At 61.8% G+C, this 52,237-nt stretch carries 65 protein-coding genes and 1 pseudogene (2 of these 66 only partly in view); 45 read left to right on the plus strand and 21 right to left on the minus strand.

Annotated elements, in window-relative coordinates; all coding sequences use genetic code 11:
• From tilS to ispD, 6 genes are all read left to right on the plus strand, one after another.
• Positions 1-261, plus strand: the 3' portion of a protein-coding gene (gene tilS / locus GEV38_RS06460; RefSeq protein ID WP_054573191.1) for a tRNA lysidine(34) synthetase TilS. Its footprint begins 1,023 nt before the window's first position; the window shows 261 of its 1,284 coding nt (coding positions 1,024-1,284); its start codon lies beyond the left edge, outside the window; it ends in the stop codon at positions 259-261.
• Positions 262-530: 269 nt separating this feature from the next.
• A complete protein-coding gene (locus GEV38_RS06465; RefSeq protein WP_004375437.1) occupies positions 531-2,159 on the plus strand; it encodes a CTP synthase in 1,629 nt (542 codons plus the stop codon).
• Between the two features lie 3 nt (positions 2,160-2,162).
• A complete protein-coding gene (gene kdsA / locus GEV38_RS06470) occupies positions 2,163-3,008 on the plus strand; it encodes a 3-deoxy-8-phosphooctulonate synthase (protein ID WP_015269202.1) in 846 nt (281 codons plus the stop codon).
• Positions 3,009-3,161: 153 nt separating this feature from the next.
• Positions 3,162-4,451 carry a phosphopyruvate hydratase gene (gene eno, locus GEV38_RS06475; RefSeq protein ID WP_015269203.1) on the plus strand — a complete coding sequence of 430 codons (1,290 nt, stop codon included), beginning with the start codon at positions 3,162-3,164 and terminating at the stop codon, positions 4,449-4,451.
• A 168-nt stretch (positions 4,452-4,619) separates the two neighbouring features.
• Entirely contained in the window at positions 4,620-4,901 is a 282-nt protein-coding gene (gene ftsB, locus GEV38_RS06480; protein WP_004375443.1) for a cell division protein FtsB, read from the plus strand.
• Complete coding sequence (gene ispD, locus GEV38_RS06485) at positions 4,898-5,605, plus strand: 2-C-methyl-D-erythritol 4-phosphate cytidylyltransferase (RefSeq protein WP_015269204.1); 708 nt, start codon at positions 4,898-4,900, stop codon at positions 5,603-5,605. Before ftsB ends, ispD begins: the two co-directional genes overlap by 4 nt.
• Positions 5,606-5,674: 69 nt before the next feature.
• Here ispD and GEV38_RS06490 read toward each other — a convergent pair whose 3' ends face one another.
• On the minus strand, positions 5,675-6,571 hold the full coding sequence (locus tag GEV38_RS06490) for a LysR substrate-binding domain-containing protein (protein ID WP_015269205.1): 897 nt from the start codon (positions 6,569-6,571) through the stop codon (positions 5,675-5,677).
• Between the two features lie 107 nt (positions 6,572-6,678).
• On the opposite strand from GEV38_RS06490, the gene GEV38_RS06495 reads away from it, so the two are divergent.
• The 8 genes from GEV38_RS06495 (at position 6,679) to rpoS (ending at position 13,989) form a co-directional block, all read left to right on the plus strand.
• On the plus strand, positions 6,679-7,791 hold the full coding sequence (locus tag GEV38_RS06495; protein ID WP_013971270.1) for an S-(hydroxymethyl)glutathione dehydrogenase/class III alcohol dehydrogenase: 1,113 nt from the start codon (positions 6,679-6,681) through the stop codon (positions 7,789-7,791).
• An 8-nt stretch (positions 7,792-7,799) separates the two neighbouring features.
• Positions 7,800-8,654, plus strand: coding sequence for an S-formylglutathione hydrolase (gene fghA / locus GEV38_RS06500; RefSeq protein ID WP_054573190.1), 855 nt, complete (start codon positions 7,800-7,802; stop codon positions 8,652-8,654).
• 201 nt (positions 8,655-8,855) lie between these two features.
• A complete protein-coding gene (ispF, locus tag GEV38_RS06505) occupies positions 8,856-9,329 on the plus strand; it encodes a 2-C-methyl-D-erythritol 2,4-cyclodiphosphate synthase (protein ID WP_015269207.1) in 474 nt (157 codons plus the stop codon).
• Positions 9,326-10,384, plus strand: coding sequence for a tRNA pseudouridine(13) synthase TruD (gene truD / locus GEV38_RS06510; RefSeq protein WP_015269208.1), 1,059 nt, complete (start codon positions 9,326-9,328; stop codon positions 10,382-10,384). Before ispF ends, truD begins: the two co-directional genes overlap by 4 nt.
• Positions 10,372-11,121 (plus strand): 5'/3'-nucleotidase SurE, encoded by a 750-nt coding sequence (gene surE, locus GEV38_RS06515; RefSeq protein ID WP_013971274.1) that lies wholly within the window; start codon positions 10,372-10,374, stop codon positions 11,119-11,121. Before truD ends, surE begins: the two co-directional genes overlap by 13 nt.
• Positions 11,122-11,156: 35 nt before the next feature.
• Positions 11,157-11,795, plus strand: a complete 639-nt coding sequence (locus tag GEV38_RS06520; protein ID WP_015269209.1) for a protein-L-isoaspartate(D-aspartate) O-methyltransferase — start codon at positions 11,157-11,159, stop codon at positions 11,793-11,795.
• Between the two features lie 220 nt (positions 11,796-12,015).
• On the plus strand, positions 12,016-12,873 hold the full coding sequence (locus tag GEV38_RS06525) for a peptidoglycan DD-metalloendopeptidase family protein (protein WP_054573189.1): 858 nt from the start codon (positions 12,016-12,018) through the stop codon (positions 12,871-12,873).
• Between the two features lie 108 nt (positions 12,874-12,981).
• A complete protein-coding gene (gene rpoS / locus GEV38_RS06530; RefSeq protein WP_013971277.1) occupies positions 12,982-13,989 on the plus strand; it encodes an RNA polymerase sigma factor RpoS in 1,008 nt (335 codons plus the stop codon).
• Between the two features lie 617 nt (positions 13,990-14,606).
• Here the strand turns inward: rpoS and fdxA are convergent.
• Both fdxA and mutS read right to left on the minus strand, forming a co-directional pair.
• The gene (gene fdxA / locus GEV38_RS06535) at positions 14,607-14,930 is read right to left on the minus strand and encodes a ferredoxin FdxA (RefSeq protein WP_004375459.1); all 324 of its coding nucleotides are present in this window, start codon (positions 14,928-14,930) and stop codon (positions 14,607-14,609) included.
• A 140-nt stretch (positions 14,931-15,070) separates the two neighbouring features.
• Positions 15,071-17,644 (minus strand): DNA mismatch repair protein MutS, encoded by a 2,574-nt coding sequence (gene mutS / locus GEV38_RS06540; RefSeq protein WP_173895615.1) that lies wholly within the window; start codon positions 17,642-17,644, stop codon positions 15,071-15,073.
• Between the two features lie 143 nt (positions 17,645-17,787).
• On the opposite strand from mutS, the gene GEV38_RS06545 reads away from it, so the two are divergent.
• On the plus strand, positions 17,788-18,462 hold the full coding sequence (locus GEV38_RS06545; RefSeq protein ID WP_084296974.1) for a hypothetical protein: 675 nt from the start codon (positions 17,788-17,790) through the stop codon (positions 18,460-18,462).
• A 245-nt stretch (positions 18,463-18,707) separates the two neighbouring features.
• Here GEV38_RS06545 and GEV38_RS06550 read toward each other — a convergent pair whose 3' ends face one another.
• The 16 genes and pseudogenes from GEV38_RS06550 to GEV38_RS06625 form a co-directional block, all read right to left on the minus strand.
• Positions 18,708-19,721, minus strand: a complete 1,014-nt coding sequence (locus GEV38_RS06550) for a tyrosine-type recombinase/integrase (RefSeq protein ID WP_173895617.1) — start codon at positions 19,719-19,721, stop codon at positions 18,708-18,710.
• A 15-nt stretch (positions 19,722-19,736) separates the two neighbouring features.
• Complete coding sequence (locus GEV38_RS06555) at positions 19,737-19,928, minus strand: DUF4224 domain-containing protein (protein WP_039614784.1); 192 nt, start codon at positions 19,926-19,928, stop codon at positions 19,737-19,739.
• Between the two features lie 38 nt (positions 19,929-19,966).
• Positions 19,967-20,443 carry a hypothetical protein gene (locus GEV38_RS06560; RefSeq protein WP_173895619.1) on the minus strand — a complete coding sequence of 159 codons (477 nt, stop codon included), beginning with the start codon at positions 20,441-20,443 and terminating at the stop codon, positions 19,967-19,969.
• Between the two features lie 62 nt (positions 20,444-20,505).
• Complete coding sequence (locus GEV38_RS06565; RefSeq protein WP_173895621.1) at positions 20,506-20,766, minus strand: hypothetical protein; 261 nt, start codon at positions 20,764-20,766, stop codon at positions 20,506-20,508.
• Positions 20,767-20,809: 43 nt separating this feature from the next.
• Positions 20,810-21,184, minus strand: coding sequence for a hypothetical protein (locus GEV38_RS06570; protein ID WP_173895623.1), 375 nt, complete (start codon positions 21,182-21,184; stop codon positions 20,810-20,812).
• On the minus strand, positions 21,181-21,576 hold the full coding sequence (locus GEV38_RS06575; RefSeq protein WP_173895625.1) for a DUF2591 domain-containing protein: 396 nt from the start codon (positions 21,574-21,576) through the stop codon (positions 21,181-21,183). The genes GEV38_RS06570 and GEV38_RS06575 overlap by 4 nt, the downstream gene beginning before the upstream one ends.
• A complete protein-coding gene (locus GEV38_RS06580; protein WP_173895627.1) occupies positions 21,573-21,896 on the minus strand; it encodes a hypothetical protein in 324 nt (107 codons plus the stop codon). Before GEV38_RS06580 ends, GEV38_RS06575 begins: the two co-directional genes overlap by 4 nt.
• The gene (locus GEV38_RS06585) at positions 21,893-22,246 is read right to left on the minus strand and encodes a DUF4884 domain-containing protein (protein ID WP_173895629.1); all 354 of its coding nucleotides are present in this window, start codon (positions 22,244-22,246) and stop codon (positions 21,893-21,895) included. The genes GEV38_RS06580 and GEV38_RS06585 overlap by 4 nt, the downstream gene beginning before the upstream one ends.
• The gene (locus GEV38_RS06590) at positions 22,243-22,572 is read right to left on the minus strand and encodes a hypothetical protein (protein ID WP_173895631.1); all 330 of its coding nucleotides are present in this window, start codon (positions 22,570-22,572) and stop codon (positions 22,243-22,245) included. Before GEV38_RS06590 ends, GEV38_RS06585 begins: the two co-directional genes overlap by 4 nt.
• A gap of 82 nt (positions 22,573-22,654) precedes the next feature.
• Positions 22,655-23,650 carry an RNA-directed DNA polymerase gene (locus GEV38_RS06595; RefSeq protein WP_256674073.1) on the minus strand — a complete coding sequence of 332 codons (996 nt, stop codon included), beginning with the start codon at positions 23,648-23,650 and terminating at the stop codon, positions 22,655-22,657.
• 360 nt (positions 23,651-24,010) lie between these two features.
• Positions 24,011-24,365, minus strand: a pseudogene (locus GEV38_RS06600) (four helix bundle protein).
• A 52-nt stretch (positions 24,366-24,417) separates the two neighbouring features.
• On the minus strand, positions 24,418-24,990 hold the full coding sequence (locus tag GEV38_RS06605) for a DUF1566 domain-containing protein (RefSeq protein WP_173895635.1): 573 nt from the start codon (positions 24,988-24,990) through the stop codon (positions 24,418-24,420).
• Positions 24,991-25,106: 116 nt separating this feature from the next.
• A complete protein-coding gene (locus GEV38_RS06610; protein WP_173895636.1) occupies positions 25,107-25,583 on the minus strand; it encodes a hypothetical protein in 477 nt (158 codons plus the stop codon).
• A gap of 410 nt (positions 25,584-25,993) precedes the next feature.
• Positions 25,994-26,491, minus strand: coding sequence for a single-stranded DNA-binding protein (locus GEV38_RS06615; RefSeq protein ID WP_173895638.1), 498 nt, complete (start codon positions 26,489-26,491; stop codon positions 25,994-25,996).
• A complete protein-coding gene (locus GEV38_RS06620) occupies positions 26,488-26,826 on the minus strand; it encodes a hypothetical protein (RefSeq protein ID WP_173895640.1) in 339 nt (112 codons plus the stop codon). Before GEV38_RS06620 ends, GEV38_RS06615 begins: the two co-directional genes overlap by 4 nt.
• Positions 26,827-26,844: 18 nt before the next feature.
• The gene (locus GEV38_RS06625) at positions 26,845-27,228 is read right to left on the minus strand and encodes a helix-turn-helix transcriptional regulator (protein ID WP_173895642.1); all 384 of its coding nucleotides are present in this window, start codon (positions 27,226-27,228) and stop codon (positions 26,845-26,847) included.
• 242 nt (positions 27,229-27,470) lie between these two features.
• Here GEV38_RS06625 and GEV38_RS06630 point away from each other — a divergent pair, with 242 nt between their 5' ends.
• Positions 27,471-27,689, plus strand: coding sequence for a hypothetical protein (locus tag GEV38_RS06630; protein ID WP_021782745.1), 219 nt, complete (start codon positions 27,471-27,473; stop codon positions 27,687-27,689).
• Here GEV38_RS06630 and GEV38_RS06635 read toward each other — a convergent pair.
• Both GEV38_RS06635 and GEV38_RS06640 read right to left on the minus strand, forming a co-directional pair.
• Positions 27,676-27,837, minus strand: a complete 162-nt coding sequence (locus GEV38_RS06635) for a hypothetical protein (protein WP_173895644.1) — start codon at positions 27,835-27,837, stop codon at positions 27,676-27,678. The genes GEV38_RS06630 and GEV38_RS06635 overlap by 14 nt on opposite strands.
• Before the next feature lie 330 nt (positions 27,838-28,167).
• Positions 28,168-28,845, minus strand: a complete 678-nt coding sequence (locus GEV38_RS06640) for a LexA family transcriptional regulator (protein ID WP_008099710.1) — start codon at positions 28,843-28,845, stop codon at positions 28,168-28,170.
• 102 nt (positions 28,846-28,947) lie between these two features.
• Here GEV38_RS06640 and GEV38_RS06645 point away from each other — a divergent pair, with 102 nt between their 5' ends.
• The 29 genes from GEV38_RS06645 to GEV38_RS06785 all read left to right on the plus strand — a co-directional run.
• Positions 28,948-29,184: a helix-turn-helix domain-containing protein gene (locus tag GEV38_RS06645; protein ID WP_173895646.1), complete on the plus strand. Its 237-nt coding sequence runs from the start codon at positions 28,948-28,950 to the stop codon at positions 29,182-29,184.
• A gap of 324 nt (positions 29,185-29,508) precedes the next feature.
• The gene (locus GEV38_RS06650; protein WP_256674074.1) at positions 29,509-30,210 is read left to right on the plus strand and encodes a helix-turn-helix domain-containing protein; all 702 of its coding nucleotides are present in this window, start codon (positions 29,509-29,511) and stop codon (positions 30,208-30,210) included.
• Positions 30,203-31,582: a replicative DNA helicase gene (gene dnaB / locus GEV38_RS06655; RefSeq protein WP_173895648.1), complete on the plus strand. Its 1,380-nt coding sequence runs from the start codon at positions 30,203-30,205 to the stop codon at positions 31,580-31,582. Before GEV38_RS06650 ends, dnaB begins: the two co-directional genes overlap by 8 nt.
• The gene (locus tag GEV38_RS06660; protein WP_173895650.1) at positions 31,579-32,007 is read left to right on the plus strand and encodes a VRR-NUC domain-containing protein; all 429 of its coding nucleotides are present in this window, start codon (positions 31,579-31,581) and stop codon (positions 32,005-32,007) included. The genes dnaB and GEV38_RS06660 overlap by 4 nt, the downstream gene beginning before the upstream one ends.
• Positions 32,004-33,302 (plus strand): site-specific integrase, encoded by a 1,299-nt coding sequence (locus GEV38_RS06665; RefSeq protein ID WP_173895652.1) that lies wholly within the window; start codon positions 32,004-32,006, stop codon positions 33,300-33,302. Before GEV38_RS06660 ends, GEV38_RS06665 begins: the two co-directional genes overlap by 4 nt.
• Positions 33,299-33,619, plus strand: a complete 321-nt coding sequence (locus GEV38_RS06670) for a hypothetical protein (RefSeq protein ID WP_135002667.1) — start codon at positions 33,299-33,301, stop codon at positions 33,617-33,619. Before GEV38_RS06665 ends, GEV38_RS06670 begins: the two co-directional genes overlap by 4 nt.
• 11 nt (positions 33,620-33,630) lie before the next feature.
• Positions 33,631-33,972: an antiterminator Q family protein gene (locus tag GEV38_RS06675; protein WP_121757708.1), complete on the plus strand. Its 342-nt coding sequence runs from the start codon at positions 33,631-33,633 to the stop codon at positions 33,970-33,972.
• A 199-nt stretch (positions 33,973-34,171) separates the two neighbouring features.
• Positions 34,172-34,495 (plus strand): phage holin, lambda family, encoded by a 324-nt coding sequence (locus tag GEV38_RS06680; RefSeq protein ID WP_054892292.1) that lies wholly within the window; start codon positions 34,172-34,174, stop codon positions 34,493-34,495.
• Positions 34,495-34,833 carry an HNH endonuclease gene (locus GEV38_RS06685; protein WP_173895654.1) on the plus strand — a complete coding sequence of 113 codons (339 nt, stop codon included), beginning with the start codon at positions 34,495-34,497 and terminating at the stop codon, positions 34,831-34,833. The genes GEV38_RS06680 and GEV38_RS06685 overlap by 1 nt, the downstream gene beginning before the upstream one ends.
• Before the next feature lie 158 nt (positions 34,834-34,991).
• Positions 34,992-35,537, plus strand: coding sequence for a terminase small subunit (locus GEV38_RS06690; RefSeq protein WP_173895657.1), 546 nt, complete (start codon positions 34,992-34,994; stop codon positions 35,535-35,537).
• Entirely contained in the window at positions 35,534-37,222 is a 1,689-nt protein-coding gene (locus GEV38_RS06695; protein WP_173895659.1) for a terminase large subunit, read from the plus strand. Before GEV38_RS06690 ends, GEV38_RS06695 begins: the two co-directional genes overlap by 4 nt.
• A gap of 2 nt (positions 37,223-37,224) precedes the next feature.
• Positions 37,225-38,436 carry a phage portal protein gene (locus tag GEV38_RS06700; RefSeq protein WP_173895661.1) on the plus strand — a complete coding sequence of 404 codons (1,212 nt, stop codon included), beginning with the start codon at positions 37,225-37,227 and terminating at the stop codon, positions 38,434-38,436.
• Entirely contained in the window at positions 38,423-39,064 is a 642-nt protein-coding gene (locus tag GEV38_RS06705; RefSeq protein WP_173895663.1) for an HK97 family phage prohead protease, read from the plus strand. Before GEV38_RS06700 ends, GEV38_RS06705 begins: the two co-directional genes overlap by 14 nt.
• Positions 39,061-40,257, plus strand: coding sequence for a phage major capsid protein (locus GEV38_RS06710; RefSeq protein ID WP_173895664.1), 1,197 nt, complete (start codon positions 39,061-39,063; stop codon positions 40,255-40,257). The genes GEV38_RS06705 and GEV38_RS06710 overlap by 4 nt, the downstream gene beginning before the upstream one ends.
• 49 nt (positions 40,258-40,306) lie before the next feature.
• A complete protein-coding gene (locus GEV38_RS06715) occupies positions 40,307-40,525 on the plus strand; it encodes a hypothetical protein (RefSeq protein ID WP_015271424.1) in 219 nt (72 codons plus the stop codon).
• Positions 40,525-40,824, plus strand: a complete 300-nt coding sequence (locus GEV38_RS06720) for a head-tail connector protein (RefSeq protein ID WP_173895666.1) — start codon at positions 40,525-40,527, stop codon at positions 40,822-40,824. The genes GEV38_RS06715 and GEV38_RS06720 overlap by 1 nt, the downstream gene beginning before the upstream one ends.
• Positions 40,824-41,150, plus strand: coding sequence for a phage head closure protein (locus tag GEV38_RS06725; protein ID WP_173895668.1), 327 nt, complete (start codon positions 40,824-40,826; stop codon positions 41,148-41,150). The genes GEV38_RS06720 and GEV38_RS06725 overlap by 1 nt, the downstream gene beginning before the upstream one ends.
• An 8-nt stretch (positions 41,151-41,158) precedes the next feature.
• On the plus strand, positions 41,159-41,335 hold the full coding sequence (locus GEV38_RS06730; RefSeq protein ID WP_173895670.1) for a hypothetical protein: 177 nt from the start codon (positions 41,159-41,161) through the stop codon (positions 41,333-41,335).
• A gap of 3 nt (positions 41,336-41,338) precedes the next feature.
• Positions 41,339-41,914, plus strand: coding sequence for an HK97-gp10 family putative phage morphogenesis protein (locus GEV38_RS06735; RefSeq protein ID WP_173895672.1), 576 nt, complete (start codon positions 41,339-41,341; stop codon positions 41,912-41,914).
• Positions 41,907-42,293, plus strand: a complete 387-nt coding sequence (locus tag GEV38_RS06740) for a DUF3168 domain-containing protein (protein ID WP_173895674.1) — start codon at positions 41,907-41,909, stop codon at positions 42,291-42,293. The genes GEV38_RS06735 and GEV38_RS06740 overlap by 8 nt, the downstream gene beginning before the upstream one ends.
• A 55-nt stretch (positions 42,294-42,348) precedes the next feature.
• Positions 42,349-42,849, plus strand: coding sequence for a hypothetical protein (locus tag GEV38_RS06745; RefSeq protein WP_173895676.1), 501 nt, complete (start codon positions 42,349-42,351; stop codon positions 42,847-42,849).
• Positions 42,850-42,888: 39 nt separating this feature from the next.
• Positions 42,889-43,218 carry a hypothetical protein gene (locus tag GEV38_RS06750; RefSeq protein ID WP_173895678.1) on the plus strand — a complete coding sequence of 110 codons (330 nt, stop codon included), beginning with the start codon at positions 42,889-42,891 and terminating at the stop codon, positions 43,216-43,218.
• Between the two features lie 41 nt (positions 43,219-43,259).
• A complete protein-coding gene (locus GEV38_RS06755) occupies positions 43,260-43,469 on the plus strand; it encodes a hypothetical protein (protein ID WP_173896065.1) in 210 nt (69 codons plus the stop codon).
• A 49-nt stretch (positions 43,470-43,518) separates the two neighbouring features.
• Positions 43,519-44,154: a hypothetical protein gene (locus tag GEV38_RS06760; RefSeq protein ID WP_173895680.1), complete on the plus strand. Its 636-nt coding sequence runs from the start codon at positions 43,519-43,521 to the stop codon at positions 44,152-44,154.
• Between the two features lie 53 nt (positions 44,155-44,207).
• Positions 44,208-47,432 carry a phage tail tape measure protein gene (locus tag GEV38_RS06765; protein WP_173895682.1) on the plus strand — a complete coding sequence of 1,075 codons (3,225 nt, stop codon included), beginning with the start codon at positions 44,208-44,210 and terminating at the stop codon, positions 47,430-47,432.
• Positions 47,433-47,477: 45 nt separating this feature from the next.
• Entirely contained in the window at positions 47,478-48,062 is a 585-nt protein-coding gene (locus GEV38_RS06770; RefSeq protein ID WP_103462142.1) for a hypothetical protein, read from the plus strand.
• Positions 48,062-48,667, plus strand: coding sequence for a hypothetical protein (locus GEV38_RS06775; RefSeq protein WP_173895684.1), 606 nt, complete (start codon positions 48,062-48,064; stop codon positions 48,665-48,667). The genes GEV38_RS06770 and GEV38_RS06775 overlap by 1 nt, the downstream gene beginning before the upstream one ends.
• Before the next feature lie 2 nt (positions 48,668-48,669).
• Positions 48,670-49,068, plus strand: coding sequence for a hypothetical protein (locus tag GEV38_RS06780; protein WP_173895686.1), 399 nt, complete (start codon positions 48,670-48,672; stop codon positions 49,066-49,068).
• Positions 49,065-52,237, plus strand: the 5' portion of a protein-coding gene (locus tag GEV38_RS06785) for a DUF1983 domain-containing protein (RefSeq protein WP_173895687.1). Its footprint extends 7 nt past the window's final position; only the first 3,173 of its 3,180 coding nucleotides appear in the window; it begins with the start codon at positions 49,065-49,067; the stop codon falls past the right edge of the window. The genes GEV38_RS06780 and GEV38_RS06785 overlap by 4 nt, the downstream gene beginning before the upstream one ends.

The raw sequence follows: 52,237 nt of genomic DNA on the forward strand, positions 1-52,237 counted from the left end.
CGTCTTGTTGGCGCAGCGCCGCTGGAAGGCTTGCGCATTGCCTACCGCCAGGGCGGTGAAGTGCTGGATGTCCCCGGCCGTGGCCGACGCGACCTCAAGCGCCTGTTAAACGAACTGCAGGTGCCGCTTTTCCTGCGCCCGCGCCTGCCACTGCTGTACCAGGGCGAACGCTTGCTGGCGGTGGCCAACCTGCCCGGGCTGGTGCAGGCTGATTGCCAGCTGTCCTGGCAGTTGCCGACGAACGCGCAAGGTTTGAGCTGAAGGGTACATTCGGGTAGACTACCCTCCCTTCTTGATACAGCTTCTGTGGGTTCCGCGAAAACACAGGAGTTGCCGATTACCAAGCAGTTTTTTGCTGGGCTGATTCTGGAAATGACGAGCGAGCTCCATGCCGGGGATACCCCTGGTCTGTACAGACGCGGCAGTTTTTCGAGATGCACTGTGATTGACGCAGGTGATCGGGGGCTTCGGCCTTCCTTCGCTTTCTCCGGCGGCGCTGGCCGCCTTAACGCAGACTTCTAGGGTTTTTCATGACGCGCTACATATTCGTCACGGGCGGTGTTGTTTCTTCATTGGGGAAAGGCATTGCCTCGGCTTCCCTGGCGGCCATCCTGGAAGCGCGGGGCCTGAAGGTCACCATGCTCAAGCTGGATCCGTACATCAACGTCGATCCGGGCACCATGAGCCCGTTCCAGCACGGTGAAGTGTTCGTCACCCACGATGGCGCCGAGACCGACCTCGACCTGGGCCACTACGAGCGGTTCATCCGCACCACCATGACCCAGAACAACAACTTCACCACCGGCCGCATCTACGAGCACGTACTGCGCAAGGAACGTCGTGGTGACTACCTGGGCGCGACCATCCAGGTCATCCCGCACATTACCGACGAAATCAAGCGTCGCATCATCAAGGGCGCCGGCGATGCCGACGTGGCCCTGGTGGAAATCGGCGGTACCGTGGGTGACATCGAGTCGCAGCCGTTCCTCGAAGCCATCCGCCAGCTGCGCGTCGAAGTGGGCTCCAAGCGCGCCATGCTGATGCACCTGACCCTGGTCCCGTACATCGCCACCGCTGGCGAGACCAAGACCAAGCCGACCCAGCACTCGGTCAAGGAGCTGCGCTCCATCGGCCTGCAGCCTGACGTGCTGATCTGCCGCTCCGACCACCCGGTCGATGCCTCGTCGCGTCGCAAGATCGCGCTGTTCACCAACGTTGAAGAGCGTGCGGTGATCTCGCTGGAAGACGTCGACACCATCTACAAGATCCCGGGCGTGCTGCACGCACAGGGCCTGGACGATTTCGTCGTCGAGCGTTTCGGCCTGCAGTGCAATGGCGCCGACCTGTCCGAGTGGGACAAGGTGGTCGATGCCAAGCTCAACCCTGAGCACGAAGTGACCATCGCCATGGTCGGCAAGTACATGGAACTGCTGGATGCGTACAAGTCGCTGATCGAAGCGATGAGCCACGCCGGCATCACCAACCGCACCAAGGTCAACCTGCGCTACATCGACTCGGAAGACATCGAGAACCAGGGCACCAGCCTGCTCGAAGGCGCCGATGCCATCCTGGTGCCGGGCGGTTTCGGCCTGCGCGGCGTGGAAGGCAAGATCACCGCGGTGCAATACGCCCGTGAGAACAAGGTGCCGTACCTGGGTATCTGCCTGGGCATGCAGGTGGCCGTGATCGAATTCGCCCGTAACGTGATGGGCTGGAAGGACGCCAACTCCACCGAGTTCGACCGCAACAGCGGCCATCCGGTAGTCGGCCTGATCACCGAGTGGGCCGATGCCACCGGTGCCGTCGAAACCCGCAGCGAAGCCTCCGACCTGGGCGGTACCATGCGTCTGGGCGCACAGGACTGCCAGCTGGCGGCCGGTTCCAAGGTGCACGATTGCTACGGCAAGGACGTGATCACCGAGCGTCACCGCCATCGCTACGAAGTGAACAACAACCTGCTGCCGCAACTGATCGATGCCGGCCTGGTGGTTTCCGGCCGCTCTGAAGACGGCGCGCTGGTGGAAGTGGTGGAGTCCAAGGACCACCCATGGTTCGTCGCCTGCCAGTTCCACCCGGAATTCACCTCGACCCCGCGTGACGGCCACCCGCTGTTCAGCGGCTTCGTCAAGGCAGCCCTGGCTCAGAAGAACAAGGCCTGATCAATGACCCAGAAGATCATTCGCGTCGGTAACATCGAGATAGCCAACGACAAGCCGTTCGTCCTGTTCGGCGGCATGAACGTCCTGGAGTCCCGTGACCTGGCAATGAAGGTCTGCGAAGAGTACGTGCGGGTGACCGAGAAGCTCGGTATCCCGTACGTGTTCAAGGCCAGCTTCGACAAGGCCAACCGTTCGTCGGTGACCTCGTACCGTGGCCCGGGCATGGAAGAGGGGCTGAAGATCTTCGAAGAGATCAAGCGCACCTTCAACGTGCCGGTCATCACCGACGTGCACGAGCCTTACCAGGCCGAGCCTGTAGCCAAGGTGTGCGACATCATCCAGCTGCCGGCCTTCCTGTCGCGGCAGACCGACCTGGTGGTGGCCATGGCCAAGACCGGCGCAGTGATCAACATCAAGAAGGCCCAGTTCCTCGCGCCCCAGGAAATGAAACACATCCTGACCAAGTGCGAAGAGGCCGGTAACGACCAGTTGATTCTCTGCGAGCGTGGTTCGAGCTTCGGCTACAACAACCTGGTGGTGGACATGCTCGGCTTCGGCATCATGAAGAAGTTCGAGTACCCGGTGTTCTTCGACGTGACCCACGCCCTGCAGATGCCGGGTGGTCGCGCCGATTCCGCCGGTGGTCGCCGCGCCCAGGTCACCGACCTGGCCAAGGCCGGCATGAGCCAAGGCCTGGCAGGGCTGTTCCTCGAAGCACACCCCGATCCGGACAACGCCAAGTGCGATGGCCCATGTGCCCTGCGCCTGGACAAACTGGAGCCATTCCTGGCCCAGCTCAAGCAACTGGACGACCTGGTGAAAAGTTTTCCGACGGTAGAAACCGCGTAAAGCTCAATTCTCGGGTAAAGTACCGTCCGATCCACCCCTGACCAGTCGGTCAGGGGTTCCCTTCACCCGGCCTGCCCACTGCAAGTCCGCCCGGTGAACGGCAAGAATTTCCTAAGCTAAGTTGTTTTCGTCAATTCTGGAGTGCTTACAACAATGGCAAAAATCGTCGACATCAAAGGTCGTGAAGTTCTCGATTCGCGTGGCAACCCCACCGTGGAAGCCGATGTACTGCTCGACAACGGCATCATCGGCAGCGCTTGCGCGCCGTCCGGTGCTTCCACTGGCTCGCGCGAAGCGCTGGAGCTGCGTGATGGCGACAAGAGCCGTTACCTGGGCAAGGGCGTGCTGAAGGCCGTCGCCAACATCAACGGCCCGATCCGTGACCTGCTGCTGGGCAAGGACCCTGCCGACCAGAAGGCCCTGGACCGCGCCATGATCGAGCTGGACGGTACCGAGAACAAGGCCAAGCTGGGCGCCAACGCCATCCTGGCCGTTTCCCTGGCTGCCGCCAAGGCCGCTGCCCAGGACCAGGACCTGCCGCTGTACGCGCACATCGCCAACCTGAACGGCACCCCTGGCCAGTACTCGATGCCGGTACCGATGATGAACATCATCAACGGTGGCGAGCACGCCGACAACAACGTCGACATCCAGGAGTTCATGGTACAGCCGGTTGGCGCCAAGACCTTCTCCGACGGCCTGCGCATGGGTACCGAAATCTTCCACCACCTCAAAGCCGTGCTCAAGGCCCGTGGTCTGAACACCGCCGTTGGTGACGAAGGTGGTTTCGCCCCTAACCTGGCTTCCAACGAAGACGCCCTGGGCGCCATCGCCGAAGCTGTCGAGAAAGCCGGCTACAAGCTGGGCACCGACGTGACCCTGGCCCTGGACTGCGCGGCTTCCGAGTTCTACGAAGACGGCAAGTACAACCTGTCCGGCGAAGGCAAGTCGTTCGACGCCGAAGGCTTTGCCGAGTACCTGAAAGGCCTGACCGAGCGCTTCCCGATCATCTCGATCGAAGACGGACTGGACGAGTCCGACTGGGCTGGCTGGAAGATCCTCACCGACAAGATCGGCACCAAGGTGCAGCTGGTTGGCGACGACCTGTTCGTGACCAACACCAAGATCCTCAAGGAAGGCATCGAGAAGGGCATCGGTAACTCGATCCTGATCAAGTTCAACCAGATCGGCTCGCTGACCGAAACCCTGGAAGCCATCCAGATGGCCAAGGCTGCTGGCTACACCGCGGTGATTTCGCACCGTTCCGGTGAAACCGAAGACTCGACCATTGCCGACCTGGCCGTGGGTACTGCTGCTGGCCAGATCAAGACTGGTTCGCTGTGCCGTTCCGACCGCGTTTCCAAGTACAACCAGCTGCTGCGCATCGAAGAGCAACTGGGTGCCAAAGCGGTTTACCGCGGTCGTGCCGAGTTTCGCGGCTAAGCAAGAGATGGTAAAAAGACAGCAGCCGGAGTTGTAGGAACGTTCGTACTGTTCTTTCCTACATTCCAACGGGTTTCTGTCGACGAAGCCTGGCCTCGGCCAGGCTTCGTGCTATTCGAGGCCCCGAAGTAAAAAGTACCCGGCAGCCTTTTTAACCTGGATAACGTGATGCGCAGTCCCTATTGGTTGTTCCTCGTCCTGCTCCTGCTGCTGGGTGGCCTGCAGTACCGCCTGTGGGTGGGTAATGGCAGCCTGGCGCAAGTGACCGAGCTGAAGCAGCAGATTGCCGAGCAGCATGCCGAAAACGAGCGCTTGCTCGAGCGCAACCGCGTGCTCGATGCCGAAGTGCTGGAGCTGAAAAAAGGCATGGAGACCGTTGAAGAGCGGGCTCGCCACGAATTGGGGATGGTCAAAGAGGGCGAAACCCTCTTCCAGTTGCCACAGAAATGATCGAAACCTTACCGGCCTTCTGGGCTGTGATTCCTGCTGCGGGCGTAGGTGCCCGCATGGCTGCCGACCGCCCTAAGCAGTATCTGGAGCTGGCCGGGCAGACCATTCTCGAGCACAGCCTCGACTGTTTTCTTGGCCACCCGATGCTCAAGGGCGTGGTGGTCAGCATTGCCGAAGATGACCCGTACTGGCCTCGCCTGCGCTGCGCCAGCGACCCGCGCATCCAGCGCGCCGCGGGTGGCCGCGAGCGTGCCGACTCGGTGCTCAATGCCTTGCTGATGCTGCATGCCCAGGGGGCGGCGGACAGCGACTGGGTGCTTGTGCATGATGCCGCGCGACCAAACCTGGCGCGCAGCGATCTGGACAAGCTGTTGTCGGAGCTGGCAGGCGACCCGGTGGGTGGCCTGCTGGCGGTGCCGGCGCGCGATACCCTCAAGCGGGCCGATGCCGATGGTCGGGTGGGCGCTACCGTCGACCGCAGCACCATCTGGCAGGCCTATACGCCGCAGATGTTCCGCCTGGGGGCGTTGCATCGGGCACTGGCCGAGTGCCTTGTGTCGGATGTGCTGGTGACCGACGAGTCCTCTGCCATCGAGTGGTCCGGCCAGGCGCCGCGGCTGGTCGAAGGGCGCAGCGACAACATCAAGGTGACCCGGCCGGAAGATCTGGAGTGGTTGCGCCAGCGTTGGGCAGGGCGCCGCTGAATTTCTTGCCCTGTGCCGGCCTCTTCGCGGGTTTACCCGCGAAGAGGCCAGACCAGCCAGCACAAGGTTTCAGTTCAAGCGATACTCCGGCAACCCCGCCAACCCTTCTTTCAGGTAATCCACCAGCCGCCGAACCTTCGGCGACAGGTGCCGCTGCTGCGGATACAGCGCCCACACCGCGGTATTCGGTGGCTGGTGCGCCTCAAGCAACGACACCAGCGCACCACTGTTCAAGTGCTCCAGCACGTAGTAATCCGGCAACTGGCACAACCCCATCCCCTGCAGCGCCGCGTCCAGCACCGCCTGCCCGCTGTTGCAACGCCAGTTGCCCTGGACTCGCTGGCTGATCTCGCGGCCGTCCTGCTGCAGCGCCCACAAATCCGAACTGCCTACCAGGCAGTTGTGCCGCGCCAGTTCCGACAGGCTGTGCGGCCGACCATAACGTTCCAGGTAGGCCGGCGAAGCGCACAGGTACATGCGCCGGGGTGCCAGGCGGGTTGCCACCAGTCGTGAGTCGGCCAGCCGGCCCAGGCGGATGGCCAGGTCCATGCCTTCATGCACCAGGTCGAGGGTATGGTTGCTCAGTTCCACATCCACCCGCAGCTGCGGGTAAAGCGCCATGAACCGCGTCACCAGCGGCACGATGAAACGCTCGCCGTAGGCCACCGCGCAGGTCATGCGCAGCAGCCCCTTGGGCTCGCTGGCCAGATCGCCCATGGCGCGTAGAGCTTCCTCGCGGCCATCCTGCAGGCGCTGGCAGTGCTGCAGGAATGTCTGCCCGGCCTCGCTCAGGGTCACCCGCCGGGTACTGCGGTACAGCAGGCGCGTCTGCAGCCGTTCCTCCAGCCGGGCGATCTGCCGGCTGATGTGCGACGAGGAAACCCCCAGGCGCTCTGCGGCCGCGGTGAACTGGCCCGACTCGGCCACGGCGACGAACTCGTCGATGCCTTCCCAGCGGCTGCTCATTGATTATCCCTGTATGGCAATAATGTTTTGTCTTTGGCCTGATTATTCATCAAAAGTCGGTGAATTACACTGCCAGACTGAATCGACACTCTGTCTGGAGACCTTTGATGATCAAGTCCCGTGCTGCCGTAGCTTTCGAAGCCAAGAAACCCCTGGAAATCGTCGAAGTCGACGTGGCCATGCCCAAGGCCGGTGAAGTGCTGCTGCGGGTGGTCGCCAGCGGTGTCTGCCACACCGACGCCTACACCCTGTCGGGCGCCGACCCGGAGGGCATCTTCCCGTCGATCCTCGGTCACGAAGGTGGCGCGATCGTCGAGGCGGTAGGCGAGGGGGTCACCTCGGTCGCCGTCGGTGACCACGTCATTCCGCTGTACACCCCGGAATGCGGCAAGTGCAAGTTCTGCCTCTCGGGCAAGACCAACCTTTGCCAGGCCATCCGCGCCACCCAGGGCAAGGGCCTGATGCCGGACGGCACCACGCGCTTCTCCTACAAAGGCCAGCAACTGTTCCACTACATGGGTACCTCGACCTTCTCCGAGTACACCGTGCTGCCGGAAATTTCCGTGGCCAAGATCCAGAAAGAAGCGCCGCTGGAAAAGGTCTGCCTGCTGGGTTGCGGCGTCACCACCGGTATCGGCGCGGTGCTCAACACCGCCAAGGTCAAGGCGGGTGACACCGTGGCCATCTTCGGTCTGGGCGGCATCGGCCTGTCGGCAGTGATCGGTGCGGTCAAGGCCAAGGCGTCGCGCATCATTGCCATCGATATCAATCCGGCCAAGTTCGAGATCGCCCGTCAGCTGGGTGCTACCGACTGCATCAACCCGAAAGACTACGACCGCCCGATCCAGGAAGTGATCGTCGACCTCACCGACGGCGGCGTGGACTTCTCGTTCGAGTGCATCGGCAACGTGCAGCTGATGCGTGCTGCGCTGGAATGCTGCCACAAGGGCTGGGGTGAGTCGGTGATCATCGGCGTGGCCGGTGCCGGCCAGGAAATCGCCACCCGTCCGTTCCAGCTGGTCACCGGTCGCGTATGGCGTGGTTCGGCGTTCGGTGGCGTGCGTGGTCGCAGCGAGCTGCCGAGCTACGTGGAAATGTCCGAGAAGGGCGAGATCCCGCTGGATACCTTCATTACCCACACCATGGGCCTGGAAGACATCAACAAGGCCTTCGACCTGATGCATGAAGGCAAGAGCATCCGCAGCGTCATCCACTTCTGAGGTTTGCCATGAGCCTGGATAACATCTCCTGCCAGAAGAGCTTCGGCGGCTGGCACAAGCGTTACCGGCATCACTCCAAGGTGCTGGGTTGCGACATGGTGTTCGCCGTCTACCTGCCGCCGCAGGCCGAACAGGGCGAAAAGCTGCCGGTGCTGTATTGGCTCAGCGGCCTAACCTGCACCGACGAGAACTTCATGCAGAAGGCCGGCGCCCAGCGCCTAGCCGCGGAGCTTGGGTTGATCATCGTCGCCCCCGACACCAGCCCGCGTGGCGAGCAGGTGCCGGGCGACCCGGACGGTGCCTGGGACTTCGGCCTGGGTGCTGGCTTCTACCTCAATGCCACTCAGCAGCCCTGGGCCCAGCACTACCGCATGCACGACTATGTGGTGGAGGAGTTGCCCGCGTTGATCGAGGCGCACTTCCCGGCTTCGGGCGAGCGCAGCATCAGTGGCCACTCCATGGGTGGGCATGGCGCGCTGGTGTGCGCCTTGCGCAACCCGGGGCGCTACCGCTCGGTGTCGGCGTTCTCGCCGATCAGCAACCCGATGGATTGCCCGTGGGGCGAGAAAGCCTTCAGCCGCTACCTGGGTGAAGACCGTGCGCGCTGGCGCGAGTGGGATGCCAGCGTGCTGCTGGCCGAGGCTCCGGCCGGCGAATGCCCGCCGTTGCTGGTGGACCAGGGCGACCGTGACGACTTCCTCGAAAAGCAGCTCAAGCCTGAAGCGCTGGAGCAGGCGGCACGCAAAGGGGGGCATGAACTGACCCTGCGCCTGCAGCCTGGCTATGACCACAGCTACTACTTCATCGCCAGCTTCATCGAGGAGCATCTGCGTCATCATGCGGTGGCCTTGGGGCGGGTGTGAGGCGTAGCTGCGCGATCGCCTGTAGGAGCAGCCTTGTGCTGCGAATGGGCTGCGAAGCAGACCCTGGGTCTAACGCTATCGCCGATATTGCCGGGGCCGCTTTGCGGCCCATTCGCAGCACTAGGCTGCTCCTACAACGACGGCCCCAATACCGGTTAAAGCAGGTAGAATCACGCCCTGACTCATTCAGGGCGTTTTTCTATGCGTATTGGCCACGGCTACGATGTGCACCGTTTCTGCGACGGTGATTTCATTACCCTGGGCGGGGTGCGTATCCCCCACAAATACGGCCTCCTGGCCCACTCCGATGGCGACGTGCTGCTGCACGCCCTGAGCGATGCCTTGCTTGGCGCGGCGGCGCTGGGTGACATCGGCAAACATTTCCCCGACACCGATCCGCAGTTCAAGGGCGCCGACAGCCGGGTGCTGCTGCGTCATGTGGTCGGCATCGTCCAGGCCAAGGGCTGGAAGGTCGGCAACATCGACGCCACCATCGTCGCCCAGGCGCCGAAGATGGCCCCGCACATCGAGACCATGCGCAAGCTGATCGCCGAAGACCTGCAGGTCGAACTCGACCAGGTCAACGTCAAGGCTACCACCACCGAGAAGCTCGGCTTCACCGGCCGCGAGGAGGGCATCGCCGTGCATTCGGTAGCCCTGCTGCTGCCAGCATGACCGAACTGGAACTGCTGGGCCCGCGCGCATCGGGCGAACCACTGGGTACCGCCGTCCTCAAGGCGGTGGCCGAGGATTTCCAGGTCGACGAAGTACTGGACATCCCCCTCTCGGGCCAGGGCGAACACCTGTGGCTGTGGGTCGAGAAGCGTGACCTGAACACCGAGGAGGCGGCCCGCCGCCTGGCCCGTGCCGCTGGGGTGCCGGTGCGCACGATCAGCTACGCCGGCCTCAAGGACCGCCAGGCCCTGACCCGCCAGTGGTTCAGCCTGCACCTGCCCGGCAAGGCCGACCCGGACCTGTCGCGTGCCGAGGATGCCAGCCTGCGTGTGCTCAAGCAGGTGCGCCACCAGCGCAAGCTGCAGCGCGGTGCGCATTCGGCCAACGGCTTCACGCTGCGCCTGACTGCCTTGGCTGCCGATCACCAAGCGGTGGATGCGCGCCTGGAACAGCTCAAGCATTACGGTGTGCCGAATTATTTCGGCACCCAGCGCTTCGGCCACGGTGGCGGCAACGTTCACGACGCTCTTGATTGGGCCGCACGCAATGCCCTGCCCGAACAGCGCAACGTGCGTTCGCGGTTGCTCTCGGCCGGGCGCAGCTACCTGTTCAACCAGGTGCTGGCAGCCCGTGTTGCCGACGGCAGCTGGGCGCGTGCGCAGGTGGGCGACCTGTTGGCGTTCACCACGAGTCGTAGCTTCTTTCCTGCTGGGGAGTCGGAATGTTCCGATCCTCGGCTGGCGATTCTTGACCTGCATCCGACCGGCCCGCTGTGGGGGGCAGGCGATTCGCCGGCTACGGGGAGTACTGCGCAACAAGAGGATGCGATCGCCGCACGGCAGCCGGCACTTTGCCAGTGGCTGGCCCTGGCGGGCATGGATCACGAACGACGCATTCTGCGGCTCCCTATTGGCGGTCTTACGTGGCATTATCCCGAGCCTGATATCCTGCAACTGGAATTCGTCCTTCCGGCCGGATGTTTCGCCACCGTGGTGGTGCGCGAAATCGTGGATCTGGTGTCGGCGGGGCAGACGGACAGCTCATGCGTATTCTGATTTCGAACGACGACGGTGTTACCGCACCCGGCATCGCCGCGCTGCATGCTGCGCTGGTGGATTACGCCGAGTGCGTGGTTATTGCCCCGGATCAAGACAAGAGCGGCGCCAGCAGTTCGCTGACGCTGGACCGGCCACTGCACCCGCAGACCTTGGCCAATGGCTTCATCAGCCTCAACGGCACGCCGACCGACTGCGTGCATCTGGGGCTCAATGGGCTGTTGCCACAGGCGCCGGACATGGTTGTGTCGGGGATCAACCTCGGTGCCAACCTGGGTGACGACGTGCTCTATTCGGGCACGGTCGCGGCCGCGTTGGAAGGCCGTTTCCTCGGCGGTACCTCGCTGGCGTTTTCGCTGTTGTCGCGCCAGCCGGACAACCTGCCCACCGCGGCCCACATCGCCCGCCGCCTGGTCGAGGCTCAGTCGCGCCTGGCCTTGCCGCCGCGCACCGTGCTCAACGTCAATATCCCCAACCTGCCGCTGGAGCACATTCGTGGTATCCAGCTCACCCGCCTCGGTCACCGGGCGCGGGCGGCGGCGCCGACCAAGGTGGTCAACCCGCGCGGCAAGGAAGGCTACTGGATCGCTGTCGCCGGGGATGCCGAGGACGGTGGCCCGGGTACCGACTTCCATGCGGTGATGCAAGGCTATGTATCGATCACTCCGCTGCAGCTCGACCGCACCTTCAGTGATGCCTTCGAGCAGCTCGACGGTTGGCTGGAGGGCCTGCTCTGATGCGCGAGGACGATATGCTGCGGCGTGGCATCGGCATGACCTCCCAGCGCACCCGGGAGCGGCTGATCCAGCGCCTGTGCGAGGAGGGCGTTTCGAACACCAAGGTGCTCGACGTCATCCGTCGTACCCCGCGCCACCTGTTCGTCGACGAGGCGCTGGCGCATCGCGCCTACGAAGACACCGCGCTGCCGATCGGCCACAACCAGACGATCTCGCAACCGTTCATGGTTGCCCACATGAGTGAACTGCTGCTCGAGGCCGGGCCGCTGGACAAGGTGCTGGAGATCGGCACCGGCTCGGGCTACCAGACGGCAATCCTGGCCCAGTTGGTCGAGCGGGTGTTCTCGGTGGAACGCATCAAGGTGCTGCAGGACCGGGCCAAGGAGCGCCTGGTGGAACTGAACCTGCGCAACGTGGTGTTCCGCTGGGGGGATGGTTGCGAAGGCTGGCCGGCGCTGGCGCCGTACAACGGCATCATCGTCACCGCCGTGGCGCCGGAAGTGCCGCAGGCACTGCTCGACCAGCTTGCGCCGGGTGGTCGTATGGTGATTCCGGTGGGCCCAGCCGGCGAAACCCAGCAGCTGATGCTGATCGTGCGCGAGGAGCATGGATTCTCCCGCCGCGTGCTGGGGGCCGTGCGCTTCGTACCGCTGCTCAACGGCCCGCTGGCCTGAAAACTGCTGGTTCGAACCGCGCGATATTTTTGCGCCAGCACCGAATTCTTGCAGCAACGCCCTGTCTATCTGGCGGGGTGAAGCGCTATCGCACAGCGTGTTGCAAGGCTTTGCAGCAGTCTTTCACCAACCCTGCCAATGCGGGCGGGCTTGGTTATAATTGCAATAATATTGCATTTCTTGTCTTCATATCGTTTTCGGCACCATGAGGGGAGCGCGGGTGGGTCACACAGTCATTCGGCAGCGCAAGGACGGGTCGGGTTTCACGCTTCTGGTGATTGCACTGGCCATGGGCGCGCTACTGGTGGGTTGCTCGAGCACCAGCAGCAACAGCGCGCGGGTGGTCGACCGCAACAACACCGTGCCCAAGCGCCCGGCAGTAACCACCGGGCAGTACATCGTCAAACCTGGCGATACGCTGTTCTCCATCGCCTTCCGTTATGGCTGGGACTACAAGGAGCTGGCTGCGCGCAACGGTATCGCGGCGCCTTACACCATTCGCCCGGGGCAAGCGATTCGTTTCAGCAGCGGCTCTACCGGCAGCACCACGGTGGTGTCCAGCCCGTCGTCGTCGAGCAAGACCACGGTCATCCGGCGGCCTGTGGGAAACACCAGCACACCTACTGGCAACACCAGCAAACCGGCCACGCCGGCAGCCTCCAGCAGCGCCCCGGTGGTCGCCACGGTGCCTGCCGCGGAGCGCGCGGTAGGTGGCTGGACCTGGCCTGCCAACGGCGTGCTGATTGGAAAATTCGCTTCAAACGGTAGTTTGAATAAAGGCATTGATATCGCCGGTGATTTGGGACAGCCTGTTTTTGCTGCGTCTGATGGTGCAGTGGTGTACGCCGGGAGTGGCTTGAGGGGCTACGGCGAACTGATCATCATCAAGCACAGCGATACCTACGTCAGTGCCTACGGCCATAACCGCAGGCTGTTGGTTCGGGAGGGGCAGCAGGTCAAGGCAGGGCAGTCGATTGCTGAAATGGGGTCCACGGGCACAGATCGGGTGAAGCTGCATTTCGAGATTCGCCGCCAGGGCAAACCCGTCGATCCGCTCCAGTTCCTGCCACGTCGTTGACCGTTGTACCCGGCCTGTTCCTGTGATGTAGAGGGGACAGGCTCCAGCGCTGCCAGGGAGATAGGTGCCGCTCGAGTCTGAGTTCGAACTCAGCAAAGGACTATAACAATGGCTCTCAGTAAAGAAGTGCCGGAGTTTGACATCGACGATGACCTGCTTCTGATGGAGACGGGAATCGTTTTGGAAACGGATGTGGTGTCAGACGAACCTGCTGTATCTTCGGTTCGGACGAGGGCCAAGTCGGGCTCTTCGCTCAAGCAACACAAGTACATCGATTACAGCCGGGCGCTCGATGCCACCCAGTTGTATCTCAACGAGATAGGATTCTCGCCTCTGCTTTCGCCGGAAGAGGAAGTGCACTTTGCGCGTCTGTCGCAAAAGGGCGACCCTGCCGGCCGCAAGCGCATGATCGAAAGCAACCTGCGCCTGGTTGTAAAAATTGCCCGTCGTTACGTGAACCGCGGCCTGTCGCTGCTCGACCTGATCGAGGAGGGCAACCTTGGGCTGATCCGTGCGGTCGAGAAGTTCGACCCGGAGCGTGGTTTCCGGTTCTCGACCTATGCGACCTGGTGGATTCGCCAGACCATCGAGCGGGCGATCATGAACCAGACCCGCACCATTCGCCTGCCGATCCACGTGGTCAAGGAACTGAACGTCTACCTGCGCGCTGCGCGCGAGCTGACCCAGAAACTGGACCACGAACCCTCGCCAGAAGAAATCGCCACGCTGCTGGAGAAACCGGTCGCCGAGGTCAAGCGCATGCTCGGCCTGAACGAGCGGGTGTCTTCGGTGGATGTGTCGCTCGGCCCGGACTCGGACAAGACCCTGCTCGATACCCTGACCGACGACCGCCCGACCGACCCATGCGAACTGCTGCAGGATGATGACCTGTCGCAGAGCATCGACCAGTGGCTGGGCGAGTTGACCGACAAGCAGCGTGAAGTGGTGGTGCGCCGCTTTGGCTTGCGCGGGCATGAAAGCAGCACCCTGGAAGATGTCGGACTGGAGATTGGCCTGACCCGCGAACGGGTGCGGCAGATCCAGGTCGAGGGGCTCAAGCGTTTGCGTGAGATTCTCGAGAAGAACGGCCTGTCCAGTGAGTCGTTGTTCCAGTAGCGGAAGCCTGTAACACAAAACGCCCCGATGATTTCGGGGCGTTTTTGTTTGTGGCGATCAGAGGTGTCCCATTCAAAATTGCGGGGGCGCTTTGCGCCCCTTTCGCGACACAAGGCCGCTCCCACAGGTATTTCATCGCCTTTGAATGTACCGCTATCCTGTGGGAGCGGCCTTGTGTCGCGAAAGGGCTGCAAAGCAGCCCCAAGACATTATGTACCGCGCTACCCCAATAACATTGCGTGTAAGCCTTTGCTTACTTGTTCTGTAAGCCTTCTATGTACGCTTCAGTAAATCATTGTCGTATCCAGATCCTGCGTTTTCCCAACCTCTTGAAAATCCTGACTTATTCAGCTGTGAGGAAATGTGTCACCTGCAACACCCTGTGAGGTTTCGCGGTTGCCGGCCAGGCTCAAGTCGCTAGTATTCGAACTGTGCACAGGGACATGCACAGGCTTTCAGGAGGAAAGCCAGGGACATCGCAAGACGCGATTTCATCAGGATGATGTTTGGGACAAGCAGGGACTACGGAAAAAATGTGGGCGGGTCAAACCGCCCCTTTTTTTTGCCTGCAGAAAACAAAAAAGGCCCCAAAGGGCCTTTTTAGTGTCCGGACGCTATCAGCGCTCCAGATCTGCAATCTTGCCAGTCTTGCCATCCCATTCCTCAGCGTCCGGCAGGGCGTCCTTACGCTCGGTGATGTTCGGCCAGATTTCCGCCAGTTCGGCGTTCAGCTCGATGAAGTTTTCCATGCCCGCAGGCACTTCGTCTTCCGAGAAGATGGCTTGCGCTGGGCATTCCGGCTCGCACAAGGCGCAGTCGATGCACTCGTCCGGATGGATGACCAGGAAGTTCGGGCCTTCGTAGAAGCAGTCCACCGGACAGACTTCCACGCAGTCGGTGTATTTGCATTTGATGCAGTTGTCGGTGACGACGAAGGTCATTTCTAATTCTCTCCTCAGGCGACGGCGGCGGCCCTTCCTCTCAGGGCCGCGCGGTTTACGGGTATGTGGCTGCAGGCCAGGCTAATAACCTGCAGCACCAGCAAACCGCGGCGGATTCTACCAGCTTGTAGTGGGCGCCGTTATAACAGGTTCTTTAGTTGATATAGCATTTCGATAGCTTGACGCGGGGTCATGTCGTCCAGTTGCAGCTTGCCCAGCTTCTCGATGGCCGGGTGTGGCAGGCTGGCGAACAGGTCGCTCTGGTGCGGGACCTGTGGCACGTCCTTGGCCTTTTGGGCCGGGGGTTGTTCATGCGGCAGGCTGGTGGTTTCCAGCCTCGCCAGGTGTTCACGGGCACGCTGGATGACGGCCGTCGGCACGCCGGCCAGCTGCGCCACGGCCAGGCCGTAGCTCTGGCTGGCAGGACCAGGCAGCACGTGGTGCAGGAATACGATGCGTTCGTTGTGTTCGGTGGCGTTCAGGTGCACGTTGGCCACCAGTGGCTCGCTTTCCGGCAGCACGGTGAGTTCGAAGTAGTGCGTGGCGAACAGCGTGTAGGCGCGCAGCTGGGCCAGGCGCTCTGCGGCAGCCCAGGCCAGCGACAGGCCGTCGAAAGTACTGGTGCCGCGGCCCACTTCATCCATCAGCACCAGGCTGCGGTCGGTGGCATTGTGCAAGATGTTGGCGGTTTCGCTCATCTCGACCATGAAGGTCGAGCGGCCGCCGGCCAGGTCGTCGCTGGAGCCAATGCGGGTGAAGATGCGGTCGACCAGCGACAGCTCGCAGCTGGCAGCAGGCACGAAGCTGCCGATATGCGCCAGCAGCACGATCAGGGCGGTCTGGCGCATGTAGGTGGACTTACCGCCCATGTTCGGGCCGGTGATGATCAGCATGCGCGTGCTGTTGTCCAGGCCCAGGTCGTTGGCCACGAACGGTGTGGTCAGTACCTGTTCCACCACTGGGTGACGGCCCTGCTCGATGCGCAGGCACGGCTCGTCTACGAAGCGTGGGCAGTTCAGGTCGAGGTTCAGTGCACGTTCGGCCAGGTTGCTGAGCACGTCCAGTTCGGCCAGGGCGGCGGCGCTGTCCTGCAGCGGTGCCAGGTGGCTGATCAGGGTTTCCAGCAGGGCATCGTAGAGCATCTTCTCGCGGGCCAGGGCGCGGCTCTTGGCCGACAGCGCCTTGTCCTCGAACGCCTTCAGCTCCGGGGTGATGAAGCGCTCGGCGCCCTTTAGGGTCTGACGGCGGATGTAGTCACCCGGGGCCTGCTCGGCCTGCTTGGTCGGCAGTTCGATGAAGTAGCCATGCACCCGGTTGTAGCCGACCTTGAGGTTGGCCAGGCCGGTGCGTGCCTTTTCCCGGGCTTCCAGGTCGATCAGGAACTGGCCGGCGTTCTCGCTGATCGCCAGCAGCTCGTCCAGTTCGTTGTCATAGCCGGCCTTGAGCACGCCGCCATCGCGGATCACCGCCGGCGGGTTGTCGATGATCGCCCGCTCCAGCAGGCTGGCCAGTTCGGGATAGGTGCCGGTAATGGCGGCCAGGCGCGCCAGGTGCGGTGCCTCCAGCTCGGCCATGGCATTCTGCAACTCGGGTAGCGCCCCAAGGGCATCGCGCAGGCGTGCCAGATCGCGTGGGCGGGCGTTGCGCAGGCCGATGCGGGCGAGAATCCGCTCGATATCGCCAATTTCCTTGAGTTGCGGCTGCAGCTTCTCGAAGCGGTAGCCATCGAGCAGGCAACGGATCGAGTCCTGGCGCGCCTGCAGCACCTTGAGATCGCGCAACGGGCGGTTCAACCAGCGGCTCAGCAAACGGCTGGCCATGGCGGTCTGGCAGCGGTCGACCACCGACTGCAGGGTGTTGTCTCGGCCGCCGGCCAGGTTGATGTCCAGCTCCAGGTTGCGGCGGCTGGCACCGTCGAGAATGACCGTATCGTCCAGGCGTTCGTGGCGCAGGCTGCGCAGGTGCGGCAGGGCGGTGCGCTGGGTTTCCTTGGCGTAGATCAGCAGGCAACCGGCGGCGCCGATGGCCAGGGTCAGCTTGTCGCAGCCAAAGCCCTTGAGGTCCTTGGTCGCGAACTGCTGGCACAGGGCCTTGCGCGCCGAGTCGCGGTCGAAGTCCCATGGCGCACGGCGACGGGCGCCCGGTCGTTTCTCGGCAGGCAGGTCGCGCGGCCAGTCGTCGGGGATCAACAGCTCGACCGGGTTGAGGCGCTCGAGCTCGGCCAGCAGGTTTTCCCAGCCCTTGATCTCCTGCACGCTGAAGTTGCCACTGGTGATGTCCAGTACGGCCAGGCCGAACAGGCGCTCGTCCCCGAGCAGCGCGGCAATCAGGTTGTCGCGACGCTCGTCGAGCAGGGCCTCGTCGCTGACCGTACCCGGGGTGATGATGCGCACCACCTGACGTTCCACCGGGCCCTTGCTGGTGGCAGGGTCGCCAATCTGCTCGCAGATCACCACCGATTCGCCGAGCTTGACCAGCTTGGCCAGGTAGCCTTCCAGCGAATGGAACGGAATCCCGCACATGGGGATGGACTGGCCGGCCGACTGACCGCGCGCGGTCAGGGTGATGTCCAGCAGTTTTGCGGCTTTTTTCGCATCTTCGTAGAAGATCTCGTAGAAGTCGCCCATGCGGTAGAACATCAGCTGGTCCGGGTGCTGGTTCTTCAGCTTCCAGTACTGCTGCATCATTGGGGTATGGTCGGAAAGACTGGACATTCAAGGCCTTACAGCTGTTCGTCTATTAGACAATCGCGATCTGTCTAAAATTAAGGCGGGTATTCTGCCAAGATTCGTCCGCTTTTGGGACAGAGATTTCATCAGATAAAGCGTGATTGCATATTGGCACTGCCATTTCACCCATGTACCATTCGCGTCCGAATCAAGCGTTGGTAGGCGAAGCATTGGAAGCTGCAGCAAATGATCAGCTGGACGAAATCGTAAGGGTTCCCGCCAAAATTCGGCTGGAGCTTCCCAACGAAATCTCTCGTGCCTCGGTTCAGCCTGTCATAGATCAGCTGAACGCAGCACAGCCTGGTAGCAGCTTCGAGCTACATCTGCGCCACAACGGCGGCGGGTGTGTAGCAACGATGATTGATCTGATCGTGGCACTGAACGAGACCAAGGGAATGGTGGAAATCACCTTTGGTCGCTACGTCATGAGTGCTGCTGCCACTATTTGGCTATGGTTCTTGGTAAGAGCCACCGAGAATGTGAGATCTCTGCCTCCCCTCAAGCCTGGCGTGGTGATGTACCACCGGCCGAGGAGAACGCAGCAAGGAGAATATCTCTGCTTTGCAGACGAGGTTGAGCCTGAGCATCCGCTCAAGGAGCCCTTGCAGCAGCAGTTCAAGCTGTTCGATGACCTCTTTATGGATGTCTATACAGCATTGCTTTTAATGGCTCCTGATGGTTCTGTAAGAGACGCCCCATCAGAAAGCTTGATTTGTGAGGAGGACGGGCTAACGTATCGTCATTGGCTAGCCCGACTCAAAGACGCATACCTGGGGAACCAAGACGTTTTGATTCCCGTCTGATAGAAATGAAAGACAGTGAGAAAGTGAGAAAGGGAATGGGAGATATGCATATGGTTGGGAAATCGTTGCGAAATCTAAGGCCCATGTCGCAGACAGCGCGAAAGGAAAACCTTGAGAAATCTCGAAAGTCGATCGCTGATTTCAAGCAAGCATCGCGTGATATTCACCAAATTTGTGCTGCCAACGGCCTGGCTGAGCCAGTACTGATGGCCTGATCCTTTGATCAGAAGCACAGAAAAGGCCCCTCATTTGAGGGGCTTTTTCGTTGGGCTGGATACGGATGTTTTTTCCATTGCGACTGACCTTGGGCCGGTTGCAACTTTGATATCTCGAAGGCGCAGATAGCGCTGAGTCATCCGGCCATCTGTGTGGCCACCCAGTCTCTGGGCATCATTACCCTGTTTGTCGGTATCGGTCAGCGACTTGGCTCTAAGGTCGTGGATGGTAGCTCCGGTGACTTTGGCCTTATCGCAGGCCTTCTTGAATGCATCCTTCACCGTTTCATAGGAGACCGGCTTGCCACCGCCCCGGGTGCAGAACAAGGTGAGCCCGCGAACCTTCCTGGGTATGGCCTTGGCCCTCGCGATCAGCTGCTCCAAGTCCGGTGTCATGCCCACGATGAGCTTGGCCCCAGTCTTCTGCTGGTCGAAGGCGATGCCCTTTTCGCTGATGTCCGAGAGTTTGATGGCCAGCACATCGCCAATGCGCTGCCCTGTGAGGTAGCACATTTCGAGAATCGACCGGATGTACGGGGAAGCTGCGCCGCAAATCGCCGCAAATTCCTCGTCGGTGATGTACCGGTCCCGCTTCTTCTCGGCATGCCGCTTGATGCCGGTGCAGGGGTTGGAGTCGATAATCTGCTGTTCCAGCGCGTAGGCAAACACCATCCGCAGGAACGAGATCACCCGGTTGGCCATGTTCGGCGTGTCGGACATGTGCAGCTTGAGTGCGGCCACATGCCTCGGCAGCACCTGGCGTGGCTCAAACTCTGCCAGGTTCTTCTTGAGCTTCAGGGCTGCGGCCTCGTACTGCTTCACGGTGTTTTCCGCCAACCGCCCACGCATCGCGTCCAGCGCGTCATCGATCAGCTTCGGCATTCCGCCCTGTCCTTTGCCGCCCATGATCTTGGCGTAGGCGAGCAGGGCGCCCTGGTAGTCCTTGTCTAGGCGCTCCCACTTTCCTTTCCTGACTAGGTAGTACGCCCCGTGCTTCATGTACATGCACGGCGGCAGGTGCCTGTCCTTCTTTCGCGGCCTCATCGGTCGTCCCTTCTATCAAAACCGGAGTTCCGGTCCTTTCTTCTCGGCATGCCCGCCCAGGCGGGCCAGCACGACTTGTCTCAGCACCTTCGGCTTGCCGTCGGCGCCCAGCACATACCCAAATTTCTCTGCCTGCAACCAGCGGACCTGGTCCTTTGGGCGGAGGTAGCCCGTCATGTCGGCTACCTCATCCGGTGTCATGAACATGGTTTCTCTCCACGCCGCCGGTGGCGGCAGGTTGGTGGTCAGGTTCGGTGTGGCTGCAGCAGATCCCCAGCGACGATCAGGGCGCGGCCTGCTTCGGTCGCAGGTACCGATCCACCGGTCAGGGCCTTGCTCAGGCAGTCAGTAACCTGCTGCAAGGCCTCGATCAGCTTTGCCTGGTGAAGCCCCTCGGCCCGGCCGATATCCCAGAACTCTTTGCCCCAATGGCCTTCCGGCGGCTGGTTGCTGTTCTGCTTGCCGAAGGCCAGGGCGCCGATGATTGCGTCACAGAGCAGCCGCTTGTAGATGTTCTCGCCATCCAGACCCAGGCCACCGCGCCGACGCAGGGTGCTGACGACCTCGTCGACGTTCAGGCCGCTATCCTTGAGCACAATGTCGAGCTCTGGCTTGTTTGGGGTGTAGATGACCAGGGCGAGCTTGGCTTCGGGCCAGAGGTCGGCCGCGATGCGCTCCAGGCAGTCATTGGCGGTTTGATGAAATTGCTGAGTTGCGGACATAGGGAATCCTCGCCCGCACATGTCGGCGGGCTTGAGTAGTAGGGGGAGGGGTTAGGCTGGAATCAGCCGTAGTCGAAGTCGTATTCGCCGAAGCAGGGAGCGCACAGCGGGCGCTGGCCTCGCATAGCCCAAACCGAGGCCTTCGGCAGCCAGCGGCTTTTGTCGAGAAATCGGCCACAGTCGCGGCAATGGGTGTGATGGTCTTCGGCCTTGAGCGCGGCGAACTTGGCGATGCGTTGGCGTTCTTCCTCTTCAAACGTTCTACGTAGGCTCTGTTCTTCATCCAGCGTCATGTGCGGCCAGGTCTTGCTCATTTCGGTCATCGCGGCCCCCTGTAGATCAGGTAGGCCATGTAGACGATGGCGATCATGGCTGTACCTCCTGCTGCACGCCAAGTTCACCCATCACCTCGGTGGCGATCGCAAAGCCAGGGCTCCCAAGTGGGCATTCCTTGATGATGCGGTTCAGTGCATCGACCAGGTCGCGGGCCGTGCCGATCATCATGTCGGCGTCGGCGTCCATATCCAGACCGAGGGCTTCGCCGATGCTGCCGATGGACACACAAGCATCCAGCAGCATGCGTTTGCTGCGCTCGGCGTCCTTACGCAGCGTCTCGTTCTCGGCCTTGAGCTGGTCGTAGGCCTCAGCCATCACGACATCAGGGCCGTGCGGGGCGTAGCTGATGCGATTTCCGGCCTCGGAAAGCATCTTGACGGCTTTGTAGCGGTGAACTTCGGTCATTGCATCAGCTCCTTCGGCACCTGGACCGTATCGCCGAGCTTGGCGGCGACGATTGCGCGGCAGGCGGCGATCAGGGCGCTGTCACCGGCCTGGCAAAACTCCCCCTTGTCGGTGATCACCCAGCCTGCCCAGATGTCGTCTGTGCTCTGTGGGCAATGGAGGCTGACCATGCGTTTCTCGAGCAGCGGACCGCCCAAGGACCAGTCCTCCCACGGATTGAAGCGCTTGGTGTGCTCGATCGCCTGACCCTGGTACCGCGCGAACACACGCCACGGCACGCCGTTGTAGCCTGGCGGGGCCAGTTGCAGGTCAAGGCCTTCAGCCTTGCCTACTGCCCACCCCAGCGCCTCGCCGGCCAGGTCGGCCGTCTTCACTTCGATCAGGTCGGTCATGCGCGCCTCCGCTCAGGATTGCCATACAGGTCGTACTCCGGTCGCTCTGGCGGGTACGCCTCAGCGGTGAGCGCTTGGTCGATGGCGGCGCGCAGGTTCTCGTTGTAGTTCTCGCCGAGCACGCGGGCACATGGCTTGCCCATGTAATGGCCGACGATCTCAATGCCGATCGTGTAGTCGCCGTCCATGCCATTCGAATGGCTCTCGAAACGAACATCCCAGCAGCACGACTCCAGGGCGTTCAAGCGTTCACGATCCCGGCGCAATTCCTCGAGCTCAGCGCTGGACACGATGGTGAAGTGGCTTTTCTTCCTGCTCACAGCTGATACCTCTCATCAATCCAGCGCCCAGGCGCCATTGCGGGTGTAGGTTCGGGTTGGGTTTCGTGCGGGGAGAGCTGGCGCTCGTTGCCGGCCTGGTAGTTGCTGCCGGTGACGCCGCTCTGTTGCGAGCAGTTTTTCCCGCAGCTCTCTTCCCACTGGGTGGAGCCGGCACAGTTGGTGAAGTACCGGGCCCGGCCGCCGTCGTGGAATCGGTAGACGGTGCAGCCATCGACCTTGAAAAGCCGGTCGACCTTGAAATCCGAGCCGGCGCGCGTGGTTGATTCAGCTTCCCCTTGGCAGCCGGACAGGGTGGCCAGCAGCAGGAGGCAGAGGGCGAGGCGGGTCATGCCGCCACCTTGTGGCGGATCCACACGCAAACAGGGCCGTCTTCGGTGTCGTGGATCGAGAAGGTGAACCAGCCATCACCGACCGGCTTGCTTGGCTGCCAGGGCGTGCAGTCATAGTCGCCGCCGGCGTTGAGCCATTCCGCATTCAGTTCTTCCGGGCCGTCGTTTTCCATCTCGACCACGCAGTACTCCAGGCCGTGGTCGCCGAACCAGCTGAACGGAAGCGCGCATTCGTCGCCGTCGTCCGGCCAGGCCGGGTGGGTCCAGAAGCCGTATTCGTCGCGCTCAACCTGCAGCGGCTGGATCAGTTGCTTTTCTTCTGGCATGACTTCGTCCTTGGCCGCCATATCGCGGCAGTGAATAGAGGGGAGAGGGGTTACAGCTGGGTGGAGTACAAAAGTGCTCTTGTCATCGCTTGCGGTAAGTCTGGGTCAGCGCGCTATTGACCACATGCCCACGCCGTAGCACCAGGTTGGCGAGCGCGGCTCGGTCTTTCTGGCTGTGGCTGGCTTGGCCGAGCAAGCCGAAGTAGCTGTTGGCTGTCTCGCGCAGGTTCTCTGCTGGTGCTGCAGCTGTGCGCTTCATGGCCTGGGCGACCGACTTCTTGCGGGTGGTACGCCGCCATGGCTTGATCACATGCCCGACGAAGTCCACGCCGCGGTCAATTGGCTGCAGGATGGTCTTCGAAGGGTTGAGCCTGACGCCCAGGCTTGGCAGGAAGTCTTCTATCTGCCGGTGCCAGTCATTCAGCTGCTGTGGCGATTCATGCAGCAACACGAAGTCGTCGACGTAGCGGATGTAGTGCTTGGCCTTGAGCGCGTGCTTGCAGAACTTGTCCAGGGCGTCGAGGTAGACGTTGGCAAAGAACTGCGATGACAGGTTGCCGATGGGTAGGCCCAGGTAGGCCGGCTGCGCGGTGAGGCGCTTGTGCTGCGGCACTAGGTTGAACAGGTGCGCCGGGCTGCGCTCGACGTAATTTTCGCGCGGGTCGTGCATCAGCACCTGTAGGGCCAGCTGCCTGAACCACGGATCATCGATCAGTTCGGTCAACTGCCGGCCGAGCACTCGCTTGTCGATCGACACGAAGAAGTTGGCCAGGTCGCATTTGAGGTAGAAGCCTGGCTGGGACCAGTTCTGCGTCTGGCTGCGGATCTTCGCTTCCATTCGCTTGCCGGCGTACAGCGTGCCGCGCCCAGGGATACAGGCGCAGCTGTCCGCAATGAAGCTGCGCTCGATGGCGGGGCCGATGCGGTTGTACAGCAGGTGGTGCACGATGCGGTCGCGGAAGTCGGCGGCCCACACCTCGCGGGCCTTTGGCCGGGTGACCACAAAGCAGATTGATCGGCCAGGCCGGTAGGTGCCAGCCTGAAGATCGTCGAATAGGTCGAGGAGATTGGCCTCCATGTCGACTTCGAAGCTCCGGGCGCTCGCGGTGTTCCGCTTGTGCCGTCGGCAATCGTAGTAGGCCTGGGCCAATTCCTCGAAGGTGAAGCTCGCAACGAGTGAATCTGCGGACGGGGCGGACGAGGAACTCGTTGTTCTTGTGGTTGTTGTTGAGCCAGCCATCCTCAAAGTCCATGTTGTAGGCGTTGTTGGCGGAGCGCTGCGACCTATCGTGCTATCTACGTCGCCAGGACGATTGCTCAGCCTGGAAACTGCGCCGGACCTACCAGCATTCGGTGGCGGTATCCACGCTGCGCATGGCGGTGATCACAGATCAGCGGCACGACCAGATTCAGCGTTCAGGCAGGAGGGCCGTAACCCTCAAGCAGCGGACGCGGTTGCGGATTTCTTCCAGGCGTTCGCCTGGCGGCCTACGGAGGCCGTGAGCTTCATTGCCTTGGCGTGCTGGCCTTTGCTGATCAGACCCTTGTTGGTGAGGGCGCGCAGCAGGTAGTTCAGCATCCAGACGCTTTCTAGCAGGAGGTTCAGGTGGGGCAGCTTGTCTCTGGCCATGTTGGCCCGACCAATCAGCACCAGGGCTTGAAGACACTCGTCCCGGATCTTCGACCCGACTACCTGCTTGAGGTCGCGCGGTATGTTTCGGACCAGGTCGAGCGAAAGGCCGAGCAGCCTCCTCGGCCACCTTGTGGATTTCAAGCTCTGTGTGCAGGGCCATCCTGGCCTCCTAAAGGCGAGGGCGCCGAGGCGCCCAGGAATGAAGAATTGGATTACGGAATAAATCTGCGGACGGGGCGGACGAGGAACTCGTTGCCCTTGTGGTTGCCGCCGAGCCAGCCACCCTCAAAGTCCATGTCGTAGGCGTAGTAGGCGGAGCGCTGCGAAGACGACCAGTGATAGGCCTTTTCGAACAGCTCTGGCACGTTCGCCTCGGCCAGCTGCAATTCGCGCCGGGCGGGCAGGTAGAAGTCGGCATGACCGTCGGCAATGAACTCACTGGCCAGCTTGGCGGCCGGGTGTTCGTTGCGGTCAGCCAGAAGCGCCCGGGTGTTGGCCAAGCCATCGCTGGCACTGGTCGCCCCCTCGACTTCCTCGCCACTTCCGCCCCATGTCGCACGCAGCTGCTCGTTCAGCAGCGGCACGATCAGGTAATAGTCCGGCGCGCCATCCTCGCCGCGAACCAGTCCTGCGTTATAGCCACCTTGCTCAGGCCAGTACGAGCCCAGGTATGGAACTCCGGAGGGCGCGTGCTCGATGGCTGCATAGTTGAGCAGCCTGTCGAATTCGCGCTGGATGATTCGAGACGCCACGCTGGCGTCAATGCTGATACTGACTTGCTCCATGGGGTGCTCCTGATGGAAATAGGGGCAGGCGGCCGGCGCTTCCCGGCGTGCTTCTGGCCTGATCGTCAAACCGACGAACCCGGAATCGCCTGCAGAGAAAGGAATGAAGGGGTGAATTACTGAAGGATGAGGCTGCGGACGGGGCGGACGAGGCACTCGTTGTCCTTGTGGTCGAAGTCGAGCCAGCCAACCTCAAAGCCCATGCCGTAGGCGTTGATGGCGGAGCGCTGCGAACTCAGCCAGTGCCAGCCATCTTCGCGCACGGTCACCAGGCCGTCCGCCTTGGCTGCCATCACCAGCTGACCTTCCAGGCAGGATGGGATGAATGCACCCAGCTCCAAGGCCTGGATAGCGATCTGGCTGCCAGCTTCGGCCATGGCGCGGGTGTTCGCTTCGCCGTCGCTGTAGCTACCAGCACCTTCGACTTTGACGCCGTATTCGCCCCAGGCGCCTTCGAACTCGTCATTCAGCAGCACCAGGGCGCGTTCCTGGCCGTTCAGCCAGTAGCGGGTAACGAAGATGCCTCCGGCCAGTGGTTGACCGCGCTCAGGCAGGTCGGCGGCGGCAATGGATTGCAGTACAGATTGGTTCATGACTTTCTCCAGGGTGTAGGCCGCCCTCCATGGCTGGTGGCGGTGGCGTGATAATTCGGGGGTTACTTCAGGATGGCCCTTGCGCAGGCCTGGATCTCGATCCAGAGCGCCGACGATGGCCGCGCTTCATACTTGACGAGGGCCTTGGCGATGCGCACGGCCAATTCTTCTTTGCTACCGGTTGGCGGTGCCGGCGGTTGGTGGGCAAGCTGGATCGGCCGTGCCGGACGCGCGCGGTGATGCGTTTCAAGCTGAAAGCTCCATGTCTCGGTCGTGCCAGCCAGCAAGCCACCAGCCGCAGTTCACGGTCATCCAGCCGTATGGCTGGGCATCGCGAGACTGGCTGTTGTCTCGGCAGGCCCGCCCGAGGTAGTACGCGGCGGGGTGGACCAGCTGCCGGCGCTTCATGGCTACGCACCGGCCAGGTGGTGGAGGGGGGCGAACGGTATGTCGTCGTCGAAGCTGTCGTGATCGGGCGGTGCGGCCTGCTGGCTTTGCTGCGGGCTTGACGGCCGTTGTTGCCGCGGCTGCCGATCTGGCACTTGCCCGGGCTGCTGGCCCTGCGGCCGACTGCCCAGCAGCTGCATCGTGCCGTTGATGTCGACGATGATTTCTGTGGTGTAGCGCTTGATGCCGTCCTTTTCCCACTCGCGGGTCTGAAGTTTGCCCTCGATGTAGCACTGGGAGCCTTTGCGCAGGTACTCGCCGGCGATCTCGGCGATCTTCCCGAACAGCGACACACGGTGCCACTCGGTGCGCTCGACCTTCTGGCCCGACTGCTTGTCGGTCCATTGCTCGCTGGTCGCCAGACTGAGGTTGGTGACGGCGTTGCCGTTCGGCAGGTAGCGCACTTCCGGATCCTGACCGCAGGTGCCGACCAGGATGACCTTGTTTACCCCGCGGCTCATGACGACGCCGCCCCGGCCAACAAGATCAACGTCAAGGCAAAGAGTGCCACCCAGCGTGTTGCGCTTTCACCGATCTGGCGGACCTTCACCACGGCGACCACCGGGAGGGTTTTGGCATCGATAGCACGCTCAAGGCTCTCCGCATAGCGGACAGCCTGCGGGTAGCTGGTGTTGCGGCCGTACACGCGGCTGTTGCTGGACGAGACGACAATCCAGCCGTTACCGCTTTGCGTGACATAGAAGCGCGATTTGGCGCGGAATGCCTCGGTGGCTGTGATCACTTCCTGGCGCAGGGCTTCGAGCTTGTCCTGGCTTTGTTGGATGGCTGCTTGCATGGGTTGGTCCTCAGTGGGTCAGGCGTGGAGCTCGAAGGCCTCGGCCTTGCGAACGATTCGAACTTGGGCGGTGCGCCGCTCCGGTGCGCGGCGGTCGCGGCGCATTGGGTCGCTGTCGTTGATCACCGCGTGCATGGCGATGAGGCAGGCAAGAGCGATGCAGAGGGGGCTGATGATCTGACGGCGCATGGCTTCGGCCACGGCAGCTGCGCGACGGGCGACGCCCAGTTTCAGCATGGCGTCGCCGATACGCTTCTCTACACCGCTTTCGCTTATGCCGAAATGCCTGGCGATTTCCTTGGTGGTGAAGCCTTGGGCGACATCGAGGATGCATTGCAATTCGCGAGGCGCCAGGCCACGGCCGAGGTGGCCGATCCATGCGCCGATGGTGATCGTGTCCATGATTTGCTCTTTCGGGCTGGCTGCATTGGTCGTGACGCTCGCTGCCGTCTACCTCCCGGACCAAGGGGAGGGCGAACGTCACGACCGATGCAGCCTGGTGATGAGGAACCAGGTTGGTCGGGCAGTTATCGTCAGGCTGATGCGGTGCTGGTTGTTTGGTGGCCAGCGGCCATCTCACCACTACGCAGGTGACGCGCTTCCCGGATATGCTGAGAGTTCCACCAATCAGCAAGGAAAGACCTATGCAGATTTCTGCAGTGTGTGCAGCATGCGGGAGCAAGATGCTCGTGATTCCGGATGACAACGAGGCGGATCAGATGGTCCGCTGCAGTGAGTGCAATGCGGATATCGGGGATAAAGCAGCGGTTACCGCAAAGTTAAGGGAGGCTGCGAAGAAAGAGGCCGATAAGCTTGTTCAGGACATGAAGAAGCGCCTAGATAAGGCGTTCAAGCGCCGCTGACATCCACTCTGGCGCCTTCGGCATCATGCTCAAGGCGCTCTTTGACTCGCCGGTAAACCGCTTCGGCTAGCTCCTCGACCAAGCGCTCGAACTCTTCTTCTCCCGCCTTCGGCAGTTTCACTTCGACTTGCAGTGTTGATGTAGTCATGACCTTTCTCCGTAGTGATTTCCCGTCTGGCCCTGTCGCCAAGGCCAGCCAGTGAAATCGGTGTTGCTTAGCAAGCCTGCGGGCCGACATGTCGAGCGAGGAAGCTTGCTGTGTTGCGTAACGTCCACCAGAACTCAATCGCCGGATTCACTCGGCGCCTGGTGGCTCATCTGCGGGTTTTTAAAGAGCGGTATTTCTGCGTGTGACGCAGAACATGGGTTGTATTATGCGCAGAACAAAATCTGCGTCAAGCGCAAATTTGCGTTTTGGCGAGCAAAAAAAAGCCCGCATGATCTGCGGGCTTGGGAGGGGGATAGTCTTGGAGGGGGCTTACAGGTACTCACCTTTGAAGATGACTACACCGCTGATATCGCAGTTTCCATTGATGGGGATGAACTGCTCAGGCCAGGATGGGTTGATGGCTTTCAAGTATTTTTGGTGACCTTCGATTACCAGCTGCTTGAAGGTTGCCTCTGGGCAATCGACCAGTTGCGCAACCACAAGAGATCCGTTTTCGGCTTGGCGATCCGGGTCAACGTAGATCAAATCTCCCTCTCTGAACGACCTGCGAGCATGAGGGTTGAACATGGACTCACCCCTCACCTTCAATACGAATGTGCGCGGACCGTGTGGAACTGGGCAAGCTACCCAGTCCACTGCGTCTGCAGCGGTAAACGACGACATAACTTCAGTCCATTGGCCTGCCTGCACCCACGATATTACGGGTACGGCGCTCGGTTGGACATGGGCTTTCTCAACGTTTGATCGCATTGATCCAGCAGCCAGTGCGCTGCTGAGGGGGAGGCCCAGCGCTTCCAGGATTTTGAGCAATAGCTCCTGACTAGCACCCTGCTTTCCGCGCTCCAGTCGCGAGAGGTTACCGCTATCGGTGCCCACCAGGTCCGCGAGCTCCTCAAGCGTCATTTTCTTCGCTTTCCTCGCGTCCCTTATAGCTTGTCCGATTTCCATTTTTAACAGCCCTTCTAGTAGGGCGCTCATCCTCGCCATGACGCGCCTCCTACGCAAAGCGTGTTGCGCAGATTATAGGTTGCTTTTTATCTGCGCAGTGCGCAGAATCTTCCACAGATAAACACGTTTGAGGTCTTGAAAGTGACCCCGCTGAAGAAAGCCAGAAAGGAAAAGGGCTGGCGCTTGGCTGACCTAGTCGAGCGCTTACAAGCCGTTGGAGAGGTTACCGACACTGGAAACCTCTCCCGCATTGAGCGCGGGATACAGCGTCCTTCGACCAGGATGGCTGAAAGCATCTGCAAAGTATTCGGGAAGCGGTCTCTCACTGAGATTCATGTGCTTTACCCGGATCGATTCGCCGAGAAGTCGGCAGCCTGACGAGATGAATTATGTGTGATCTGGCCTTGCGCCAGTAGTGGGGCCGTCCTGCTGTTCATCCGTCCAGTACCTGAATCGCAGGCATAAAAAAACCGGGTGGCAGCCCGGCTTCTTCAACAGCATCAAATCGAGGTCGATTATGCACTCTGCAATGGATGCAAGCAATACCGCACCCTTGTCCGTTTCGCACCAGAAGTCCTACCACAAATCCGCCGCACTTCATGCCGCGCGAATGATCCCTCTCCAGTACGCAGTCGCCTCGAAAGCCACGTTCCGTCGCGAGTGTGTCGAGCATCTGCGCGCTTCCCTGTGCGAGGAGCGCCCATGAGCACCATCGTCATGACGGCCTGCTGGCCGCTGCAGGGTATGAGCCCGGCGCAAAAGTCTGTGTTGATCTCTCTCGCCGACAATGCCAACGACGACGGTGTTTGCTGGCCTTCCGTGGCCACAATTGGTTCACGAACCTGCCTTTCGGAGCGCGCCGTACGAAATGCGCTGCGCTGGCTCGAAGAGGCGAGCCTGCTGAAAAGCCATCAGCGTTTCGGTCGTTCGACCTGGTACACATTAACCCCGGCAGCATATGCCCCCGGCACGACATGCCCCCCGGCACCAGATGCCCCATCGCCCCGGCAGGAAATGCCCCCCACCCCGGCACCAGATGCCCCCAGAACCGTAAAGGAACCATCAATTGAACCGTCACCTGATGGCGAACGCGTTCCGCGCTCACCGTCTTGCCCGGTTCAGGACATCGTTGATCTGTTCAATCGAGTGCTCACGCCTGCCTTGCCTGCGGTGGTGCTCGTATCCGAAGCGCGCAAGAAACAACTCCGTGCCCGCTGGAACCAGAGCGCTGTTCACCAGAGCCTCGAGTTCTGGGGTGAGTACTTCGCCGACGTAGCCCGGTCCGACTTCCTGATGGGGCGCGCTGCGGGCAAGTTCGGCGCTGCACCGTTCCGAGCGACCTTCGACTGGTTGATTGCCCCGTCCAACTTCGTGAAGGTGGTGGAGGGCAATTACCATGCGTGAGCCCTACAACGCCGAGGCCGAGCATGGCTTGCTGGGTGCCATGCTGCAGCGCCCAGAGCTGATCGACACCCTGTCCGATGACCTGTCGCCTGAGTCGTTCTACTTCGCCGAGAACGCTGAGGTGTTCCGCGGCATCCTGGCCTTGCGTGCTGCTGGCAAGGCCGTCGACCTGCTGACCGTGGCCGACCAGATAGGCGTGCTGGAAAATGGAGACCGGGCCCTTGGCCACTGCGCATCACTTGTAGCCAACACCCCGAGCGTGGCGAGCGCTGGCACCTACGCCGGTATCGTTCGGGAGCGGGCCATTGAGCGCGCCCTGTACGACCTGAGTGACCGCACCTTGGAGATCGTGCAGGGCAGCGGCGACATCCAGGACAAAATCGCGGCCGTGCAGGCGGCAGCCATGGGCATCGACGCTGGCAGTGACGGCGATGAGGTGGTGAAGGCTGCCGACCTGATGGCTGACCAGCTGGAAGTGTGGCAAGAACGTCACGACCGGCTGTCACGCGGAGAGACGCTGATCGGCCTGTCGACCGGTTTGGCGGATCTTGACGAGAAGCTTGGTGGCCTGCAGCCCGAGCAGCTGATCATCGTGGCTGGCCGCCCGGCCATGGGCAAAACCACCTTGGCCATGGGTTTCGTGCTGGACGCCGTGGTGCGCCAGAAGAAGTCCGGCCTGGTCATTAGCCTGGAGATGAGCAAAAGCCAGCTGATCGACCGCGCCGTCGCCGCCGAGGGCCGGATTCCGCTCAACCTGATCAAGAACGGCTCAGCCTGTGAGTCGCATGGCGCCGAGCTCTGCGCTGCAGCGGCCAAGCTGAAACACGCCAACCTGTTCATTGCCGACCGCGCCGCCGCCACTGTCGGCCGCATCCGCTCGCTGGCCCGTCGCCACAAGATGCGGTATGGCCTGGACATCCTGATGATCGACTACCTGCAGCTGATGGACGGCGAGGGCGGCAACCGCACCGAAGCGGTGAGCAGCATCAGCCGCGGCTGCAAGTTGCTGGCCCGCGAGCTGGGCATCCCGGTCGTGCTGCTGAGCCAGCTCTCCCGCAAGTGTGAGGAACGTCCCAACAAGCGCCCTGTGAACTCGGATCTTCGCGAGTCGGGGGCCATCGAGCAAGACGCCGACGTGATCCTCTTCGTGTACCGCGACGAGGTCTACCACGAAGACAGCGAGTTCAAGGGCGTTGCCGAGATCATTGTCGGCAAGGGCCGCGACATCGAGACCGGCACCGTCCGGACTGCCTTCCTCGGCCAATTCAACCGTTTCGAAACCCTTTCGGCCAGCTGGCAGCCGCCGGCGAAGGCCCCAAGCCAAAACGCGCGGCCGTTGTCGGCCCGCTACGCACGCAAGGAAGTCGTATGACAGTCCCCGCCCTTCGCCCGTTCAAGGCCAAAGCGGCTCGCGCCAAGCCCGTCGATAGGGAAGGGCAGGAGCAGGCCGCGCTGATGAAAGAACTGCAGCTGCGCTACCCGCAGGCCTACAAGCTGATTTACCACGTCCCGAACGGCGGACACCGGATCAAGGCCGTGGCCGCCAAGCTGAAAGGGCAGGGCGTCAAGGCCGGTGTTCCCGACCTGGTGCTGCCGATGGCGCGCGGCGGCTACTTCGGCTTGTACATCGAGTTCAAGGCCAAGCCTCCGTTCGATGCGCCGGTGTCGGCCAGCCAGGATGCCTTCCTGCAGCTGCTGACGAACGAGAACTACCTAGCCATTGTGTGCCGGGGCAATATCGACGCGGTCGAGGCCATCCGCGCCTACCTGCTGCTGCCTGCAACGGTGGCCGCATGAGCGCGACCCGGGAAGTGAAACTGAGCGAGGCTGAGGTGCGCCGGCAGGCCGCCGATAAGTCGGTGCGCGACCTGCGCGACCCGCGTCACCCCGGCCTGTACCTGCGCTTCTGGAGCAACCGCGAGCGCGGCACCTGGCACCTGGTGCGCGGCAAGAAGTGGGTACCGGTCGCCCGCTGGCCTGACCTGACCGTGGCAGCGGTGATTGCCGAGCTGCCCGCGCTGCGTCAGCGCCTGCTGCGCGACCCGGCCACCGCGCCAGTAGTTTCGGGCATGGCCACTGTGGGGCAACTGCTGGACTGGTACGGCGACCGGATGGCGCGTGATCGCTCGCTGTCGGCGAAACGTAAGGCCGGCGCCCGCTCTGCCATTGCCCAGCACCTGAAGCCGCGACTGGATGACCTGGCCGTGGCCGGCGTGACTGCCGATGCGCTGGACAAGCAGCTGATGTGGCCGTGCCAGGCCGAAGTGTCGCTGTCCTACCTGCGGCAGATGTTCGCACTACTGCTGACCGCTTTCCGCCAGGCCTTGCAGCTGGGCTTGATCGACCACAACCCGATGGCCGGGATGCGCTTCAACGATTTCACCAAGGCCAAGATCCTGCCCAAGGCCGCCCGCCTGCGCGATGTGCAACTGCCGGAACTGATGCAGCAGCTGGCCCAGGCATTCGAAACGACCCCGGGTGACGCCATGCTGGCCCTGATGATGCTGGCCCACGGCACCCGGATCGGTGAGACCCGCATGGCGCGCTGGAACGAGATCTCGCTGGCTGCGGCGGAGTGGTTCATCCCTGCCGCCAACGCCAAGACCCGCACCGAGCACCGCCTGCCGCTGACCGCCCAGGTGCAGGCACTGCTGACCCGGTACCGGGCCAGCCAGCAGGCCGACGGCTACGAGGGTGTGTACCTGTTCCCGAATCGCCGGGGCCTGTGCCTCAGCGAGACGCAGGCCAGCAACGTGTTCAAGCGCCTGGGGCAAGGCGAGTGGACCAGCCACGACCTGCGCAAGGTATCCCGCAGCACCTGGACCGACCTCGGCATCGACGGCCACATCGGCGAGATGCTGCTGAACCACAAGCTGGGCAAGATCGCCAGCACCTACATCCACACCCAGGCGATGCAGCAGCGCCGCGCAGCGCTGGAGAAGTGGCACGCCTGGCTTGACCGAATCGGCTTTGCAGCCATCCACGGCCTTACCAAGGCCTTAATTGAAATTTCGCAGAACTCGCCAGAGGCCACAGCAGCCGTGGCGTCGAACGACCTTACCGCATTTGTAATTAGCGAGGATTCGAAGTGACAAGGAAGAGCCATGGCCCTGCCTTCAAGAAGGCTGCGATCAAGTTGGCTCAGTGCCCTTTGTGCCGTGGGAGAGCGGTCACTCAGGGTGTGTTTCACGAACTGCCATGCGGCCACTGCCATGCCTCGGGCTTTGTGGCGGCTGCAACTGGTGAGGCCCTTGCCCTGGATGAACTGGTGACCCAGCTCAGCATGAGGCTCCGGGCAGCGCTGCGGCAGATCGAGCAGTTGAAGAACCCTCAGGCATCCGGGCCTGAGGCGACATATCAGGGAAGCAACCGGCGCGGCGCCGGCGGCACCAACCACACCGGCGATTGAGGGGGAAGGACATGAGCAACGTAGAAAGAACGGCCGAGGAACTGCTGGAGCACTGGGGGCGCTGGGTGGTGCTGGGCTCAGGCGTGTCTTGCTGCGCCTCGCGGGAAAACACCATTCTTGATCCGATGATCACGGACGACGACGCGTTGTTCATTGATCGTCTGGTTGGGCGCCTGCGCAAGCGCTACCCAGAATGCGGCCAGGTCATCATCAAGTACTACACGGCCCGCGACGCAGCGCTTAGGGATGTAGGCAAGAAGCTGGGCTTTGGCGAGGAGAAGACCCGGCAGCTGTGGAAGGCTGGTGTGGCGTGGATTGATGGTGCTCTCGATATTCGTCGCGAGGCGGCTTGACATCCCCGGTCCTCACCCGTATCTTTCGTGTTACTTTGCGGTAGGTGCGCGAGAGCAAACTCGCCATCACCAGCAGCCTCCTTAGAGCCTCGGCATTTGCCGGGGCTTTTTCGTTTTCGGCTCCACCACACCCATCGCCCCGAGCTGGGAGTGCTGTTGGGGCCGAACCTATTCCGCTCCCCAAAAGGGAGGAACCGAGATGCCGAACATGCCCGAGAAGGATCCTGGCCTGTGGGCCGCTGTGCTCGCCTGGGTGCTGGCTCACCAGCCTCAGCTGTACGCCGCTGGCCTGTCAGTCGCGATCGCTGCGCTCCGGGTTGTGTACGGCGGCGGAACCCGGCGCCAAATGATCTTGGAGGGCGCGCTCTGCGGCCTCATTACCCTGGCCTTGGTGCCGCTACTCGAATGGATGGGACTGCCTCAGGGCATGGCCACCTTCGCCGGTGGTGCTGTTGGCTTCATGGGTGTGGAGAAGCTGCGCGGCTACTCCGATTTGTTCCTGTCCCGAAAGGCTCAAGGCTGATGGCCAGGCTCAAGACACTCGGCTCACGCATCAAGGAGAGCGTAGGGTCGCGGGTCAAGGTGGTCACACCTGGCAGCTGGCGGAGCGGCATGACCAGCTCCCAGCGTGGCTACGACTACCGGTGGCAGAAGGCGCGAGAGCAATACCTGCGTGACAACCCGCTGTGCGCTTACTGCGCCCGGCAGGGACGAACGGCAGCGGCCAGCGTCGTTGACCACATCGTGGCTCATCGAGGCGACAAGGATCTCTTCTGGAATCAGGCTAACTGGCAGCCGCTCTGCAAGCCCTGCCACGACTCGATCAAGCAGGCCGAGGAGGCTGCTGGCCTGATGGGCTGACCGTCAGCGTAATGGCGCGCGGTCGCCCGAGGCACCTTCGAGGCACGTCAGTGGCGTGCCGCTAGGGTGGGGGGAGGTCAAAATATAGCGATTCGCATCTAGCTAGACCGCCACCGACCCCACGTACAGATTTTTTTCCCCCACAGGATTTTTGTTAAATGGCTTTAACATCCCGCAAGCGCGCATTCATCGCAGCGCTGAGGGAAGGTGCGTCCAATCGAGACGCAGCTGTGGCGGCTGGCTATTCCGAGAAGACAGCGTCTGCGGCGGGCTCTCGGCTGGTGAAGGACAAGGACGTGGCGGCAGAGTTGCTGAAGCTCCGCGCCCTGGGCCTGATGCCTCCAGATGTTAAAGGCGATGTTAAAGCAGATGTTAAAGCCGCGCCTACTTCGAAGCCCGCCAAAGAGGCTGCTCAAGACATAGAGGCTTCGCCCGCGACTGACGAGCAAGCCGAGCCGGAGCCCGCCGGTTTCGACCTGATGCAGGCGCTTCTCCATCGTGATCCGAAGGACTTCCTCCTGTCGGTGATGAACGATTCCGGTTCAGAGCCGAAGCTGCGTGTCGATGCAGCCAAGGCTCTGATGCCCTTTGTGCATCCTCGCAAAGGGGAAAGCGGCAAGAAGGACCAGGCTCAGGCCAAAGCTGAGCAGGCCGCCACCGGCAAGTTCGGGGCGCGTCGTGGTCCGCTGAGGGCCGTCAAATGATGGAGTGGACAACCGCATGCCCCGACTGGGAGCAGCGCATCGTTGCGCGCCAGAGCCTGATCCCGTTCGAGCCGCTGTTCCCGGCAGAAGCCGAGGAAGCGCTCGACGTGTTCGGCGCCCTGCGAATGGTCGACGCCACCGGCAGCCCGCTGATGTGCGAGACGGTCCGCGACTGGGTGAACCAGTTCGTAGCCGCCATCTTCGGCGCCTATGACCCGGATGAGGGCCGGCGCCTGGTCAGCGAGTTCATGCTGCTGATCAGCAAGAAGAACGGCAAGTCCACCATCGCGGCGGGCATCATGCTCACCGCCTTGGTCCTCAACTGGCGACCATCCGGCGAGTTCATCATCCTGGCACCGACCAAGGAGATCGCCGACAACTCCTACATCCCGATTCGCGACATGGTGCGGGCGGACGAAGAGCTGGACGCCCTCCTCAAGGTTCAGGACCACTTGCGCACCGTCACCCACCGGCAGACCAACGCCACGCTCAAGGTGGTGGCGGCCGACAGCGAGACGGTGTCGGGCAAGAAGGCGATCGGCGTTTTCGTGGATGAGCTGTGGGTGTTCGGCAAGCGTGCCAATGCCGAGGCGATGTTGCGGGAAGCTACTGGCGGCCTGGCCTCTCGTCCTGAGGGCTTCATCATCTGGGCAACTACCCAGTCCGATGCGCCCCCGGCCGGTGTCTTCCGGCAGAAGCTGATGTACGCCCGCAAGGTGCGGGACGGCGAGATCATCGACAAGTCGTTCCTGCCGGTGCTGTACGAGTTCCCGAAAGCGATGCTCGATGCCGGCGCCCACCGGGACTTCGCCAACGCCTACATCACCAACCCCAACCTGGGACTGTCGGTGGATGAGCCTTTCATCGAGCGGGGCTATGCCCAAGCCCAGATGGACGGCGAGGAGTCTTTCCGTGGTTTCCTCGCCAAGCACCTCAACGTCGAGATCGGCCTGGCCCTGCTGTCGGATCGCTGGGCCGGCGCTGACTACTGGGAGCGGCAGGCCTCCGACGACTGCCGAACCTTGAACGACCTGCTCGAGCGATGCGAGGTGATCGACATCGGTATCGACGGCGGCGGCCTAGATGACTTGCTTGGCTTCGCCGCTGTCGGGCGTGAGCGGGACACCCGGCGCTGGCTGACCTGGACCCACGCCTGGGCGCACCCGTCCGTGCTGGAGCGGCGCAAAGCTGAGGCACCGCGCATCCGCGACTTCGCCAACGACGGACACCTGACCCTGGTGGAACGTATCGGTGATGACGTCGACCAGATCGCTGAGCTGGTTGCCCAGGTGGAGGAGGCCGGCCTGCTTGATCAGGTAGGTCTCGACCCGGTCGGCATCGGCGCCATTCTCGACGCGTTGGAGGCCCGCGGTATTCCTCGAGAGAAGATCGGCGGCGTGAAGCAGGGCTACACGCTGGGCGGCGCGATCAAGACTGCTGAGCGGAAGCTGGCCGAGGGCTGCCTGTGGCATGGCGGCCAGCCCATGATGGCCTGGTGCTGTGGCAACGCCCGTGTCGAGCCTCGCGGCAACGCAATCCTAATTACCAAGCAGGCCAGCGGTTCGGCAAAGATCGACCCGCTGATGGCGCTGTTTAATGCCGTAACGCTCCTGGCTCTCAACCCTGAAGCGCAGGGCGGAATGGCTGACTACCTGGATAACGGGTTCTTCGGACTTATAGGCTGACCATGGCATTCAAATGGTACAACCCCATGACCTGGGGCTTCTTCGGCTATACCGACCCGGCGACGGGCGAGTATGTCGAGGTTGACCTTGAGGTCGGTGGCAAGCGCACCAAGGCGGGCGTGAGAGTCACCGCCAAGACGGCCCTGTCGATCAGCATGGTCTGGTCCTGCGTCAAGATCCTTTCTGAGTCGCTGAGCGGTTTGCCACTTAAGCTTTACGAGGACAAGCAGGGCAGCCGGGCGTTGGTCGCCGGCAACGACCCGATGCTCAAGTTGCTGCGCAAGCCCAACCCGTACATGACCAGGCTGAACTTCCTGAAGTTCGTGGTCGTGAACATGGCCCTGCGAGGCAACGCGTTCGCCTTGATCGAGCGCAACGTGCACGGCACCCCGATCGGACTGGTGCCGCTGGATGGCCGGTCCGTGAAGATCGACACCGAGGAGGAGCTTACCTATCTGGTCACTCCAAAGGAGGGGGAGACGTTCCCGGTGTCGCCGGAGTACATGCTGCACTTCAAGTTGTTCAGCCTGGACGGCATCGTCGGTCTGTCCCCCATCGAGTACCAGGCCGAGACCATGGGGCTCGCCAAGGCTGGGCAGCAGTGGTCGGCGCGGTTCATGCGCAAGGGCGGCTTTACCGGTGGCTACGTCATCTACGAGCAGTTCCTGACCGAGGCACAACAGGCCAGGATCATGGCGAAGTTCCCGGATGTGCGGAAGGGTGATGCCGACGACATCGGCAAGATGGCCATCCTCCAGGGCAACCCCAAGATCGTCCCGGCTGGGATCAGCCAGAAGGATGCCCAGTTCATCGAGTCGCAGCAGTTTCAGGAGGAGGCCCTGGCGGGCATCTACGGTGTGCCGCTGTGGCTGGCCAACCGCGCTGGCAAGACCTCAATCATGGGTTCGAACCTAGAGCAGCAGCTCACCGGCTTCATTACCTTCGGCCTCAAGCCCTACATCGATTCCGTTGAGGACGAGCTCAACGACAAGCTGTTTGGATCCGGCCAACGCTTTGTTGAGTTCGTTGTGGAGGGCCTGCTGCGTGCTGACAGCGCCGGCCGCGCCTCGTACTTCCAGGCCGCCTTGGGCGGTTCTGGCGGCTCAGGGTGGTTGTCGATTGACGAGGTCCGCGAAAAAGAAAACTACCCGCCGCTGGGCGGCGACTACGCCCGGGTCACCCGGTGGGAGATACAAAAAAATGGCGAACCTTGAATGCCCGTTCGAGCTCAAGGCCGTGGACGAAGCCGGCAATTTCGAAGGCTACGCCGCAGTGTTCAACAACATTGACCTAGGCGACGACGTGATCCTCCCCGGCGCGTTCACCCGCGTGAAGGCAACCCGCAAGGGCCAACTCAAGCTGGCCCTGTACCACGACCTGACTCGCCTGGTCGGCACCGCCGATTACACCCAGGACGATCACGGCCTTCTGCTGAAAGGGCAGGTCAACCTCAACGTCAGCTATGCCCGTGACGCCTACGAGCTAATGAAGGCCGACATCCTCGACAGCATGTCGATCGGCTTCAACACCATCAAGGCAGATTTCGAGGACCGCGCCGGTCGGCGCGTACGCCTCATTAAGGAGGCTGAACTCTGGGAAGCCTCCTTCGTCCCGTTCGGCATGAACCCCGAGGCGCAGGTGCTCAGCGTCAAATCGGACATCAGACTTTTCGAGAAAGCCCTGCGCGAACGCATGGGCCTCTCGCAGAAGGAGGCGGCAGCAGTCGCTTCGCTCGGCTACACCGCGCTACGCCGTGACGGCGGGAGCGAGGCCACGGCGATCGTGGATGAGCTGAAAGAAATTCCCAACTTGTTCACCCAATATTTCGGAGTGTCGCCATGAGCGAAGTGAAAGAACTGAAGGATTCCCTGGAACTGCAATTGAAGACCGGCTTCGACGGCCTGCAGAAGAAGTACGATGCGGCCATGGATGAGGTCCAAAAGGGCAACCAGGTCACGACTGACCTGAAAAAGCAGATCGAAGACCAGAAGGGCGAACTGCAGAAAGTCATCGACCAGGTCGTGGATCTGGAGCAGAAGGGCGTCAAACTGCGAGGCCAGCCCGGCGAGGGTAAGAGCTTCGTCGACCTCATTCAGGGCGACGACGGTTATAAGTCTCTGAAAAAAGGTGGTGCCCTGGCTGAGCTCGACGTCACCAAGTCCGATCTGGCCAGCATGAAGGAAATGAAGGTCACCAGCGCCGGCATCGTGGCACCGCAGTTCGACCCGGTGATTCAGCCGGGTATCCGCCAAGAGCTGCGCATTCGCGACCTGCTGACCGCCGTGCCGGTCTCGGGGCAGAACTACACCTACTTCCGCGAAAACCTGCACACCCGTGGCGCCGCGCCGGTCGCCGAGGGCGGGCTGAAACCAACCAGCAACGTAACCTTCACCACCGAGACCGATCGCGTGAAGAAGATCGCGGTCTGGATGCCGGTCACCGATGAAGCGCTGGACGACGTCCCGCAGCTGTTCGCGTATCTCCAGCAGCTGCTGCGCTACGACCTCAAGCTCGAGGAGGAGGCTCAGATCCTCAAGGGCGACGGTACCGGCGAGAACCTCAATGGCCTGATGACCCAGGCCACCAACTACAACACTGCCCTCAGCAAGGCCGGTGACACCGCCATCGACCTGGTCCGCCGATCCATCTATCAGGTGCGCAAGCAGTCGCAGATGTCGGCTGATGGCGTGGTGATGACTGAACTGGACTGGATGAATATCGAGCTGCAGAAGGACGGCGAGAACCGTTACCTGTTCGCCAACCTGCAAGGTCTGGTCACCCCTATCCTCTGGGGTCGCCCGGTGATCACCTCGGACAGCATGGACGAGGGCGACGGCACCAACGGTGGCGAGTTCCTGACCGCCAACTTCGCTCGTTCCACCACGCTTTTCGACCGCATGTCGTTCCTGTTCAAGATGGGCTTGATCAACGATCAGTTCATCAAGAACGAACGTGCTCTGCTGGTCGAGGAGCGCCTGGGCCTTGGCGTGCGCCGTAAGGAAGCCTTGGTGAAAGGGCGCTTCCCGACCGCCTAACCCCACCGAAGGCCGGCATATCGCCGGCCTCTTCATTTCTGGAGGCAGCATGAAAATCAAGATTCTGTGGGGTTTCGTCGGCAACGGGGCGCTGTTAGGCGGAACTTCGAACAAGGTCAAGGCCGGTGAAACCTTCGATGAGGCTGATGACGAATACGCTCACGCCTTGATCGGCAAGGGGTTAGCCGAAGAAGTCGATAGCGACGGTAAGGCGAAGGCGGTGAGACCCAAGGAAACCAAGCCTACCGCGCCGAAAGAGAGCAAGTGATGATCGACCTGGCCACCGTGAAGATGCACCTGCGGGTCGACGGCGATGAGGAAGACGCCTTGATCGGCGGCTATGTCGCGGCGGCCAAGGCCCACGTTGAGCAGCACTGCGACCGCAAGCTGGTTGAGACCGACCCGGTTGAGCCCGAGGAGATGGGGTTGACCAGCGATGTCGAGCAGGCGGTCCTATTGCTGGTCGGCCACTGGTACGCCAACCGCGAGGCCGTTGCCGTGGGCACCATCGCCACCGCCATGCCTCTCGCAGTCGAAAGGCTGCTCTGGTACAGGAAGCGATTCTGATGAAAGCCGGACCTATGCGCCACCGTTGTCGGATCTTCAAGCCCCACCGCGAGCAGAACCGCTCCGGCGGCGCCACTGAAACCTGGGTGGAGGTGGGTGAGGTTTGGGCTGAAATCACCACTCCGACCGGCAGGGTTTCGCCCGTCGCTGAGCAGTTGCAGGCGGTGATCAGCGCCGAGATCCGCGTCCGGCCGCGCTCGGACATCGTCGCTGGCTGGCGACTGACCGAGAAACGCACTGGCATGACTTACCGGGTCGAGGCACCGCTGCTCAACAACGAACGGGACATGCTGCGGCTGCTGTGCTCCAGCGTCCCCAACCCATGAGGTGAACCATGAAAATTCAAGCACTGGGGCCACTGACCGGCGCCTCTGGCGAGCGCGAGAAGGGCGAGATCTTCGTCGTCGAAAAGGCCTATGGCGAAGGGCTGATTGCCCGCGGCTATGCCGTGGAAATCAAGGACGAAGCCACCCCCGACAAGCCAGCGAAGGCCGCCCAGGCCAAGGAGTAGGCCATGGCGCGCCGGTCCAGTATCCGCGGCGATATCCGGCTGCGCCGGACGCTGCGCAACATACACAAGACGATGGACAACGAACTGCAGCCCGCCATGGCCAAGGCGGCGGCGCGCGTGCTGGCCACTCAGCAGCAGCTGATCCCGAAGGACACTGGCGCTGCGTCGGCGGCCCTGCGGGTCTACGTCGCCCCCAGCGGCCTGGATGCCCAGGTCGGTATCAGGGGCAAGCGCGACAATCGGCGATTCTTCTACCTGCGGTTCCTCGAGTACGGCACGAAGGGCTATTCCGGCAGCATGTACCAGCGAGCCGACCGCAACGCGGTTGGCGGTGTGCACACCAACAACCGCGACAAGTCGAAGCTGAAAGGGCGCCGCAATGCGCTCCGTCAGCGCGACACCAAGAACAAGTCGGATGGGCAACACTTCTTCGGCAAGTACCCGGACATACCCGCTAGGCCAGCTCATCCGTGGCTGCGGCCGTCGCTGGACGTCAACCGCGAATACGTGATGGCCGACCTTCAGGAAGCTGTCCGGCGCACGCTGCGCAAGGCGAGCCAGGGGGTAGGCAATGGCTGATCCATCGCTGGCCTTGCAGGAGGCTATCTTCGCCAGGCTTCAAGCCGAGGTTAGCTGCCCGATCTACGACGGTGCGCCGCTGAATGCGGCGATGCCGTACGTGTCGATCGACCGGGAGGTCTCGGTCAACAGCAGCCCGATCTCTGGCCGAAAGCGCGAAACGCGTCTGCTGTACCTGTCGGTCTGGTCTGAGGCCGTGGGACAGGCTGAGGTCAAGCGCATCAACGGCGAGGTCATCGCCGCCCTGGACGAGCGCCGTCTACCGCTGGAGGTGGGCCGCGCGGTTTCCGTCCGGGTCGAGCAGGCCGACGCCCAGCGCGACGCCGACGGCATCACATACCAGGGCTCGATTACCGTCCGCGTGATTACCACCCACTGAACCACCCAACGGCCGCACCGCGGCTTTTATCCAATGAGCCTTTGGAGGATCCCCCATGGCCGACGACAACCTCAACACAGCCGCCGGCTGCCGCTTCTTCATCGGCGGCAAGACCGGCGCGGACACCGAAACCGAGTACAAGGCCGACACCTACGTCGAAGTGGGCGAGATCGAGGACCTGGGCGAGTTCGGTGACACCTTCAGCAGCGTGAACTTCACCTCGCTGAAAGACGGTCGCGTGCGCAAGTACAAGGGCACCGCTGACGCCGGTGACCTGACCCTGACCGTGGGCCTGGATAACGGCGATGCTGGACAGAACGCGGTGAAGACCGCGCACAAGGACCGCAGCAAGGGTGACTACAACATCAAAATCACCCTCAACGACGGTGACCCAGACGGCTCGCCGGTGATCAATCCGACCACGTTCTACTTCCGTGGGAAGGTAATGAACAACACCGTGGCACCTGGTGCTGCTGACAACGTGGTCCGCCGCAATGTCACCATCGGCATCAACTCGGACATCCTCGAGCTGCTGCCGGCATCGGTCACCCCCTAACACCCGGGGCTTCGGCCCCGGCAACATAGGACCTGATCCATGAACAATACGTTGCACGGTACCGTTACCGTAAAACTGGGCGATGAGGAGTTCACACTTCGACCCACCCTCAAGGCAGTGAGGGCGATCGAGAGCCGTTTCGGCGGTCTGCGCGGCGCATCTGGAGCCCTGCATGCAGTAGGCGTGGATGCGGTGGCCTTCATCATTGCCGCCGGTGCTGGCCTGGAAGAGAAGGCTGCCGAAGCGCTGCCCGAGAAGGTCTGGCAGGAAGGCGTGGCCGGGCTGACACCGCCAGTCACCAGGTATCTTGGCGCTCTCTACAATCCGCGAGGCGGTGACCCGGGAAACGACCAAGCCGGGACGGCGTAAGCGCTGTCGAAGACGGCAGCTACGTCGACCGGCTGTATGGGATCGCCACCGGCTGGCTGGGCTGGGCGCCGGATGTGGCCTGGTCTACGCCGCTCCCTGAGCTGTTCATGGCCATGGATGCCAGGATCGAGTGGATGCAGATGACCAACCCGTTCGGTACCGGAAAGAAGCAGGGCTCGAAGGAGAAGCCAAGTGCTTCCAATGTGGCCGACAAGCTGAGGATGGCATTGACTGGGAGAAAAGCTAACTGATCAGTTGGCCGACTTTGATACCCTTTGCGTTTTTGAAGGGGAGACTGTCATGCGTAAATGGATTTGTGCTGGGGCTTTACTCATCCTCGCGGGCTGCGGGGCTGGCGACTCGGATTCAAATAATGCGTCAGGAGCCACAGGGATTATCGATGAGTGGATCCTTGCGGACTATCCGGATAATTCCATAGTCATTGGCAGCGATAAATCAGATCCTACATACGGCAAGCTCAAGGATGCCATTCCGCGAGTTAATAAGGAGAAGAATGAGGCCGCTCATCTAGTCGCGAGAAAGTGCAAGCATGTTGTAAATGTTTTGTTCTTGCGTCGTGAAAGCTCACTCGAAGAATTAAAGTTCATAGTGGATTGCGAAGGTGGCGAGCGATACGAGCTCACAAGTGCTGATCTGGCTAAAGGGGGCGGTGTTAAAGCCAATTCCGATAAGTCGATAGGAAGATCCGATGCGATTCAGAAGTGCAAGGATTTAGTGAATGATAAACGTCTAACCAACCGCTCGTTGAATTTTCATGAGTTATCGGATTCGAACTACTATAAAGCCCCGAATGGCAACGTGAGGCTCGTTCTTGGGTTCGACGAAGACGGTATAGGTGGCACAAAGACAAAATGGCGTGCAGCTTGTACGTTTGATGCTGAATGGAAGGGCGATGTGACCATCAACCCTAACTGATAAATCAGCGTTTATTAGCCTGGCCGATGCCGGGCTTTTTTTGGGGTGAAGAAATGGCCGACCAACAAGTTCAAGGCATGCTCGTCCAGATCGAGGCAACTACGGCGCAATTGCGGCGCGAGCTGGCGAGCGCCGATCAGTTGGTCTCCAAAACTAGTCAGGCAATTGATCGCAACTTGGCAACAGTTGATTCCGCGTTTGATCGAGCTGGTGCAGCTGCTCAGGGCGCAGGAGCGCTCATGCGGGGGGCCTTTGCAGCGGTCGCTGGAGCCGGCTTGATTGGGGGCATCATCAAGCAGGTCGACGCCTACGGACAGATGTCGGACCGCATGAAGGCTGCCGCGGGCAGCGCTGGCGAATACCAGATGGTGCAGGAGCACCTGATGCAGACCGCGCAGGAAACCTACCGCCCACTGGCTGAAGCACAGGAGCTCTACATTCGCACTGCCGATGTCATGCGCAGCCTGGGCTTCAACACCCAGCAAACGCTCGACATCACCGACAGCTTCAGCTTCCTGCTGGTGACCAACGCCGCGGCCGCCGACAAGGCCGGCTCCGCGCTGGATGCCTATTCGAAGGCGCTGCAGACCGGCAAGGTTGAGGCCGATGGCTGGGTATCCATTCAGGACGCCATGCCGACCATCGTCACCGCGATCGCCACCGCCACTGGCAAGAGTGCCGAAGAGGTCCGCAAGCTCGGTGTCCAGGGCAAACTGTCGCTCGATGACATCAATACCGGCCTACTGCGAACCGTGGAGGTCAACCGCAAAGCAGCGGCGGACATGTCCACAAGTGTTCAAGATGCCTTGAACAACATCAGCAACGCCACTGGCACCTTCCTGGGCAAGCTGGAGGAGCAAACCGGTGCCGTCGCAGGGTTGTCTAAGTTTTTGGTGCTGCTGGCGGATAACGTTGATCTGGTAGCGGTAGCAATGGGAGGCGCAGGGGCCGCAGCTCTCACTACATATGCGGCAAAAGCCTACGTCGCTGTGAAAGCACTGCTGACTCAGCGGGCTGCTGCGGTTAGAAGTGCAGAGGCTGCTGTAATCGCCGCTGATGCTCAAAGGCTTTTCGCTCAAGCGCAACTGCAGCAAGCTCAGGCTTCTGTGGCTGCCGCCACAGGCCTGCAGCGTTTGACTCTGGTCCAGAGCCAGTTAATCCCAAAACAGGCCGCGCTCACCGCCTCAACAGAGGCGCTGGCCATTGCTCAAGCCAACTTGGCCCAGGCGACCGTCCGAGGCGGCCTTCTCGCTGCGCTAGGTGGGCCAGCGGGTCTTGCCGTATTGGCCGGTACTGCCGCTGCGAGTTTCCTGCTGCTGCGAGACAACTCGGACTCGCTCGAAAAGAAGCTGGGCGATCTCAGCGACCCGCTCGACAAGCTGGTCGAGCGCTTCAACAAGCTGAACAGTGCGACACAGGCCGTGGCGCTGCGCGAGCTGCAAGGCAAAATCGAGGACGCGCAAAGCCAACTGTCGCAGGTATCTGGGTCGATTGCAGATCGGTTCGAAAACGATCTTCGTGGCGTAGGCGCCGCTGGCGTCGACGGCCTGATGACCGGCCTGGCTCCCATGCCCGCGGAGGCCCAAAAAGCACTCGACTTGGTGCGAGATGCCGCAAACGACTTTGCGAAGGGCGCGGTTGTGGACTGGAAGGCTGTCGCCGATCAGGTGCGCGGCATCCCGGGCGTAACCGAGGCGATGGCCCAAGCTATCGAAAAGGGGCAGATCAAGGCCTCCGATCTAAGCGGTGAGCTGCAAAACCTGAAGACCAAGCTCGCCGAGCTGACAGGAGAGACGGACCGAAACACGGCTTCGACCACAGCCAACAACGCCGCGAAAGCCGGCATGAGCACGGCGGGTCAGACCTACCTGGAAACGCTGCAGAAGCAGTTGGCCGGCCTGCAGGACAATGGCGACGCGATGAAGATCGCCAACCGCTACATCGCCGAAAACGCCGATCTCACCGAGACCGACCGACAGGCGATCCTTTCGGCGGCCAGCGCGATCGAGGCACAGAAGAAGGCCAATCAGGGCGCCAAGCAGGAAACGAAAGACGCCACCTCTGCGCAGACGAAGCTGAATCAGCAACTGAAGGAAGCAGAGACCGCTTATCAGCAGTTGAAAAAGGCTTACGACCCCGTAGGCGCTGCGTCCGATGAGTTTCAGAAGCAGACCAAGAACCTTGATCTACTGCTGGCGCAGAAGAAAATCACCACCGAAGAGTACGGCAAAGCTGTTGGTGTGCTCGCCGAGCAATTCAATAGTGCGGTGCAGGCCTCGACCGGCCTGTCGCGGGCGATGAAGTACCAGGCCGATCTTGAGCGTCAGTTGGCGATCGCCCAGCAGCAGGGCGACGCTGCCGCTGCTGCGATTGGAATGGGAGACAAGCGGGCAAGTCGTGCTCAGTCTCGGCTGGCGCTTGAGCAAGAAAACAACAACAAGGTCCTGGCGCTGCGAGACGAGTTGGCTACAGCCAGCACTGAAAAGCAGCGTCAGGAGCTTGAAAAGCAGATTGCCTTGAGGCAAGAGTACGGCGCCAAGCTGGTGCAGGTCCAAGAGGACACCTTCGCCAAGATCGACGCGGCCCAGGCCGACTGGAGTAACGGCGCGTCAGCAGCCCTGGAAAATTATCTCGACAGCGCCGCCGATGTAGCCGGCCAGACGCAGGAGCTGTTCACCAATGCGTTCAGCAACCTCGAAGACGGCATCGTTCAGTTCATCAAGACCGGCAAGGCGTCGTTCAAGGACTTCGCGGACGCGATCATCGAGGACCTGATTCGCATCCAGGTGCGCCAGGCGGCTGCCGGCTTCCTCAGTTCGGCGTTCGGCTTCTTGGGCGGCGGTGGGGCGGCGCTGGGGAAGGGCACCATGACCGGATTCAGCGAAGGTTCGTTCGTCGCGAATGCAAAGGGCGGGGTCTACGACTCGCCAAGCTTGTCGGCCTATTCCGGCGGGGTGTACGACAGCCCGCAGATGTTCGCCTTCGCCAAGGGGGCGGGCATCTTCGCTGAGGCCGGGCCTGAAGCAATTCTGCCGCTTCACCGGGGACCGGATGGCTCCCTTGGCGTCATGGCCGCTGGCGCTGGCGGAGGTGGCGGAGAGTCCTCGATTACCTTTGGCGGCATCACCCAGCACATCCAGGTGTCAGGGCAGGCCAACGCTGCCACCCTGGCCGATGTTCGGCGTGCCGCCGAGCAGGGGGCGCGGGATGGCTACGAGCTCATGTTGCGAGACTTCAAAACCAACGGCGCCGGGCGGCAGATGCTGCAGCGGCGGTAACTATGCTCGGCCCGCTTCGGCGGGCTTTCTTTTTGGAGTGACCCAATGGCGGAGGAATGGCCCGAGGACCTGGAGCCCACTGAGGTCACCTGGGGTGTCGTCTACAACAACCGGGGCTTCAGTTCTTCGCTGTCAAATTCGCAGCAGATCGTGGCTCAGCCTGGCTCCTACTGGAAATGCACCATGAATTTCGGCGTTCTGTATGAGGAGGACGAACGCGAACTGACCTCGCTGCTGGGCCGCCTGCACGGGATGTTCGGCACGGTAAACATCCCGTACCTCACCCGAGCGCGGGTGGACAACATCGGCACGCCGACGGTAGCAGTCGCCAATGCCCAGGCCAGCGTCATGCAGCTGCAAGGCATGCTGGCCAGCCGGCCGGTATTCAGCCGCGGCGATCTCATCACCATCAGCGGGGAGATGTTCGAGGTGGTGGAGCACGCATCCTCCGACGCCGCTGGCAAAGCCGTGATTGCGGTGAACAAGCGCATCCGAAAGCTGATCCCGGTCGGCAGTGTAGTGGAGTACAAGAATCCCTACTGCGAGATGCGCCGCATGGATGACACCAACGAATGGACCACCCAGCCGGTGGTTTCGAACTCGACTCTGCAATTTCGAGAGGCATTCTGATGGCCACCGGTGTTTTTCCTTTCAGCCAGACAGTCGTCGATATCATCGCCAAGGGCAATTTCATGGCGGTATACGCCTGCCAGCTGGACTTCCCCGATGGGATGGTCTTCGCGCATACCGGTACCGGCGACCTGGTAATCGATGGCATCACCTATCAGGGTGTCGGCACCTTCGGCGCAGTCGGACAGTCGCAGGAGAGCAGCAACTCGGGCTCGCCCATGTCCGTGGAGCTCACGCTCAACGGCCTGGACGCCCAGATCATCACTGAAACCTCGCTGAAGGGGTGTCGGGGGCGCAACGGCAAGCTGATGTTCGTGGTGTTCGACCAGGACGGCAGCTATGCCGCCGATATCCTGTTCAGCGGGCGCATGGACGCCGCCAAGTTCTCCTATGCGGGCAACGGCGAGGAAGGCAACAGCATCACGGTTCCCCTCATCGACCGCATGGCCGAGTGGAACCGGACCGGTACCGAGCGCTGGACCGACGAGAACCACAGGGCGCGCCGCCAGGACGACCGCTTCTTCTTCGCCATCGCCCAGATTGCCGACTGGCCTATCTACTGGGGCGCCTCCAAGGACGCACCAAAGTTCACCTACGAGACATAGCCATGCGAAAGCGCGATTGGACGACACAGCTTGCCACCACGATCAAGGCCGCCATTGAGCGGCCTTTTTCATGGGGCGAATTTGACTGCTGCCTGTTTGCCGCCGACTGCGCCGTGGCGGTTTGCGGTACCGATCCGGCTCAGGCCTACCGTGGCACCTACAAGAGCGAGGCTGGCGCCAAGCGAGCGCTGAAGAACAACCATGGAAGCCTTGAGGCCGCATGGGATGCCTGCTTTGCCCGGGTGCAGCCGGGCCTGATCCAGCGGGGCGACATCGCCCTGTACGACGGCCCTAACGGGCGAGGCATTGCGGTGTTCTGGGCGGATGAGTTCTGGTCGGTGTCCCCCGATGGTGTCGGGCGTATCGAGTGTGAACCGTTGACGGTGTGGAGAGTTGAATGAGTTCAGCAGTCAAGAAGGTGGCCCAGATCGCGGTCGGCGCGGCCATCGGCTTCATCCAGGGAGGGCCTTGGGGCGCGCTGGCGGGCGCAGCGATGGCGTTCTACGTCGCTTCGCAGCAGGACAAGCTCGATACCGGCTCGCTGCGCACCAGTGAACCGTCCAGCCAGACCCTACGCTCGTCCAAGGCGGCTGCCCGGTACGTACTGGGCCGGGTGAGCACTGGCGGCGTTCTAGCCTGGGGGCAGGAACAGGCTGGCGACCAGACCGACGGCGAATGGCTACACATGGTGTATGTGCTGTCGGAGGGAGAGATTGACGGGCTGGAGGACATCTTCCTCGGCGAGGAGCGCGTTCAATCCTATGGGGAGCACGCGAGTTATGAGCTGGTCACCAACCCGACCCAGGTCAATGCCTTCCTGAAAGCCAACAGCCCGGACTGGCGCGACACCCAGATTGGCCGAGGCCTGTCTTTCATCCGGCTGTCGTTCAAGTACAGCGCCGAGAAGTATCCCTCTGGCATTCCGGATGTGCGCTTCGTGCTTCGCGGGCGCCGGGATATCTACGATCCTCGGACCGGGACCGCCGGTTACAGCGAAAACACCGCACTTCACATCCTCTGGTTCCTGCGCAACCGGTGCGGCGTGCCGGATGATGAGATCGTGTTCGCGAGTTTCGCCAACAGTGCCAGCGTGTGCGATGAGATGCTGGCCAACGCAGACGGCAGCACCTCGGCGCGATACCGCTCCGGCTGTGTCATCGGCGCCGACGAGTCGCGCACCCAGGTGATGCAGAAGCTGGAGGCGGCGTGCGGCGGCAAGCTGATCCGTGTCGGCGGCCGCTGGATGCTGCAGGTCGGGGCCTACTACGGCCCGTACGACTTCGAGATCACTGAGGACATGGTGATCGGCACCGTCACCGGTAGCACCGAGCCGACCAACGACTCGGCGATCAATACCGTGCGCGGCACCTTCGTGGACCCGGCGCAGGCCTGGGCCGAGACGGACTATCCCGAGGTGTCGGTGAGCGAGTGGGTGGTGGCAGACGGCGGTGAGGCGGCAGAAACACTGTCGTTCTCCTACGTCAGCAACCCGTACCAGGCTCAGCGCCTGGCGAACATCGAACTGCGCCGCCGGCGCGCAGGTGGCACCCTGTCGATCCCCATGAACTTCATGGGCTACAACTGCCGCCCTGGCCGCTCGGTGAAGGTCAACCTGCCATCCCTGAATATCGTGGGCGAGTTCATCGTCACCGACTGGTCGATGAGCGCCGACAGTGGCTGCAACGTCTCGGTTGCCCAGAACGAACCGGCAATCTTCGACGACGCCGTAGGTCAGCCATACAATCCGATCGGCTTCATCAAGCTGCCGGCCGGCGGCCTGGGCGGTCCTACCGGACTCGCCTGGTCGACCGAGGAAAATGCCGAGTCGGTACAGGGTACCCTGTCGTGGGTGGCGCCCTACGGCGTGGTCACGGGCTACGCCATTACAATTCGCCAAGGTGCGACCGCAGTCCAGGCCCAGCAGGTCCCAGCTACAGCGCTCAAGCTGCCACTGTCAGGTTTGCCGTCTGGTAGCTACACCATGAGCGTGGCTGCCCTCGGCCCGCTGACCCGCTCCGGCGAGGCCAGCATCACCGTGAACATCGACGGTCCTCCGATTCCTGAATCGTGCGTGGTGCAGGCCACGATCGACACCATCACTCTGATCCCGGGCAATACGCTGCATGGCTTGAACGGCGGCACCTACGAGTACTTTTTCTCCACCAACCCGCAGGCCACACAAGGCGATTACCTGGGCCAGGGCCTGTCTTTCACCCATACCGGTCTTGCCTTTGCAACCAACTACGCCTACTTCATCCGTTCGAAGAACGCCTACGGTGTCAGCGCCTTCTTGAAGGTGGTTGCGTCCACCTCCAGCGACATGGCCAACATGCTTAAGGCGCTGGAGGGGCAGATCAGGGAGGGCCAATTGTGGCCGGAGCTTGAAGGCCGTATCGACCTCATCGATGGCAATGGTCCTGGGTCGGTCAATGAGCGTCTGGGCGAGCTGCGAGACGAGATCGGTGACCTTGCTGACTCAATGCCCTATGACCCTGAACGAACCTATTCGATCGACCAGGGCGTTCTTGGCCAGGACGGCAAGCTCTACCAGGCCAAGGGTGACGTGCCGATCAATACGCCCCCGCCAAACGTGGCCTACTGGGACGACGTAGGGCAGGCGGTTCGTACCGCCAACGGCCTGGCGGCGCAGGTCAATCAGAACCGCGTCGATATCGACGAGCAGGAAGACCGGATCACGGCCAACGCCGAAAGCCTCCAGGCTTTGCAGGTGAAGGTTAACGACCCAGTCACAGGTGTCGCCGCGACGGCCGAAGGCCTGAGCCAGATGAAGGGCACGGTCGAGACCATCGATGATCAGGTCAAAGCCAATGCCCAGAAGCTCGACGGCGTGTTTGCACAAGTCAACCCGGCCATGGCCGGCAGCGAAGAGGGTTTCGCTGGATCGGAACAGACGTATGTCGGCGTATGGTCCCAGCTGTCGGCGCAGATCGAGGGCGACGTGGCCCAGGCGCAGCGCACCGACCAGGTAGAGGTACGCCAGGGTGAGACCAACGCGCTGGTCCAGCAGGTCAGCAAGTCGGTGGTGGATCTCAGCAGCGCGACAGCCCAGCAGTTCAGCCAGGTTCAGGCAGTTCAAGCCCAGAACTCAGCGGCAATCCAGCGCAATGACCAGGCGATTGTTGACGCGAATGGCAGAGTGTCGGCGATCTCTTCGTGGAAGACTGAGACAAACGCCGCGGGCAAGAAGGTGGCCACGGGCATCGTACAGGGTAGCGACGGTTCGGTTGGCGAGATCCTGCTGTCGGCGGACCGCGTCGCAATTATCAACGGTCTGAATGGGCCTGAGGCGAATCTCTTCGTTTTCCAGAACGGTCAGCTCTACCTCAACCAGGCATTCATCAACTCGGCGTTCATTCAGAACCTGATCGTCGGAATGACCCTAAAGTCTCAGGCGCTCGATTCTCAAGGCCGGCCGCTGCTGGAGCTGAACTTCGTCACTGGCGCAGTGACAATCCGAGGGCAGGACGTCAACGGCTCGACACTGCTGAATAACGGCGGCGTGTACGTTTACGACGCCAACGGTATTGAACGCACTGCAGTGGGGAGGCT

The organism is Pseudomonas sp. 13159349 (assembly GCF_013305685.1).
Taxonomy (GTDB): domain Bacteria; phylum Pseudomonadota; class Gammaproteobacteria; order Pseudomonadales; family Pseudomonadaceae; genus Aquipseudomonas; species Aquipseudomonas asiatica.

What these genes read in the sequence shown, in the direction of transcription:
- GEV38_RS06700 (WP_173895661.1), top strand. Translation starts at nt 37,225, where the DNA reads ATGGCATTCAAATGGTACAACCCCATGACCTGGGGCTTCTTCGGCTAT.
- GEV38_RS06650 (WP_256674074.1), top strand. Translation starts at nt 29,509, where the DNA reads ATGAGCACCATCGTCATGACGGCCTGCTGGCCGCTGCAGGGTATGAGC.
- GEV38_RS06690 (WP_173895657.1), top strand. Translation starts at nt 34,992, where the DNA reads ATGGCTTTAACATCCCGCAAGCGCGCATTCATCGCAGCGCTGAGGGAA.
- dnaB (WP_173895648.1), top strand. Translation starts at nt 30,203, where the DNA reads ATGCGTGAGCCCTACAACGCCGAGGCCGAGCATGGCTTGCTGGGTGCC.
- GEV38_RS06760 (WP_173895680.1), top strand. Translation starts at nt 43,519, where the DNA reads ATGCGTAAATGGATTTGTGCTGGGGCTTTACTCATCCTCGCGGGCTGC.
- ispF (WP_015269207.1), top strand. Translation starts at nt 8,856, where the DNA reads ATGCGTATTGGCCACGGCTACGATGTGCACCGTTTCTGCGACGGTGAT.
- GEV38_RS06490 (WP_015269205.1), bottom strand. Translation starts at nt 6,571, where the DNA reads ATGAGCAGCCGCTGGGAAGGCATCGACGAGTTCGTCGCCGTGGCCGAG.
- truD (WP_015269208.1), top strand. Translation starts at nt 9,326, where the DNA reads ATGACCGAACTGGAACTGCTGGGCCCGCGCGCATCGGGCGAACCACTG.
- GEV38_RS06565 (WP_173895621.1), bottom strand. Translation starts at nt 20,766, where the DNA reads ATGACCGAAATGAGCAAGACCTGGCCGCACATGACGCTGGATGAAGAA.
- kdsA (WP_015269202.1), top strand. Translation starts at nt 2,163, where the DNA reads ATGACCCAGAAGATCATTCGCGTCGGTAACATCGAGATAGCCAACGAC.
- GEV38_RS06680 (WP_054892292.1), top strand. Translation starts at nt 34,172, where the DNA reads ATGCCGAACATGCCCGAGAAGGATCCTGGCCTGTGGGCCGCTGTGCTC.
- GEV38_RS06705 (WP_173895663.1), top strand. Translation starts at nt 38,423, where the DNA reads ATGGCGAACCTTGAATGCCCGTTCGAGCTCAAGGCCGTGGACGAAGCC.
- GEV38_RS06570 (WP_173895623.1), bottom strand. Translation starts at nt 21,184, where the DNA reads ATGACCGAAGTTCACCGCTACAAAGCCGTCAAGATGCTTTCCGAGGCC.
- GEV38_RS06730 (WP_173895670.1), top strand. Translation starts at nt 41,159, where the DNA reads ATGAAAATTCAAGCACTGGGGCCACTGACCGGCGCCTCTGGCGAGCGC.
- fdxA (WP_004375459.1), bottom strand. Translation starts at nt 14,930, where the DNA reads ATGACCTTCGTCGTCACCGACAACTGCATCAAATGCAAATACACCGAC.
- GEV38_RS06590 (WP_173895631.1), bottom strand. Translation starts at nt 22,572, where the DNA reads ATGCCAGAAGAAAAGCAACTGATCCAGCCGCTGCAGGTTGAGCGCGAC.
- GEV38_RS06735 (WP_173895672.1), top strand. Translation starts at nt 41,339, where the DNA reads ATGGCGCGCCGGTCCAGTATCCGCGGCGATATCCGGCTGCGCCGGACG.
- GEV38_RS06610 (WP_173895636.1), bottom strand. Translation starts at nt 25,583, where the DNA reads ATGAACCAATCTGTACTGCAATCCATTGCCGCCGCCGACCTGCCTGAG.
- GEV38_RS06615 (WP_173895638.1), bottom strand. Translation starts at nt 26,491, where the DNA reads ATGAGCCGCGGGGTAAACAAGGTCATCCTGGTCGGCACCTGCGGTCAG.
- GEV38_RS06635 (WP_173895644.1), bottom strand. Translation starts at nt 27,837, where the DNA reads ATGACTACATCAACACTGCAAGTCGAAGTGAAACTGCCGAAGGCGGGA.
- ftsB (WP_004375443.1), top strand. Translation starts at nt 4,620, where the DNA reads ATGCGCAGTCCCTATTGGTTGTTCCTCGTCCTGCTCCTGCTGCTGGGT.
- GEV38_RS06780 (WP_173895686.1), top strand. Translation starts at nt 48,670, where the DNA reads ATGCGAAAGCGCGATTGGACGACACAGCTTGCCACCACGATCAAGGCC.
- GEV38_RS06685 (WP_173895654.1), top strand. Translation starts at nt 34,495, where the DNA reads ATGGCCAGGCTCAAGACACTCGGCTCACGCATCAAGGAGAGCGTAGGG.
- ispD (WP_015269204.1), top strand. Translation starts at nt 4,898, where the DNA reads ATGATCGAAACCTTACCGGCCTTCTGGGCTGTGATTCCTGCTGCGGGC.
- GEV38_RS06465 (WP_004375437.1), top strand. Translation starts at nt 531, where the DNA reads ATGACGCGCTACATATTCGTCACGGGCGGTGTTGTTTCTTCATTGGGG.
- GEV38_RS06775 (WP_173895684.1), top strand. Translation starts at nt 48,062, where the DNA reads ATGGCCACCGGTGTTTTTCCTTTCAGCCAGACAGTCGTCGATATCATC.
- GEV38_RS06715 (WP_015271424.1), top strand. Translation starts at nt 40,307, where the DNA reads ATGAAAATCAAGATTCTGTGGGGTTTCGTCGGCAACGGGGCGCTGTTA.
- GEV38_RS06750 (WP_173895678.1), top strand. Translation starts at nt 42,889, where the DNA reads ATGAACAATACGTTGCACGGTACCGTTACCGTAAAACTGGGCGATGAG.
- GEV38_RS06575 (WP_173895625.1), bottom strand. Translation starts at nt 21,576, where the DNA reads ATGACCGACCTGATCGAAGTGAAGACGGCCGACCTGGCCGGCGAGGCG.
- GEV38_RS06605 (WP_173895635.1), bottom strand. Translation starts at nt 24,990, where the DNA reads ATGGAGCAAGTCAGTATCAGCATTGACGCCAGCGTGGCGTCTCGAATC.
- eno (WP_015269203.1), top strand. Translation starts at nt 3,162, where the DNA reads ATGGCAAAAATCGTCGACATCAAAGGTCGTGAAGTTCTCGATTCGCGT.
- GEV38_RS06630 (WP_021782745.1), top strand. Translation starts at nt 27,471, where the DNA reads ATGCAGATTTCTGCAGTGTGTGCAGCATGCGGGAGCAAGATGCTCGTG.
- GEV38_RS06640 (WP_008099710.1), bottom strand. Translation starts at nt 28,845, where the DNA reads ATGGCGAGGATGAGCGCCCTACTAGAAGGGCTGTTAAAAATGGAAATC.
- GEV38_RS06620 (WP_173895640.1), bottom strand. Translation starts at nt 26,826, where the DNA reads ATGCAAGCAGCCATCCAACAAAGCCAGGACAAGCTCGAAGCCCTGCGC.
- GEV38_RS06660 (WP_173895650.1), top strand. Translation starts at nt 31,579, where the DNA reads ATGACAGTCCCCGCCCTTCGCCCGTTCAAGGCCAAAGCGGCTCGCGCC.
- GEV38_RS06595 (WP_256674073.1), bottom strand. Translation starts at nt 23,650, where the DNA reads ATGGAGGCCAATCTCCTCGACCTATTCGACGATCTTCAGGCTGGCACC.
- GEV38_RS06710 (WP_173895664.1), top strand. Translation starts at nt 39,061, where the DNA reads ATGAGCGAAGTGAAAGAACTGAAGGATTCCCTGGAACTGCAATTGAAG.
- mutS (WP_173895615.1), bottom strand. Translation starts at nt 17,644, where the DNA reads ATGTCCAGTCTTTCCGACCATACCCCAATGATGCAGCAGTACTGGAAG.
- surE (WP_013971274.1), top strand. Translation starts at nt 10,372, where the DNA reads ATGCGTATTCTGATTTCGAACGACGACGGTGTTACCGCACCCGGCATC.
- GEV38_RS06520 (WP_015269209.1), top strand. Translation starts at nt 11,157, where the DNA reads ATGACCTCCCAGCGCACCCGGGAGCGGCTGATCCAGCGCCTGTGCGAG.
- GEV38_RS06695 (WP_173895659.1), top strand. Translation starts at nt 35,534, where the DNA reads ATGATGGAGTGGACAACCGCATGCCCCGACTGGGAGCAGCGCATCGTT.
- GEV38_RS06720 (WP_173895666.1), top strand. Translation starts at nt 40,525, where the DNA reads ATGATCGACCTGGCCACCGTGAAGATGCACCTGCGGGTCGACGGCGAT.
- GEV38_RS06770 (WP_103462142.1), top strand. Translation starts at nt 47,478, where the DNA reads ATGGCGGAGGAATGGCCCGAGGACCTGGAGCCCACTGAGGTCACCTGG.
- GEV38_RS06555 (WP_039614784.1), bottom strand. Translation starts at nt 19,928, where the DNA reads ATGTTCATGACACCGGATGAGGTAGCCGACATGACGGGCTACCTCCGC.
- GEV38_RS06725 (WP_173895668.1), top strand. Translation starts at nt 40,824, where the DNA reads ATGAAAGCCGGACCTATGCGCCACCGTTGTCGGATCTTCAAGCCCCAC.
- GEV38_RS06765 (WP_173895682.1), top strand. Translation starts at nt 44,208, where the DNA reads ATGGCCGACCAACAAGTTCAAGGCATGCTCGTCCAGATCGAGGCAACT.
- rpoS (WP_013971277.1), top strand. Translation starts at nt 12,982, where the DNA reads ATGGCTCTCAGTAAAGAAGTGCCGGAGTTTGACATCGACGATGACCTG.
- GEV38_RS06550 (WP_173895617.1), bottom strand. Translation starts at nt 19,721, where the DNA reads ATGAGGCCGCGAAAGAAGGACAGGCACCTGCCGCCGTGCATGTACATG.
- GEV38_RS06675 (WP_121757708.1), top strand. Translation starts at nt 33,631, where the DNA reads ATGAGCAACGTAGAAAGAACGGCCGAGGAACTGCTGGAGCACTGGGGG.
- GEV38_RS06665 (WP_173895652.1), top strand. Translation starts at nt 32,004, where the DNA reads ATGAGCGCGACCCGGGAAGTGAAACTGAGCGAGGCTGAGGTGCGCCGG.
- fghA (WP_054573190.1), top strand. Translation starts at nt 7,800, where the DNA reads ATGAGCCTGGATAACATCTCCTGCCAGAAGAGCTTCGGCGGCTGGCAC.
- GEV38_RS06545 (WP_084296974.1), top strand. Translation starts at nt 17,788, where the DNA reads ATGTACCATTCGCGTCCGAATCAAGCGTTGGTAGGCGAAGCATTGGAA.
- GEV38_RS06740 (WP_173895674.1), top strand. Translation starts at nt 41,907, where the DNA reads ATGGCTGATCCATCGCTGGCCTTGCAGGAGGCTATCTTCGCCAGGCTT.
- GEV38_RS06625 (WP_173895642.1), bottom strand. Translation starts at nt 27,228, where the DNA reads ATGGACACGATCACCATCGGCGCATGGATCGGCCACCTCGGCCGTGGC.
- GEV38_RS06585 (WP_173895629.1), bottom strand. Translation starts at nt 22,246, where the DNA reads ATGACCCGCCTCGCCCTCTGCCTCCTGCTGCTGGCCACCCTGTCCGGC.
- GEV38_RS06495 (WP_013971270.1), top strand. Translation starts at nt 6,679, where the DNA reads ATGATCAAGTCCCGTGCTGCCGTAGCTTTCGAAGCCAAGAAACCCCTG.
- GEV38_RS06745 (WP_173895676.1), top strand. Translation starts at nt 42,349, where the DNA reads ATGGCCGACGACAACCTCAACACAGCCGCCGGCTGCCGCTTCTTCATC.
- GEV38_RS06560 (WP_173895619.1), bottom strand. Translation starts at nt 20,443, where the DNA reads ATGTCCGCAACTCAGCAATTTCATCAAACCGCCAATGACTGCCTGGAG.